The sequence below is a fragment of the Rhodococcus sp. KB6 genome, from assembly GCF_001445685.1.
GTDB lineage: Bacteria > Actinomycetota > Actinomycetes > Mycobacteriales > Mycobacteriaceae > Rhodococcus_F > Rhodococcus_F qingshengii.
Genome location: NZ_LNAK01000006.1, coordinates 1 through 57,272, shown reverse-complemented (window position 1 = coordinate 57,272; position 57,272 = coordinate 1). Strand labels below are relative to the sequence as shown.

At 62.6% G+C, this 57,272-nt stretch carries 56 protein-coding genes, 3 tRNA genes and 2 pseudogenes; 21 read left to right on the top strand and 40 right to left on the bottom strand.

Annotated features, from left to right (window positions below; all coding sequences use genetic code 11):
• Positions 1-165: 165 nt before the first annotated feature.
• A pseudogene (locus ASU23_RS00955) lies at positions 166-445 on the bottom strand (low affinity iron permease family protein); the annotation flags it as partial.
• Positions 446-509: 64 nt separating this feature from the next.
• Positions 510-665, bottom strand: coding sequence for a DUF6131 family protein (locus ASU23_RS34140; RefSeq protein ID WP_087503864.1), 156 nt, complete (start codon positions 663-665; stop codon positions 510-512).
• Positions 666-900: 235 nt separating this feature from the next.
• Between ASU23_RS34140 and ASU23_RS00945 the strand changes: the two genes are divergently transcribed.
• Entirely contained in the window at positions 901-1,170 is a 270-nt protein-coding gene (locus tag ASU23_RS00945; protein ID WP_054781729.1) for a Rho termination factor N-terminal domain-containing protein, read from the top strand.
• A gap of 87 nt (positions 1,171-1,257) precedes the next feature.
• On the opposite strand, the gene ASU23_RS00940 is transcribed toward ASU23_RS00945, so the two are convergent.
• From ASU23_RS00940 to ASU23_RS00930, 3 genes are read right to left on the bottom strand one after another with little or no spacing between them, the layout of a single operon-like run.
• Positions 1,258-1,485 (bottom strand): DUF6480 family protein, encoded by a 228-nt coding sequence (locus tag ASU23_RS00940; RefSeq protein ID WP_058037006.1) that lies wholly within the window; start codon positions 1,483-1,485, stop codon positions 1,258-1,260.
• Between the two features lie 14 nt (positions 1,486-1,499).
• Positions 1,500-2,087, bottom strand: coding sequence for a type 1 glutamine amidotransferase domain-containing protein (locus tag ASU23_RS00935; protein WP_058036954.1), 588 nt, complete (start codon positions 2,085-2,087; stop codon positions 1,500-1,502).
• A 46-nt stretch (positions 2,088-2,133) separates the two neighbouring features.
• Positions 2,134-2,322: a hypothetical protein gene (locus ASU23_RS00930; RefSeq protein ID WP_058036953.1), complete on the bottom strand. Its 189-nt coding sequence runs from the start codon at positions 2,320-2,322 to the stop codon at positions 2,134-2,136.
• A gap of 617 nt (positions 2,323-2,939) precedes the next feature.
• Between ASU23_RS00930 and ASU23_RS00920 the strand changes: the two genes are divergently transcribed.
• The gene (locus tag ASU23_RS00920; RefSeq protein ID WP_054781728.1) at positions 2,940-3,296 is read left to right on the top strand and encodes a hypothetical protein; all 357 of its coding nucleotides are present in this window, start codon (positions 2,940-2,942) and stop codon (positions 3,294-3,296) included.
• Positions 3,297-3,724: 428 nt separating this feature from the next.
• On the opposite strand, the gene ASU23_RS00915 is transcribed toward ASU23_RS00920, so the two are convergent.
• The 8 genes and pseudogenes from ASU23_RS00915 to ASU23_RS00890 form a co-directional block, all read right to left on the bottom strand.
• Positions 3,725-4,474: a GAF and ANTAR domain-containing protein gene (locus ASU23_RS00915; protein ID WP_054781727.1), complete on the bottom strand. Its 750-nt coding sequence runs from the start codon at positions 4,472-4,474 to the stop codon at positions 3,725-3,727.
• Between the two features lie 942 nt (positions 4,475-5,416).
• Entirely contained in the window at positions 5,417-5,980 is a 564-nt protein-coding gene (locus ASU23_RS00910; RefSeq protein ID WP_054781726.1) for a recombinase family protein, read from the bottom strand.
• Positions 5,977-6,777: a Fic family protein gene (locus tag ASU23_RS00905; protein WP_058036950.1), complete on the bottom strand. Its 801-nt coding sequence runs from the start codon at positions 6,775-6,777 to the stop codon at positions 5,977-5,979. The genes ASU23_RS00910 and ASU23_RS00905 overlap by 4 nt, the downstream gene beginning before the upstream one ends.
• 86 nt (positions 6,778-6,863) lie before the next feature.
• A complete protein-coding gene (locus ASU23_RS34135) occupies positions 6,864-7,031 on the bottom strand; it encodes a hypothetical protein (RefSeq protein WP_165638552.1) in 168 nt (55 codons plus the stop codon).
• Positions 7,032-7,033: 2 nt separating this feature from the next.
• Complete coding sequence (locus ASU23_RS00900; protein ID WP_054781723.1) at positions 7,034-7,246, bottom strand: hypothetical protein; 213 nt, start codon at positions 7,244-7,246, stop codon at positions 7,034-7,036.
• Positions 7,243-7,419, bottom strand: coding sequence for a hypothetical protein (locus ASU23_RS34130; RefSeq protein WP_165638551.1), 177 nt, complete (start codon positions 7,417-7,419; stop codon positions 7,243-7,245). Before ASU23_RS34130 ends, ASU23_RS00900 begins: the two co-directional genes overlap by 4 nt.
• A gap of 14 nt (positions 7,420-7,433) precedes the next feature.
• A complete protein-coding gene (locus ASU23_RS00895) occupies positions 7,434-7,868 on the bottom strand; it encodes a DnaB-like helicase N-terminal domain-containing protein (protein WP_232330067.1) in 435 nt (144 codons plus the stop codon).
• A 47-nt stretch (positions 7,869-7,915) separates the two neighbouring features.
• Positions 7,916-8,314, bottom strand: a pseudogene (locus tag ASU23_RS00890) (DUF2637 domain-containing protein); the annotation flags it as partial.
• Between the two features lie 383 nt (positions 8,315-8,697).
• Between ASU23_RS00890 and ASU23_RS00885 the strand changes: the two are divergent.
• Positions 8,698-9,039 (top strand): hypothetical protein, encoded by a 342-nt coding sequence (locus ASU23_RS00885; RefSeq protein WP_058036949.1) that lies wholly within the window; start codon positions 8,698-8,700, stop codon positions 9,037-9,039.
• A 52-nt stretch (positions 9,040-9,091) separates the two neighbouring features.
• Here ASU23_RS00885 and ASU23_RS00880 read toward each other — a convergent pair.
• A tRNA-Leu gene (locus tag ASU23_RS00880) sits at positions 9,092-9,177 on the bottom strand.
• Between the two features lie 254 nt (positions 9,178-9,431).
• Here ASU23_RS00880 and ASU23_RS00875 point away from each other — a divergent pair.
• The 7 genes from ASU23_RS00875 to pknB all read left to right on the top strand — a co-directional run bounded on the left by ASU23_RS00875 (position 9,432) and on the right by pknB (position 19,120).
• Positions 9,432-10,850, top strand: coding sequence for a DUF3662 and FHA domain-containing protein (locus ASU23_RS00875; protein ID WP_021332622.1), 1,419 nt, complete (start codon positions 9,432-9,434; stop codon positions 10,848-10,850).
• Between the two features lie 186 nt (positions 10,851-11,036).
• Positions 11,037-11,501 (top strand): FHA domain-containing protein, encoded by a 465-nt coding sequence (locus tag ASU23_RS00870; protein ID WP_003943418.1) that lies wholly within the window; start codon positions 11,037-11,039, stop codon positions 11,499-11,501.
• Positions 11,498-12,922, top strand: a complete 1,425-nt coding sequence (locus tag ASU23_RS00865; protein ID WP_058036948.1) for a PP2C family serine/threonine-protein phosphatase — start codon at positions 11,498-11,500, stop codon at positions 12,920-12,922. The genes ASU23_RS00870 and ASU23_RS00865 overlap by 4 nt, the downstream gene beginning before the upstream one ends.
• Entirely contained in the window at positions 12,922-14,373 is a 1,452-nt protein-coding gene (locus ASU23_RS00860; protein ID WP_007735775.1) for an FtsW/RodA/SpoVE family cell cycle protein, read from the top strand. Before ASU23_RS00865 ends, ASU23_RS00860 begins: the two co-directional genes overlap by 1 nt.
• A complete protein-coding gene (locus ASU23_RS00855; RefSeq protein ID WP_058036947.1) occupies positions 14,370-15,836 on the top strand; it encodes a penicillin-binding protein 2 in 1,467 nt (488 codons plus the stop codon). The genes ASU23_RS00860 and ASU23_RS00855 overlap by 4 nt, the downstream gene beginning before the upstream one ends.
• A 3-nt stretch (positions 15,837-15,839) precedes the next feature.
• Positions 15,840-17,198, top strand: coding sequence for a serine/threonine-protein kinase (locus ASU23_RS00850; protein WP_058036946.1), 1,359 nt, complete (start codon positions 15,840-15,842; stop codon positions 17,196-17,198).
• A complete protein-coding gene (gene pknB / locus ASU23_RS00845; RefSeq protein ID WP_007729221.1) occupies positions 17,195-19,120 on the top strand; it encodes a Stk1 family PASTA domain-containing Ser/Thr kinase in 1,926 nt (641 codons plus the stop codon). Before ASU23_RS00850 ends, pknB begins: the two co-directional genes overlap by 4 nt.
• 57 nt (positions 19,121-19,177) lie before the next feature.
• On the opposite strand, the gene ASU23_RS00840 is transcribed toward pknB, so the two are convergent.
• Positions 19,178-19,843, bottom strand: a complete 666-nt coding sequence (locus ASU23_RS00840; protein WP_003942537.1) for an aminodeoxychorismate/anthranilate synthase component II — start codon at positions 19,841-19,843, stop codon at positions 19,178-19,180.
• A 22-nt stretch (positions 19,844-19,865) separates the two neighbouring features.
• Positions 19,866-20,507: a DUF881 domain-containing protein gene (locus tag ASU23_RS00835; protein WP_223304399.1), complete on the bottom strand. Its 642-nt coding sequence runs from the start codon at positions 20,505-20,507 to the stop codon at positions 19,866-19,868.
• A 174-nt stretch (positions 20,508-20,681) separates the two neighbouring features.
• Here ASU23_RS00835 and crgA point away from each other — a divergent pair, with 174 nt between their 5' ends.
• Positions 20,682-20,945 carry a cell division protein CrgA gene (gene crgA / locus ASU23_RS00830; RefSeq protein WP_003942576.1) on the top strand — a complete coding sequence of 88 codons (264 nt, stop codon included), beginning with the start codon at positions 20,682-20,684 and terminating at the stop codon, positions 20,943-20,945.
• A 107-nt stretch (positions 20,946-21,052) separates the two neighbouring features.
• Positions 21,053-21,544: a PH domain-containing protein gene (locus tag ASU23_RS00825; RefSeq protein WP_003942511.1), complete on the top strand. Its 492-nt coding sequence runs from the start codon at positions 21,053-21,055 to the stop codon at positions 21,542-21,544.
• A gap of 7 nt (positions 21,545-21,551) precedes the next feature.
• On the opposite strand, the gene ASU23_RS00820 is transcribed toward ASU23_RS00825, so the two are convergent.
• Both ASU23_RS00820 and ASU23_RS00815 read right to left on the bottom strand, forming a co-directional pair.
• Positions 21,552-22,400: a TauD/TfdA family dioxygenase gene (locus ASU23_RS00820; RefSeq protein ID WP_058036945.1), complete on the bottom strand. Its 849-nt coding sequence runs from the start codon at positions 22,398-22,400 to the stop codon at positions 21,552-21,554.
• Positions 22,401-22,506: 106 nt separating this feature from the next.
• Positions 22,507-23,874 (bottom strand): FAD-binding oxidoreductase, encoded by a 1,368-nt coding sequence (locus ASU23_RS00815; protein WP_231915910.1) that lies wholly within the window; start codon positions 23,872-23,874, stop codon positions 22,507-22,509.
• Positions 23,875-24,000: 126 nt separating this feature from the next.
• On the opposite strand from ASU23_RS00815, the gene ASU23_RS00810 reads away from it, so the two are divergent.
• Entirely contained in the window at positions 24,001-25,866 is a 1,866-nt protein-coding gene (locus ASU23_RS00810; RefSeq protein WP_058037005.1) for a GAF domain-containing protein, read from the top strand.
• Here the strand turns inward: ASU23_RS00810 and ASU23_RS00805 are convergent.
• The gene (locus ASU23_RS00805) at positions 25,857-27,200 is read right to left on the bottom strand and encodes an MFS transporter (protein WP_058036943.1); all 1,344 of its coding nucleotides are present in this window, start codon (positions 27,198-27,200) and stop codon (positions 25,857-25,859) included. The genes ASU23_RS00810 and ASU23_RS00805 overlap by 10 nt on opposite strands.
• 304 nt (positions 27,201-27,504) lie before the next feature.
• On the opposite strand from ASU23_RS00805, the gene ASU23_RS00800 reads away from it, so the two are divergent.
• Positions 27,505-28,032: a lipoprotein LpqH gene (locus tag ASU23_RS00800; RefSeq protein WP_058036942.1), complete on the top strand. Its 528-nt coding sequence runs from the start codon at positions 27,505-27,507 to the stop codon at positions 28,030-28,032.
• A gap of 31 nt (positions 28,033-28,063) precedes the next feature.
• Here ASU23_RS00800 and ASU23_RS00795 read toward each other — a convergent pair whose 3' ends face one another.
• The 5 genes from ASU23_RS00795 to ASU23_RS00775 all read right to left on the bottom strand — a co-directional run bounded on the left by ASU23_RS00795 (position 28,064) and on the right by ASU23_RS00775 (position 32,123).
• Entirely contained in the window at positions 28,064-29,008 is a 945-nt protein-coding gene (locus ASU23_RS00795) for a rhomboid family intramembrane serine protease (protein ID WP_042453365.1), read from the bottom strand.
• Positions 29,009-29,025: 17 nt separating this feature from the next.
• Entirely contained in the window at positions 29,026-29,553 is a 528-nt protein-coding gene (locus ASU23_RS00790; protein ID WP_007729190.1) for a peptidylprolyl isomerase, read from the bottom strand.
• Between the two features lie 69 nt (positions 29,554-29,622).
• Positions 29,623-30,405, bottom strand: a complete 783-nt coding sequence (locus ASU23_RS00785) for a siderophore-interacting protein (protein WP_058036941.1) — start codon at positions 30,403-30,405, stop codon at positions 29,623-29,625.
• A gap of 42 nt (positions 30,406-30,447) precedes the next feature.
• On the bottom strand, positions 30,448-31,287 hold the full coding sequence (locus tag ASU23_RS00780; RefSeq protein ID WP_216637107.1) for an ABC transporter substrate-binding protein: 840 nt from the start codon (positions 31,285-31,287) through the stop codon (positions 30,448-30,450).
• A 194-nt stretch (positions 31,288-31,481) separates the two neighbouring features.
• Positions 31,482-32,123, bottom strand: a complete 642-nt coding sequence (locus ASU23_RS00775; protein WP_156423041.1) for a TetR/AcrR family transcriptional regulator — start codon at positions 32,121-32,123, stop codon at positions 31,482-31,484.
• A 66-nt stretch (positions 32,124-32,189) separates the two neighbouring features.
• Between ASU23_RS00775 and ASU23_RS00770 the strand changes: the two genes are divergently transcribed.
• Positions 32,190-32,642, top strand: a complete 453-nt coding sequence (locus ASU23_RS00770) for a hypothetical protein (protein ID WP_039973062.1) — start codon at positions 32,190-32,192, stop codon at positions 32,640-32,642.
• A 57-nt stretch (positions 32,643-32,699) separates the two neighbouring features.
• Here the strand turns inward: ASU23_RS00770 and ASU23_RS00765 are convergent, their stop codons facing one another.
• From ASU23_RS00765 to dnaA, 16 genes are all read right to left on the bottom strand, one after another.
• Positions 32,700-33,977, bottom strand: coding sequence for a lipase family protein (locus ASU23_RS00765; protein ID WP_050656763.1), 1,278 nt, complete (start codon positions 33,975-33,977; stop codon positions 32,700-32,702).
• Between the two features lie 127 nt (positions 33,978-34,104).
• A complete protein-coding gene (locus ASU23_RS00760; RefSeq protein WP_007729186.1) occupies positions 34,105-35,769 on the bottom strand; it encodes an alpha/beta-hydrolase family protein in 1,665 nt (554 codons plus the stop codon).
• Positions 35,770-35,831: 62 nt separating this feature from the next.
• On the bottom strand, positions 35,832-36,941 hold the full coding sequence (locus tag ASU23_RS00755) for a hypothetical protein (protein ID WP_007729184.1): 1,110 nt from the start codon (positions 36,939-36,941) through the stop codon (positions 35,832-35,834).
• A gap of 286 nt (positions 36,942-37,227) precedes the next feature.
• Positions 37,228-37,300, bottom strand: a tRNA-Ala gene (locus ASU23_RS00750).
• Positions 37,301-37,476: 176 nt separating this feature from the next.
• Positions 37,477-37,550 (bottom strand) — tRNA-Ile (locus ASU23_RS00745).
• A 75-nt stretch (positions 37,551-37,625) separates the two neighbouring features.
• On the bottom strand, positions 37,626-39,035 hold the full coding sequence (locus ASU23_RS00740; RefSeq protein WP_058036938.1) for a DUF3566 domain-containing protein: 1,410 nt from the start codon (positions 39,033-39,035) through the stop codon (positions 37,626-37,628).
• Complete coding sequence (gene gyrA, locus ASU23_RS00735) at positions 39,035-41,566, bottom strand: DNA gyrase subunit A (protein ID WP_047272672.1); 2,532 nt, start codon at positions 41,564-41,566, stop codon at positions 39,035-39,037. The genes ASU23_RS00740 and gyrA overlap by 1 nt, the downstream gene beginning before the upstream one ends.
• A gap of 86 nt (positions 41,567-41,652) precedes the next feature.
• On the bottom strand, positions 41,653-43,689 hold the full coding sequence (gene gyrB / locus ASU23_RS00730) for a DNA topoisomerase (ATP-hydrolyzing) subunit B (RefSeq protein ID WP_003942515.1): 2,037 nt from the start codon (positions 43,687-43,689) through the stop codon (positions 41,653-41,655).
• 197 nt (positions 43,690-43,886) lie between these two features.
• A complete protein-coding gene (locus ASU23_RS00725; RefSeq protein ID WP_007729179.1) occupies positions 43,887-44,810 on the bottom strand; it encodes an alpha/beta fold hydrolase in 924 nt (307 codons plus the stop codon).
• 28 nt (positions 44,811-44,838) lie between these two features.
• A complete protein-coding gene (locus ASU23_RS00720) occupies positions 44,839-45,960 on the bottom strand; it encodes a PDR/VanB family oxidoreductase (protein ID WP_039973074.1) in 1,122 nt (373 codons plus the stop codon).
• Positions 45,960-46,871: a metal-dependent hydrolase gene (locus ASU23_RS00715; protein ID WP_007729174.1), complete on the bottom strand. Its 912-nt coding sequence runs from the start codon at positions 46,869-46,871 to the stop codon at positions 45,960-45,962. Before ASU23_RS00715 ends, ASU23_RS00720 begins: the two co-directional genes overlap by 1 nt.
• Before the next feature lie 124 nt (positions 46,872-46,995).
• Complete coding sequence (locus tag ASU23_RS00710; protein ID WP_058036937.1) at positions 46,996-47,541, bottom strand: DUF721 family protein; 546 nt, start codon at positions 47,539-47,541, stop codon at positions 46,996-46,998.
• Positions 47,534-48,763 (bottom strand): DNA replication/repair protein RecF, encoded by a 1,230-nt coding sequence (gene recF, locus ASU23_RS00705; RefSeq protein ID WP_058036936.1) that lies wholly within the window; start codon positions 48,761-48,763, stop codon positions 47,534-47,536. Before recF ends, ASU23_RS00710 begins: the two co-directional genes overlap by 8 nt.
• Positions 48,764-49,672, bottom strand: coding sequence for a phosphogluconate dehydrogenase (NAD(+)-dependent, decarboxylating) (gnd, locus tag ASU23_RS00700; RefSeq protein ID WP_030536719.1), 909 nt, complete (start codon positions 49,670-49,672; stop codon positions 48,764-48,766).
• 44 nt (positions 49,673-49,716) lie between these two features.
• On the bottom strand, positions 49,717-50,901 hold the full coding sequence (gene dnaN / locus ASU23_RS00695; RefSeq protein ID WP_007729165.1) for a DNA polymerase III subunit beta: 1,185 nt from the start codon (positions 50,899-50,901) through the stop codon (positions 49,717-49,719).
• Between the two features lie 584 nt (positions 50,902-51,485).
• Positions 51,486-53,048 (bottom strand): chromosomal replication initiator protein DnaA, encoded by a 1,563-nt coding sequence (gene dnaA / locus ASU23_RS00690; RefSeq protein ID WP_003942491.1) that lies wholly within the window; start codon positions 53,046-53,048, stop codon positions 51,486-51,488.
• A gap of 780 nt (positions 53,049-53,828) precedes the next feature.
• Between dnaA and rpmH the strand changes: the two genes are divergently transcribed.
• The 6 genes from rpmH (at position 53,829) to ASU23_RS00670 (ending at position 56,897) form a co-directional block, all read left to right on the top strand.
• Positions 53,829-53,972, top strand: coding sequence for a 50S ribosomal protein L34 (gene rpmH / locus ASU23_RS33035; RefSeq protein WP_003942540.1), 144 nt, complete (start codon positions 53,829-53,831; stop codon positions 53,970-53,972).
• Positions 53,973-53,998: 26 nt separating this feature from the next.
• The gene (gene rnpA / locus ASU23_RS00685) at positions 53,999-54,379 is read left to right on the top strand and encodes a ribonuclease P protein component (protein WP_003942450.1); all 381 of its coding nucleotides are present in this window, start codon (positions 53,999-54,001) and stop codon (positions 54,377-54,379) included.
• Complete coding sequence (gene yidD, locus ASU23_RS33030) at positions 54,376-54,756, top strand: membrane protein insertion efficiency factor YidD (protein ID WP_007729147.1); 381 nt, start codon at positions 54,376-54,378, stop codon at positions 54,754-54,756. Before rnpA ends, yidD begins: the two co-directional genes overlap by 4 nt.
• A 4-nt stretch (positions 54,757-54,760) precedes the next feature.
• On the top strand, positions 54,761-55,867 hold the full coding sequence (gene yidC / locus ASU23_RS00680) for a membrane protein insertase YidC (RefSeq protein ID WP_003942570.1): 1,107 nt from the start codon (positions 54,761-54,763) through the stop codon (positions 55,865-55,867).
• A 20-nt stretch (positions 55,868-55,887) separates the two neighbouring features.
• Positions 55,888-56,451 carry a protein jag gene (locus ASU23_RS00675; RefSeq protein ID WP_003942504.1) on the top strand — a complete coding sequence of 188 codons (564 nt, stop codon included), beginning with the start codon at positions 55,888-55,890 and terminating at the stop codon, positions 56,449-56,451.
• 119 nt (positions 56,452-56,570) lie between these two features.
• Positions 56,571-56,897: a hypothetical protein gene (locus tag ASU23_RS00670; protein WP_054781443.1), complete on the top strand. Its 327-nt coding sequence runs from the start codon at positions 56,571-56,573 to the stop codon at positions 56,895-56,897.
• Positions 56,898-57,272: the final 375 nt, after the last annotated feature.

The following is a 57,272-nucleotide window of genomic DNA, read 5'->3' as shown; positions in this document are numbered from 1 at the left end:
GGAAGCTCGCCCCGGTCCGCGGTAACTCGAAGGACTCACTCGACTGCTTTCGGATGATGGTGTGATGTGCTCCCGATTCGATCGTGTGCCCATGAGTTCGGCCTGATCCGGCACTGAATCATAGGTTCTGCAGGCGAAGCGGACGCATACGGTGGACAAGATGGCTCAGGACGCACTTTCGTGATCTTCGAGTCCACCGGCCATGCGTAGTTTCTTTGAGGTCTTTGCCGAGTTCGAGGTGCTCTTTCGAGAGCTGCTTCATCAGGTCGGCGAGGCCGTCTGCGATGGCATTGAGTTTGTGCTGAACGGCGTCGTCGGAGCGTTTCTGGGTGTTTTGGAGCAACGCCACGAGGAGGAATGTGACGATGGTGGTGACGGTGGTGATGATCAGTTGCCAGGTGACGATGGTGCCCAACAGGAAAAATGACGGAGCCCAGAGCACAACCGTGACATGTCAGATGCGCAATGGACGTGAGTTCCGCGGTGACCGAGGGGCCGGCGCCGCAGCGTCAGTAGTAGTGCCGCCGACCACCGACAGCATGTCCGGCGGCGCCGAGCGCGAACAGAACGACCCCGATCACCACGAGAATGATGCCGATCGTCCACAGGATCGAGATGCCAGTCAAGAAGCCGACGATCAACAAGACAATTCCGAGAATGATCATGGACCCTCCTTCGACACGGATCACCCATCGAGGGCGACGTACCCGCTGGTCACAGTCCTCAAACACTTGGAACGGGCTGGGCGCAGGTACGGCCGTGCCTGATGCGACCGACTCCTCGACTGCTTTCGGGTGGTGACACAGGGTGCCTTGTTTTCCGGTTTGATCGTCCACCTCACGGGTAGCACCTGTACGAGACCGGACCCTCAGTTCAAAGGCACAGTGGGAGGACGCACCAGTGGCTCGCCAAGACTCACAACCCCAACTCAAGGATCAGGACCTCTACGAAGAATTACGAAAGAAAGGGGATTCGAAGCAGAAGGCGGCACGGATTTCCAACGCGGCCGCCAATCGTGGGCGGTCGAGTGTGGGTAAATCCGGGGGCAAGTCTTCGCCGTACGAAGACTGGACGGTGGAGGAATTGAAGAAGCGTGCCAAAGAGCTGGATCTTCACGGTTATTCGAAACTCAAGAAGAGCGAACTGATCGATACCCTCCGAAATCACTGAACCTCGCCCTTGGCGTCAGGTCCACTCCGACACTCGGCTTCTGTGTACGAATCGCCATGCGACACCGCTCGGTCCGAAGCGCAGAAATCATGCCAGTATGGCCACCGCGGCGATGACGAAAACGATGACAACCAACGCGACCGCGACCATCGCTGCAATTCCTGTTCCTGGAAAGCGTTTGACGGTCGCGGGTTCGGGTTCGGACAATCCCGACGTCTGGGGAGCATCGGGCGGGGTGCTCCCCGGCTTGACCCCGCCTCCGGGTTCCAGGTCAGGGGTATTGTCCGGATCTGGTTCGGGCGGTGTAGAAGTCACGATGTTCCTCCCGGTCAACTTCCCTCGGAAGTCGTCGTCGATGCCTGGGACTGCCGGAGCGTGTCGGTCAGTGTCGCGCAGAACGCCGGCAGATCATCGGGGTTGCGGCTCGATATCAACGTATTCGGTCCTGAAGTACAGACCACGACTTCTTCGTCCACCCACGTGCCGCCGGCGTTCGTGATGTCGGTGCGCAAACTAGGCCACGACGTCAGCGTGCGACCGGCGACCACGCCGGCTTCGACCAGCGTCCACGGTCCGTGGCAGATCACTGCGACAGGCTTCCCGGCGTCGAAGAAACTCCGGGCGAACGCCACCGCCCCTGGATTCACACGAAGGAAATCAGGGTTGGCCACACCACCGGGTAGGACGAGTGCGTCGTATTCCGACCACTTCGCCGACTCGACCACCGCATCCACGTCGAAGACGTCAGCTTTGTCGAGATGATTGAATGCCTGAATAGTTCCGGATTTTGTCGAAACAATCGACGGCTGAGCGTGTTCGGCAACCAACGCATCCCACGGGTCCGTCAACTCGATTTGTTCGACTCCCTCCGTCGCCACGAGGAATGCCACTTTCTTTCCTGCGAGTAGTCGACTCATGCTTGAACGTCCTCCCTCATCTTCGTCACAACCGTCGAGCGACTGCTCAGCTGGATGCGCCCTCGGTGTCGTCGAAGAACGACCATTCACCGTCATGCTGGACTTCCATGCGCCATCCCAGTTCCGAGTTGTCGGCGCGGGCATCGACGAACCAGGCATGCGCATCGTCAGCGCTGTCGATCTCGCGCGTCGCGGTGACGTCGCCTGCAGGATTGATCACTCTGTAAGTAGCCATTCGGGTCGGCTTCCCCAGCCGATGCTTCTTCAATCATCGACTGCGACGACGGCGTATCAACCCGTACCGTCACCATGGACGCTCAGGCGCTGACCCCGCGCGTCGTACGCCGACTGTACGGTTCACACACGAAGTGCGCGAGGCGATCAGAGAGGTCGCTGGTATGCGACCTGAGCCGTCAGAAACAGATTTACGACTTGGGGATCCCCGCATCTCCCCGATACGCAAACCGTCGACGATCATCTCGAGCCGAAGAGCGAAGCCATCGGAAGTCCAGACACATCACCACACCCATGCCGATACTCAGCATCACAAGCAACAGAACAACATTCAGCACCGTGCATCCACCCTTCTATGAGGCCGGCTCTCAGGCCGCCGTCACGCCGCGAAACGCAGCGGGCTTCCATTCGTGCCTGCGGAGGCCGTGGAATCCTTGGCACACGGCAAGTCTCCGACATCTCTTGCCACACGGCGGTCTTCGAAAGGTGCGATTCCCACGATCTCGCGCCACCACCTTTCGTGCTCTTCAGACTCCGTCCACGACGCGACATCCACCACAAGCCCTCCTTCACCGACCCCCGATTTGTTACCCAGCTCACGCACTGAGGAAACGTGACGTGGCAATGACCGTGCGCTCTGGGAGATCCGCGCGGTTGCAGGACGTCAACGAACTCGGCTGGGAAGAAGTTCAGTCGTCGGCGCCGAGGCCTTGGGGAACTGGACGATCGCATTCGTTCCGACGACGACCTGCCGGCACCGACGACGACCTGGTGGTGCCACTGACGGTGGGGTGTCAAGCACTCACACACTCGTCGAGCAATGTCGCAGCTAGCTCCTCGTTCATCCTGTGGCAGAACGGAGTTCGCGCAAGGCAATTTATGGAAGCCTTCTCCGCCGAACTCGATACCCTATGGCCGGCACCCGAGGAATATCTGCTCGAACAATCGATCTCCCCGCTCGACGACCAGCGCTGAACTCCGAGCGCGTCCGTGGCTCGGTAACGAGGCGTCTGTTGCCGAGGAGCCTGCTTTGTCACCGAACCAACGGTTCTCGATTCGCTACGAACGGGCTCTGCCGGACGGGGATGGGAGTCGACGTCCGGCAGAACAACAGTCCCGAGCCAGCACAGACCGGGACGATTCTCACCCTGCACCCGATCGGCTGAAAGTACCAGCCCTCACCGGACTGAAATGCGACACGTGTGATGCAGTGCTCTCTCATTGGTTTCGGAAACCCAGACAGTTCCGGCCCCACAACGAGGGTGCGGTGTGTGTGTGCCGATCGTAGGGTGGCCCAGCGGCAGGTCGGAGGAGTCACACCTCACATCAACCGATCAGCACGACCCCGGACGCGGACCCTCGCACGCTCATTGCCCGGCATCGGCGAGGGCTTGTCATCATCTCTAGGTGATGCGCACACTCGCCAGCAGATCCTCTGCCACCGCCCGCAGTTTCGTGTTGGTGCGTTGGGATCTCTCGACCAGCATCGCGAACGCCGCATCCGCATCGACACCGTGGACCGCCATCAACACCCCCTTCGCCTGATCGATCACCGCCCGCGAATCGAGAGCACGCTCGAGCTGCAGAGCCAACTGCCGGGCACCCCGGTAACGTTCGGTACTGCCGATCGCATACCCAGCGGCAGTGGTGAACAAATTCATCAACGCCACCTCAGAACGAGCGAACCCGTCCGCACGGCTGCCGTACACGTTGACCGCACCCGCACGCACCCCGGGCTCGAGCGCAGGCAACGGAATCGACAGGAAACTCTGCACCCCGAATCGCCGGGCCTCGGACGCCAGACCCGGCCACCGCTCACTGGCAGTCGTGCGGTCCGCCACCACGATCTGCTCGCTCTCCGCGGCCTCGATACACGGACCCGCCCACGACCGATACTGCAGCTCGTCTACTATGACGACCTCACGGGACGTGCGCGCCGCCGTCGACGCAGCACCCTCCTCATCGAGAACCGTCACCCCCGCCATGTCCGCATCCTCGATCAACTCCACCGCATGCTCACACAACCGGTTCAGATACTTCTCGATGTGACCGGCCGGATTCAACACCCGATACAGATCCTGCAACGCTTCGGCAGCCGCATCGAGCGGAGGAAACCACCCATCACCGACAGCAGCGCTTCGTACGACATCCATCCCACACCTCACACGCACTCCCACGAGACCGTGACGGCACACGACGAAAATGGGCAAAACCCCGATCTCCACTTGTCAACAACTCACGAATGCCCGAACACACCACCACCAAACCCCACCACGACGCCGCGGTCCCGCCGCACCAGCAACCCGAACCAAAGGGTGGTTCGCCGGCGCCGAGGTGTGAGCGCCGACGCCAGCGAACCCGATGCGCATCCCGGCACTGCCCGTACCAGGATGCCCCATTTCGGGGCTGACCCACCCCCGGCGAGCGGACAGCCGGAAGGCAGGTCGTCTGCGCGGCGCCCCGAAATCCTTTTCGAGTGCTCCCGATACCGCAACCCAGAGGTATCCCACACACCACCAACGCAAACCCGCCCCGACCACAGACCTTCAACGGTATGGGGAAACGCCGCAACGCCACATCCATGCGGACCCACTACCGACCAGACGCACCTACGTAGCCAAGATCGCCGGTCTGCGCCTCCCCACACCTGTAGTGGCTACACGGAGTACAAACAGCTGTCGGCTTCACCCTCCTCGGACGGTTCTGCGGACGATTCTGCAATCACACGTCGACATCGAACGTCGCATCATCTTCCTCGACTCCGGACGGCTCCCCGTCCCGAAGTCCTCCTCCAGCCTCGCGGAGCACCCTTCCAACAGCGAATTACATCGCGGTTCAGCGCTAAAGTCTCCGTGTCTCCGTTCCAACGAGACGGAGACGAACGCGTAGCCTTCATGATTAGGCTCACTGGCGGGTGCAGTCGGTGGCCCACAAACTGTTGAGGAGCTTCGGTCGGTATCAGTCTCGGTCAGTCCACCGTGATCGAGCCCCTCAACCTCCGAGAGGACACTCACCGAGCCAACCGGTACCATCGGTATTCGTAGAGACTGCAACAAGATTCACAACTGAACTACCGTCTTCCGAAAAAGATCGAGCTATTGGATGGCCGTCAGGAGTGCACGGCCGACAGAGGACCGACCGACGCCCAGTGTCGAAGCGATGGAGTCAAGACTCCTCCCTTGCTCGCGCAGTGCACGGGCGAGTTCAGTGCGTTCCGGGGTCATGACAGTCGGCCGGCCGCCGCGTCGACCTTGACGTCGGGCGGCTTCGAGGCCGGCGTGGGTACGTTCGACGATCATGCGGCGTTCCATTTGGGCAAGGGCTGCCATGATGTGGAAGAGAAATTCGCCGCCTGCGGTGGTGGTATCGAATCCTTCTGTGAGGGAACGGAATGCGATGCCGCGCTCACCGAGGTTGTGAACGGTGTCGATGACGTGGCGGACGGATCGTCCGAGCCTGTCGAGTTTCCAGACGACGAGGACATCACCGTCGTGGTCACGTAGGTAGTTCAGGCATTCGGTGAGCTGGGGGCGCTGCGTTTTGGAGCCGGATTCGTAGTCGGTGAAGATGCGGATCGCTCCGGCTTGGCGGAGTGCGTGTTCTTGCAGTTCGGGGTTTTGTTCGAGGGTGGAGACGCGGGCGTATCCGATGATGCTCACAGTCTCGGTCCTTCTGGTCTGCTGCTGTGTTGTGGGATGGTGCGGCTGTTCATGAGTTGGTGGTCGACCTCGGGGCTCCAGTGGGTGTGAAACTTGGTGGTGTCGAGGTCGGCTAGTTCCGGTTCCGGAGCGGCCGGCTTGGGGGCTGGCCGGATCTCGGTCGTCTGTGGGTCATGTTGTGGTGCTTCGGGTTTGATCTGGCTCGCCCAGGTATAGGTCTGTTCGGGCATGGTGTCGTGGTGCTCGATCATCGCCTGCCAGTGCTCGGGGAACGTCATGACGTTCTCGCGGGGTGCGGTGGCGATGGAGTCCATGGGCACTTCGGTGACAGGTTTGATCGCGGGTCGTAGGACGTCGGCGAGGATGGTTCCGCCGTCGATGTAGGCGAAGTTGCGGGCGGCTTGGACGGCGTCGGCGCTGAGTTCGCGCCATTCGATTGCCCATCCGACGTCGCGTGCGAGTTGGTCGAAGAAAACCCTTTGGGTGCGGGAGTTTCCGTCGACGAACGGGTGGACACTGGTGAGATCTCCCCAGTGTCCGGCGAGGTCCTGGACGAACGCTTCGTGGCTGTGGTGGTTGACGTAGACGCCGCTGTTGATGTCGGTGAACACTCGGTCGAGTTCGCCTGGGATGGCGGCGGGTGGGTCGTGGAGGATGCCGAGATCGCCTGGCGCGGTGTCGATGGTGCGGATTTCACCGGCCCATTCGTACAGGTCGCCGAGTAGGTGTCGGTGGATTGCTTGCAGGTGCGCGAAGTCGAAGTGTCCGTCGATCGGGTTCGCTGCCAATTCCGCCATTCGTGATCTCGTTGTTCATGGCGTTCCTTTCTGTCGTTTCCGGCGATTGTGCCTGGTAGCTCCGACACGGACCTACGGACGGGTTTTCAGAACAGAGTGTTTTGGGTTTGTGCGGCGGCGTTGTCGGTGCGTTTCTCGTAGGCGGTTGCGAGGGTTTGCGCGGTGGTGGGGCTGCATCCCATTTCGGTGCCGATGTCGTCCCAGCTGGCTCCGTGGTGGTGCAGTTGCCAGGCATCGTGTTCGTCGTCGCTCACGTTCAACCCTCCTCTTCGGCGGGTGTCTTGAGTTCTCGGCGGAGGCGTAGGGCTACGACGTAGTGGTAGACGGCAAGCCCGAGGAGGCTTGTTCCGGCGATGAGTGAAATGGTTGTTCCGCCGGTGAGGAAGATGATGCCTACGGCGAGGCTGATCAGCGCGACGACGGTGTGCGCTTTCCAGCCGGGTTTGCTGGTGTCTTTTTCGGTCGTCATGGTCGATTCCCTTTGTCGTTTGGGGCTTTTCGGAGGCTGGCGGCTTTGGTGAAGCTGTAGACGGAGGCGGCGAGGGCGATGATTCCGGCGGTGATCATGTGTTTGGTGCCGATGGTGAAGTCCAGGGCTGCGACGGCGAGCGCGAGGACTCCGAAGATGCTGTGTTTCAACACTCTCGGTTTGTTAGTCATGGGCGGCCTTCGCGGATGGCTGCGAGGCGTTGGGAGGCTGCGCGGCGTTCGCGGCCGATGCTGAGCAGGTGTTCGAACAGTTGGTCTTCGGGGAGTTCTTCGGCGGCTTGGGCGAGGGATCGTGCTGCTTCGCGGAATCCGCGCCGGTAGGCCTGGATGAGGACTGCGGCAATCTTGTGCTCGAGTTCAGCGGACGGGACGCCGATGGTGCTGATGTCGGTGAGTGCTTTGGTGAGTTGTTTCCCGAGGTGCCCGCTGGTGCGTCCTTCCTGCTGCAAGGTGGCGAAGACATGGGCACTGTTGTGCGGTTTGCCGGAAGTGACTAGCTCCTCGATGGCGGTGAACAGTGCCGCGTTCACGGGCCGGTAGAAGTCTGCGCTGGTCAGAGCTGCGACGGCACGTTTCGCGCTCTCAGCCGGCGCCCAGAGCAGCGAGCACAGGAGTTGAGCCTCGACGTCGAGGGCGGTGCTGTACTCGCGAGGGGACTGAACCCGAGGTCTCCCCCACCGACGATGAACTGCCGTGCGGCGATTGCTGCGTGATAGGCGTGGTACGCGTTTCCGAGGATGCTGATCACGACAACGCTGACTGCAAGCGCTATGTAGAAGCCTCTGTCGCGTTTGTTCATGTTGAGCTTGCTGATGATGACGATGGCGATGGCGATGGTCGCGCCGAGGATTGCACTGTCGACGATCGCCGGGAAAATCCAGGTCAGGTGTTCGGGGATCAGCGCTTGCCTTGCAAGGTCGCGTTGTACGGCGAAGGAAAGTACGAATGCGCCGGTGGTGATGCCGAGTGCAATGACGATCGCGAGTGCGAGTGCGGCGAGCAATGCGCCTAGCTGGATACGGGCAGCCCGGAGGCTAAAGTCGTTCATGATCGGGTTTTTCCTTCCAAAGGTTCCCGGTCTGGAGCTTCGCCGGGTTGCCTCCTTGTGGGACCCCCATTTAGCTTTCCGTGTATGTCCGCATCTACGGATATACGTACATACGAAAAGGGTCAGCGTCGAGCGAGAACGTCACGTTTTACCCGTTACTGAGGGTTCGTCGGCCAACAGACGTTCAACCAAGACGACAAGAATCTCCTGGGCAGTCACCCGGGCAAGTCCCAAGTCTCTGACTGCTGGGAACGACGAAGCACTTCGTGCCGAACCACTCCGCCATGGGGTGAATGTCCGTTATCTTCCTCGGCAGTAGTTGCAATCTCCTGGCTGCTCGGCGTCCACGCACGGATGCTGTCACCACGAAAGGGAGCACATCTGTGAATGGACTCGAAACGCCTACTCGTTTGTCCCGAACCACCGCCGCCTTCGGCGTTGGCGCGCTCGCTGCCGCGATCACCTTCGGCAGTGCAGTGGGTACTGCATCAGCCGACACTCCGGTCGTCGACTTCGGCAGTATCTCTTTCGCGGTGACCAACGGTCCCGGCAACACCATCTACGACATCAACGCCATCATCAATCTCCCGCCCGGCACACTGCCGCCAGGGATGATGACCCCTCAGATCACTGCGCCCGCCGCGGCCCCTCAACCAGTCGGCGACCCGTTTGCGGGCACCGCATTGGACTTCGTTCTGAGCTTCATTCAGGCTGCGGCCAGTTAGCCGACAACAAAAAAACGAGGCCCCAACTCAAAGGAGTTAGGGCCTCGTCTTGTGGTGGGCGAAGGGGGACTTGAACCCCCACGTCCCGAAGGACACTGGCACCTGAAGCCAGCGCGTCTGCCATTCCGCCACTCGCCCGAGCAACGCCGAAACATTATCACGACAAACTTTGAAAGTTCTATTCGTGCAGCTCAGGGCACGAATCGATGAACACCGAGCACCCGAAAGCCCAGAACCGATACCATGCTGAAACAGCGGCCAGGTACTGCCGAAGCGTCATTTGACAGTACCGTGGAACCTGTACAGCAGTTTGGACGACACGCGACAAGGCGGTGCCGGCGCTACTTGCCGAGCATTTTGCTGTCGTAGATGCGAGGCGAGAGGAGGGCCCGATGGGCATCGTGCAGCGTTTCGAACGAAAGCTCCAAGGAGCTGTCGGCGACGCATTCGCGCGGGTCTTCGGTGGTGGTGTTGTGCCGCAGGAAGTAGAGGCGGCGCTCCAGCAGGAGGCACGTGACCGCGTCGAGCACCTCGGCGGCGGAATCCTTCTCGCCCCCAACAACTACGTGATCACCATCAACAACTCCGATCACGAAGAATTGGCAGCCGATCGCGAACTGACTACCAAAGCTTTCAGCCGACACCTGCAGGATTTCATCCGCGATCAGGGTTGGCAGACGTACGGCGACATCTCGGTCACTTTCGAGCCTTCGCCTACGCTCCACACCGGTCAGTTCCGCACCCGCGGAACCGTCGACCCGGATGGTGACGCTGAGCAGGCATCCCCGCCGTCGCATGTTCCGCAGGTTTCGTCGCGGCCTCCACAACGGCCGCCTCAGCGACCCGCACCGATTGTTCCCCCTGTTTCCAATCCAGTCCCGTCACAACCAGGAGCCGGCCCCATGACGCAGAACTCAGGCTACGAACCAAGCCGCGAACCGGCGGGTCGCCAGCCCGAACCGCAGCAGCCGGCACGGAACGGGTACTCCCACGACGACGGCGGTTACGCCGCTCCGCAGGGCCAGGAAGCGCCGTACCAGAACGGTTACGACCGCGGCGACGGTTACCGCACGGGCGACGACCAGCAGGGCTACAACCAGCAGCAGGGTGGCTACGACCAGCAGGCGTACCCGAACCAGCAGCAGCCGTACGAGCAGGCCGGTTACGACCAGCAGAGCTATGACCAGCAGGGCGGCGGTTACGACCAGCAGGGGTACCAGCAGCAGCCGTACGACCAGCAGGGCTACGGCCAGCAGGCGTACCAGGGTGGGTACGACCAGCAGGGCTACCAGCAAGGCGGCTACGACCAGCAGGGTTACCAGCAGCCGTACAACGGCCAGTCCTACGATCAGCCGGGTTACGACCAGCAGAGCTACCAGCAGGGCGGTTACGACCAGCAGGCGTACACACAGCAGCCGTACGAGCAGGCCGGCTACGAGCAGGGCGGCAACTTCGAGCAGACGCAGGCCTACCCGCAGCAGGGCTACGCCCAGCCGCAGGGCGGTTACGCACCGACGGCCCAGAGCCTGACGGCAACCCTGCAGCTCGAGGACGGCAGCGGACGCCACTTCCAGCTTCGCGACGGCAGCAATGTCATCGGCCGCGGCCAGGAAGCTCAGTTCCGCCTCCCGGACACCGGCGTCTCACGTCGCCACATCGACATCCGTTGGGACGGCCGCACCGCGATGCTGTCCGATTTGGGATCCACGAACGGCACCACCGTCAACGGAGCACCGGTCCAGGACTGGCAGCTGGCAGACGGCGACATCATTCGTGCAGGTCACTCGGAGATTCTGGTTCGCATTCTCTGAGCTGAGAAACGGACGCCAGGATTTTTCCGATAACAATCGAACATTCGGCGGTCCGTCGGCGCGCCGCCGTCACGCGGCTGTCAGTATCGTGATCTTCGGGGCCCAGAGCCCCCTATGATGCTGCCAGTCGACAATGCTCGAACCCCGCTGCGGCGGGGCTCGAGCCATAGAAGGAGGTGGACAGCCGTGCAGGGCCTGATTCTGCAACTCACACGGGCGGGCTTCCTGCTCCTACTGTGGCTGTTCGTCTGGGCAGTCCTCCGCACTCTCCGCTCCGACATCTATGCCGGCTCCGGGGTCAGGGTTCCGCCGCGGTACACCCGCGCCGGAAAGGTCCTGCCCTCGCTGGGCAAGGCGAAGGTGCCTCGGTATCTGGTGGTCACGCAGGGCGCCCTCGCCGGTACCCGCATCACCCTGGGCTCACAGCCAGTCATGATCGGCCGCGCCGATGATTCGACGCTCGTTCTCACCGACGATTACGCGTCGACGCGCCATGCGCGGCTCTCGCAGCGTGGCGCCGACTGGTACGTCGAGGATCTCGGTTCGACCAACGGCACCTATCTGGACCGCGCCAAGGTCACCACTGCGGTGCGCGTGCCGCTGGGCACTCCAGTTCGCGTCGGCAAGACGGTAATCGAGCTACGCCCGTGACCCTTGTTCTCCGCTACGCGGCGCGCAGCGACCGCGGTCTCGTGCGCTCCAACAACGAAGATTCCGTGTACGCCGGTGCCCGTCTGCTGGCCTTGGCCGACGGTATGGGCGGACACGCGGCCGGTGAGGTCGCGTCGCAGCTGATGATTGCCGCTCTGGCGCATCTCGACGACGACGAGCCCGGCGAGGATCTGCTCGGCAAGCTCGAGGCAGCCACCCGTGAGGGCAACGATTCCATCGCCGATCACGTCGAGGAAGAACCCGAACTCGACGGCATGGGCACCACGCTCACCGCGATCCTCTTCTCCGGCAGCAAGCTCGGTCTCGTGCACATCGGCGACTCGCGCGCCTACCTGCTGCGCGACGACCACCTGACGCAGATCACCCGCGACGACACGTTCGTGCAGTCGCTGGTCGACGAGGGCAGGATCACCGCCGAACAGGCACACACTCATCCGCAGCGATCCCTGATCATGCGGGCGTTGACCGGCAACGAGATCGAGCCGACGCTCACCGTGCGCGAAGCCCGTGCCGGCGATCGTTACCTGCTCTGCTCCGACGGCCTCTCCGACGTGGTCAGCGACGAGACCATCGAGAACACGATGCGCGAAGGCTCGCAGGAGCAGTGCGCCGACCGTCTCATCGAATTGGCGCTGCGCAGCGGCGGTCCCGACAATGTCACCGTCGTCGTCGCCGATGTCATCGACCTCGACTACGGCCAGTCGCATCCCATCGTTGCGGGCGCCGCGTCGACGGAAGAGGAAGAGGACTCCCCTCCCCCCAACACCGCAGCCGGCCGCGCCGCCGCCATGCGTCCGCCGCGCGCGACGCCCAAGCGAGTTGTCTCCCAACCCGAACCGGAACCGAAGAAGAAGCGGAACCGGTTGTGGTGGGTGGTCCTCGCCGTGGTGCTGATCGCGCTGGTCGGCGTCGGCGCCGTGATCGGCCGCGCCGTCATCCGCAACAACTACTACGTCGGCGAAGACAACGGCCGCGTGACGGTGTTGCGCGGAATCCCCGGTTCGGTGCTCGGATACTCGCTGCAAGACGCGGATCTGGTGGGCTGCGTCGGCGACGACGACGTCCTGACCCTCGTCTCCCCCGACGCGATTCCCAGCAACTGCAACATCCTCGAAGTGACGGATCTGCAGCCGTCGGCGCAGGAACAGGTGCGCGCCGGGCTGCCGTCCGGCAAGCGTGAAGATGCGCAGAGCCAGATGATCCGTCTCATCGGCGGCGATCTGCTGCCTCGTTGTGAGCCGGTTCCGACGACGACGGCCACGCCCACTCCCCCGCCGGCACCGGAGACCACGCCGCCCCCCGCACCGCCCGCGGAGCCTGCTGCGCCGACGACGGCGGCACCCACGACTACGCCTACGCCGACCGAAGTTCCCGGTCAGACTTGCAGGACGGTCAACTGATGTCGTCCAACGCAGCTGCGGGGACGGCTTTTCCGAGTCCGCCCGGAGGTTTTGCCCCGGCGCCGGTCCAGTCGACCCGTCGAAACATGGAGCTGCTGCTCCTGGGCTTTGCCGTCATCATCACGACGGTCTCGCTTCTGCTCGTCGAGGCGAGCCAGGAACAGAAGATCACTCTCGATCTGGCCAAGTACGCGCTTGCGTACACGGGCCTGTTCCTGATCGCGCACTTGGCAATTCGGCGGTATGCGCCGTACGCCGATCCGCTGCTACTGCCGATCGTCGCCCTGCTCAATGGCCTGGGATTGGTGCTCATCCACCGACTCGACCTCGCCGACGAACAGACAGCGCTCTACAACGGCGTCGAGGCACCGTCACCGGATGCGAACCAGCAGGTCATGTGGACTGCATTGGCGATCACCGGTTTCGTGCTGCTGCTCGTGTTCTTGAAGGACTACCGCCTGATGGCGCGGTTCAGCTACACGCTCGGCCTCGCAGGTCTGGTGTTCCTGGCGATTCCTGCGATCCTGCCGGCGAAGTTCTCGAGCGTGAACGGCGCGAAGATCTGGATTCGCCTGCCCGGATTCAGCATTCAGCCAGGTGAGTTCGCGAAGATCCTGCTCATCATCTTCTTCGCGTCGGTGCTCGTCGCGAAGCGCGACCTGTTCACCTCGGCCGGTAAACACTTCCTGGGCATGGACTTTCCGCGTGCCCGCGACCTCGGCCCGATCCTGCTCGCCTGGATCGTCTCGGTGGGCGTGCTCGTCTTCGAAACCGACCTCGGTACGTCGCTGCTGCTCTTCAGCACCGTGCTGGTGATGCTCTACATCGCGACCGAGCGTGTGGGCTGGCTGGTGATCGGCGGCGGACTGCTCGCCATCGGATTCTTCTTCGCCTACAAGATGTTCGGACACGTGCGCGTTCGCGTCGACACCTGGCTGGACCCGCTCGGCGACTACGCCAATACCGGGTATCAGATCTCGCAATCGCTCTTCGGTCTGGCCACCGGTGGTATCGCCGGAACAGGTCTGGGCAGTGGCCGGCCCAACCAGGTTCCGTTCGCGAAGACGGACTTCATCATCGCGACCATCGGCGAAGAGCTCGGCTTGATCGGCCTGGCCGCTGTGCTGATGCTGTTCCTGCTTCTCATCGTGCGCGGCCTGCGTACGGCGTTGGCAGTGCGCGACAGCTTCGGCAAACTGCTCGCCGCCGGTCTGTCGTTCACGATCGCGATCCAGATTTTTGTCGTCGTCGGCGGCGTCACCAAGCTGATCCCGCTGACGGGTCTGACTACACCGTTCATGTCGTACGGCGGCTCGTCGCTGCTCGCGAACTACCTACTGCTGGCCATCCTCGTCCGGATCTCGGACGCGGCTCGTGCGCCGGTAGTGACGAAGAAGAAAGGTCCGCCCCCAATCGCTGACGCCAATACCGAGATGATGCCGCGCGTATGAACACTCCACTGCGCCGCGTCGCGATGGCCGTCATGGTGATGGTTGTCGCGCTCCTCGCCAACGCCACGTACGTACAGGTCATCAAAGCTGACGACCTGCGAGCCGACCCGCGCAACTCGCGGGTGCTGCTCGACGAGTACTCACGCCAGCGAGGTCAGATCTCGGCTTCCGGTCAGGTGCTTGCCGCCTCCCGCGCCACCGACGACCGGTACAAGTACCTGCGCGAGTATCCGAATCCGTACCCGTACGCCCCGGTCACGGGCTTCTACTCGATGCAGTACGGCAGCGCCGGTCTCGAGCGCACCGAGGATCCGATTCTCAACGGCTCGGACAACCGGCTGTTCAGTCAGCGCTTCTTCGACCTGGTGTCCGGACGCGATCCGCGCGGCGGCAACGTCGTCACGACGCTCAATCCGGCCATGCAGCAGGTGGCCTACGACCAGCTGACCACCAAGGGTTACACCGGTTCCGTCGTCGCGATCGAGCCGAGCACCGGACGCATCCTGACGATGGTCAGCACACCGAGCTACGACCCGAATCTGCTTGCCAGCCACGACGGCGCCGAAACCACGAAGGCGTGGGACGAGCTCAACGCGGACCCCAACGATCCGCTGGTCAACCGCGCGATCTCGCAGACCTACCCGCCCGGCTCGACCTTCAAGGTGCTCACCACGGCCGCAGCTCTGGGCAACGGCGCGACCCCGGACGACCAGCTGACCGCGGCGCCGCAGATCACGCTGCCCGGCACCAGCACGACCCTCGAGAACTACAACGGCAGCACGTGCGGCCCCAACCCGACGGCGTCGTTGCGCGACGCGTTCGCGCGCTCGTGCAACACGGCGTTCGTCGAACTGGGCATCAAGGACGGCGCCGACGCCATCAAGGACGAGGCCAGCGCCTTCGGCATCGGACCCAACACTCCCGCGATCCCGCTGCCGGTTGCAGACAGCACCGTCGGCGACATCTCCGACGACGCGGCTCTCGGCCAGACCAGCATCGGCCAGCGCGACGTCGCGGTGACCCCGCTCGAGAATGCAGTGATCGCCGCGACCGTCGCCAACGGCGGTGTGCGGATGCAGCCCAACCTGATCTCCCAGTTGCAGGCACCCGATCTGACCGATCTCAGTACGCCGTCACCGGTGTCGATGGGTCAGGCGATCTCGCCGGCAGTGGCCGCAACGCTGACTGATCTGATGATCGGCTCGGAGAACTTCACCGGCGGCGACGGCAAGATCCCCGGAGTTCAGATCGCGTCCAAGACCGGTACCGCCGAGCACGGCGTGAACCCGCGGGAAACTCCGCCGCACGCCTGGTACATCGCTTTTGCACCGGCGCAGAATCCGACGGTCGCCGTGGCCGTCATCGTCGAGAACGGTGGTGACCGCGGACTCGCCGCTACCGGTGGCTCGGTTGCTGCGCCGATCGGTCGTGCAGTCATCGCAGCCGGAATCCAAGGGGGCTGAACCGTGGCGTTGAACAACGGCGCTTTGATCGCCGATCGTTACCGATTGATCCGTCTCATCGCCACCGGTGGGATGGGTCAGGTGTGGGAAGCCACCGACTCCCGGCTCAACCGTCGCGTCGCCGTCAAGGTACTCAAGTCCGAGTTCTCTTCCGATCCGGAGTTCTTGGAGCGCTTCCGCTTCGAGGCCCGCACCACCGCGCAGCTCAACCATCCCGGTATCGCCGGAATCTACGACTACGGCGAGACCCGTGACAGCTCGGGTGATTCCACGGCGTACCTGGTGATGGAACTCGTCAACGGTGAACCGCTCAACGCCGTCCTGGCACGCGTCGGCCGCCTGGCGGTTCCGCATGCCCTCGACATGCTCGAGCAGACCGGCCGCGCCCTGCAGGTCGCACACGACGCCGGTGTCGTGCACCGCGACGTGAAGCCGGGCAATATCCTCATCACGCCTACTGGCCAGGTGAAGATCACGGACTTCGGCATCGCCAAGGCCGTCGAGAACTCTCCTGTCACGCGCACGGGAATGGTGATGGGCACCGCCCAGTACATCGCGCCCGAGCAGGCCCTCGGTCAGGACGCGACCGCGGCGAGCGACGTGTACTCGCTGGGAATCGTCGGATACGAAGCACTTTCGGGTCGACGCCCGTTCACCGGTGACGGCGCGCTGACCGTCGCGATGAAGCACGTGCAGGAAACCCCGGCGCCGATGCCGGCCGACCTGCCGCCGAACATCCGCGAGCTCATCGACATCACGTTGACCAAGGATCCGGCCGGCCGCTACGCCAGTGGCGGCGAGTTCGCCGACGCCGTTGCAGCCGTTCGGGCAAGAAGGCGTCCACCGCCGCCCGGTCTGCTCGCCACCGGTGCCGCGAGCGCGTTGCCGGCAACGGGTGCCACGCAGGTCATGCCGCCGACGTACGCGGGCCCGGTGACGGGCGCCGCTGCTGCGGACGACGCGGCAGCCGGCGGACTGACCAGTGGGCAGAAGGCCGTGGCGTGGGCCGGCGGCGGATTGATCCTGTTGGCGTTGATCATCGGCGGAGTCTGGATCGCAACCGACGGTCCGAGCGACCCGACGCCGCCCGTCGTCACGTCCACGACGTTGCCGACCACGACGACGACCAAGCCCACCACTACGACGACTCGGCCGACGACGACCACCACCGAGCCGACAACCACCACGACTCGGCCGACGACAACGACCACCGAGCCGACAACCACCACGACAACGCCGACCACGACAACAACCACTCCGACGACCACAACCACCACCACGACGACAACGACGACCACAACGACCACTGAGCCGTTGGCGGATCCCGGAGACGCTGAAGAACCGCTAGGACAAGACCAATGACGACACCCCGCAATCTCTCCTCCCGCTACGAGCTGGGTGAGATTCTCGGCTTCGGCGGAATGTCCGAGGTTCACCTGGCGCGCGACCTCCGACTCAGCCGCGACGTCGCGATCAAGGTGCTGCGTGCAGACCTCGCGCGCGATCCCACGTTCTACTTGCGGTTCCGTCGTGAGGCGCAGAACGCTGCCGCGCTGAACCATCCGGCGATCGTGGCCGTCTACGACACCGGTGAAGCCGAGACCGACGCCGGGCCGCTGCCGTACATCGTCATGGAGTACGTCGACGGCGACACGTTGCGTGACATCGTGCGCAGCACCGGGCCGATGGCTCCGCGCAAGGCGATGGAAGTGATCGCGGACGTCTGTGCCGCTTTGGACTTCAGCCACCGCAACGGCATCGTGCACCGCGACGTCAAGCCCGCCAACATCATGATCAACCGTGCCGGCGCCGTGAAGGTGATGGACTTCGGTATCGCCCGTGCCATTTCCGACGCGTCGAGCCCGATGACGCAGACGGCCGCCGTGATCGGCACCGCTCAGTACCTCTCGCCGGAGCAGGCGCGAGGTGAGCAGGTGGACGCGCGTTCGGACGTGTACTCGCTCGGTTGTGTGCTGTTCGAGATTCTGACGGGCGAGCCGCCCTTCAAGGGTGATTCACCGGTCGCCGTGGCGTACCAGCATGTTCGTGAAGATCCGCAGACGCCGTCGGAGATCAATCCCGACATTCCACGCGAGCTGGATTCGATCATTCTCAAGGCGATGAGCAAGAACCCGGCCAACCGCTACCAGAGCGCCGGCGACATGCGCAGCGACTTGGTGCGTGTCCTGGGCGGTCAGCGTCCGAGTGCGCCGATGGTGATGAACGACGAGGACCGCACCACCATCCTCGGCGCCGTCGGCTCCGACACCGGGAACTACCGCACTGCTCCCGATCCGGTCGAGCCGGTTGCTGCGAGGACAACTCGCGCCGCCGAGCCGCCTGCCAAGAAGAAGGGCGGACGCTACGCCCTGATGGGCATCGCGGCGCTTCTGGTGATCGGTCTGGTGACGTTCTTTCTCATTCGGGTGAACTCGCCGAAGGTCGAGATGGTGACCGTTCCGGGTGACCTGACCAACCAGCCCGCCGACGTCGCCGAGGCGACGCTGACCAACGCCGGATTCCAGGTGGAGCGTCAGCAGAAGACGGACAAGGTGATCGCCGCCGGAAACGTCATCACGACGCGTCCGGTTGCCGGGGTGCGTATCGAGAAGGGCAGCACCGTCACCATCGACGTGTCCACCGGACCCGAGCAGGTCGCGATCCCACGCCTGACCGGGCTGAGCCAGGACGACGCGGAGAAGAAGCTCAACTCCGTCGGACTCCGACTTGATCCGACCATCGGCAAGGCGGCATCGACCGTCGCCGAGGTCGACAAGATCGTCAATCAGGACCCGGCCGTCGGAGTGTCGGTTGTTCTCGATTCCGCGGTCTCGATCACCGTCGGCACCGGACCGGAGCAGGTTCGTGTCCCGGATGTCACCGGTCAGCGTGAAGAGGTGGCGAGGCCCAACATCGAAGGTGCCGGGTTCGTCGTCCAGATCACGGAGATCGATTCGGGACTGCCCAAGGGACAGGTTGTTTCGACCGACCCGACCGGCGGTACTTCGGCCACCAAGGGTTCGACCGTGACGCTACGAGTGTCCAACGGCAACCAGGTCGCGATGCCTGATCTGACCAACAAGACGGTGTCGGAGGCGTTGAGCACGCTTCGCGCAGCCGGCTGGGCGGGAACTGCATCGCAGCTGGTGCAGAACCAGAGCACGACGCTCACCCCGGAAATGGTGGGCAAGATCGTCTCGCAGACGCAGCCTCCGGGCTCGGAGATCTCCAAGGACGCAGTCATCACCGTCAGCGTCGGAGCGCTCGGAATCCCCGGCCGCTAGCAAAGTGAAAAAGTGCCTCCCGGAGATTTCCGGGAGGCACTTTTTTGTGGACAGGTGTCAGAGAATTGCGGGCAATGCACCGCCGAGCGCCGACGCGACCTCGGCCTCGAGGGCTGCGACGAGCCCTTCCGGCGGCGCCTCACCGCAGACTGCGAGCCAGTTCGCGAGCATCCGGTGTCCACCCTGGGTGAGTACGGACTCGGGGTGGAACTGGACGCCGTGAATCGGCAGTTCGCGGTGGCGCATCGCCATCACGACGCCGCTCTCGGTGTGGGCGGTCACCTCGAGTTCCTCGGGAATGGTGTCCTCGAGAACCGTCAGCGAGTGGTAGCGGGTAGCGGTGAACGGATCGGGCAGTCCGGCCAGGACGCCGACGTCCTTGTGGTGAACCAGACTCGTCTTGCCGTGAAGCAGTTCGGGCGCGCGGTCGACGGTTCCGCCGAAAGCCGCACCGATCGCCTGATGTCCGAGGCAGACGCCAAGCAGCGGGGTCTTGGTGTCGGCGCAGACCTTCACCAGATCCATCGTCGCTCCCGCGCGCTGCGGAGTTCCGGGGCCCGGGCTCAGGAGAATGCCGTCGAACTGCGCTACTGCACCCTCGAGGTCTGCCGTCAGTTGTGGATCGTCGTTGCGCCAGACCACGGCTTCGGTTCCGAGCTGGCCGAGGTACTGCACCAGGTTGAACACAAAGCTGTCGTAGTTGTCGACGACGAGAATCCTCATGAGAGCAGGGTAAACGCCTGTGCTATCCGCCGGTATAGGCGGGGACCGTGATCTGCGACGGCGTTGCCTGCGTGTACCCGAGGCCGAAGCGGGTCGCGTACTGCTTGTAGATCCGAATGCCCGGTTCGGCAGCGAGTGCCGCCTCGAGGCGCGCAACGTCGCCGATCGCGCTCATCACATACGGCGGGCTGTATGTACGGCCGTGCAGAAGAAGAGTGTTTCCGATGCACCGCGGCGCCGACGTACTGATGATCCGTTGGTCCTGCATGCCCACCGCTTCGGCCCCGCCGGCCCACAGTGCGTTCAACACGCTCTGGACGTCCTGCTGATGCACGACGAGGTCGTCCGGGGTGGCGTCGACCGGATACTTGCCGTCGGCGTTGCGCGGGGCGTCCGTCATGGTGACGACAACACCCGGGCCGGTCATCTCCGTCAGTCCCGCGTCGGCGGAGATGTTCTTGATGTCACCGAGCGCGGCGGCCACTCCGGCGTCGGACCGAGCGGCGTCTTGCTGCAGCGAATCGAGCTGAGCGGCAAGTTCGTCCCGGTCGGCCGAAACTTTTTCGGCATTGGCCTGGGCGCTGCGGACCAGATCGGAGAGCCTGGTGCTTTCGGTGACCTGGAGCTGGTTTTCCTCGGCGGATCGTTGCGCCGTGGCGACCATCAGACCGGCTACCAGGCAGACGGCAAGTACACCGATGTGCCAGACGGTTCGTGAAGATTCACCCGAAGACACGTGGCTCCTCCCGGATTGTGCAGGTCGGCCGGTGACCAACTGGACACAGCTACGTTAGCGTGTAGGTAACACATGCAGGTCACACCGTAGAGCGAGGACGTCATGCCCAAGTCGAAGGTCCGTAAGAAGAACGACTACACAGTCAACCCGGCAAACCGCACTCCGGTGAAGGTGAAGATGGGTCCGTCGAGCACGTTGTACGTGTCGGTGATGCTCGGATTCATGCTTGTCGGCCTGGCGTGGCTGATTGTGTACTACTTGGCCGCGGATTCGATCACGTGGATGAACGACTTGGGAAACTATAACTTCCTCGTCGGCTTCGGTTTCATGGTTGTCGGCCTTGTCATGACCATGAGATGGCGCTGACCAGCGAGTATCTGATTCGACCCGGATCGTGACCGTCATTCAATTACATGGGTGTCATTCATCCCCATTGTGGATAACTCCTGTGGACAACCTAGGAAGTTATCCACATGCTCGAGGATGAATTTCATCCACAGCCTCGTGACAACGTCACGGAGGTGATCTCGTGGGCCACTCCGATGGGTGTTGTCTACGCGATGTTCGGCGGCGGAATTGCCCTCGCGATCGCCTCGATAATCGCGCCCACGGAGCCTGCCGGACGCTTCCTGCTCGCCCTCGCGGTGATCGGGCTGTTCGTGATGGGCGGACTCGCCCTGCGTCAGCGTCCCCGCCTGGCTGTGATCGAAGACGCGGGGACCAAGTCGATCGCGGTGCAGCGATTGCGCGCCCGCCACGAGTTCACCCGCGAACAGATCGACCGCGTGCGTCTCGTCCGCTACCCGCGTCTGGGTCGACGCGTCCCGATGCTCGAGATCGACATCGTCGACCGTCCCACCGACACGGAGAAGCTGTTGATCTTCGGACGCTGGGATCTCGGCACGTCACCGGAGGACGTCTTGGACGTGCTCGCCGTCCACGGTTTGGTGCCGCCCGAGAAATAAGCGCTGGTTACATGGCCAGTGCCGCGAGGTCCGGCTGCACGATGTCGAGAGCCTGCTGCGGCACCGCGACTGCGTCGCTCGACCATCCCCAGATCGAGTACAGCTCACGGCCGGGGTCGGTGTATCCGTCGCGGCCGTGCAGTACCCGGTAGTTGTCGATGCAGATCATCTCGCCGGCTTCGGCGCGGAACATCGGACCGCTGTCTCGCACGTGAATCACAGCCTCACTCCACTGCTTCACCAGCGGCCACTGCGCTACTTCCGATTCACCGGCGATCGGCGCGAGATATGGGTGATACCGAACCTGGTTGCGTCCACTCGGCACCGTCCGGGCGATCGGCGCAAATGTGTTCTGCGGGAAGTTCGGTTCCGAATGGTCGATGTCTGTGCTCCAACAGAATTCGGCCAGCTCCGCTGTTGCGGGATCGAAGGCGAGCAATCGCGTCAGTTTGACCGCATCGATGAGAAACGAGTCGCCGCCACTCGGGTACGCCGGGCGCTTGCACCACAGAAACAGGTAATCGGGAGCGTAATCGCCGAACGCGAAACCGTCGTTGTGGGCAGTCATCCGCTCGCCGGAGATACCGAACGAGCGCTTGCGGCCGCGTTCGTCCACCGGTTGCGTGTCGACGACAGCGGCTTCGGCATCCTGACTCTTGGCACTCGCCTCGAACTGGCGGCCGACGCGAATGCACTTCTCACCGAGCAACTTCGACGCGAAGGCAATGGCATCGTCCTCGGTGTGCAGTCCACCGAACACCGCGGCGCCGTCGAGAGCGATTGCCGCCCGGACGGCCTCGACCGTCTCCACGCGCCGCGGAACAACACTTGCCAGCGTCAAATCGGAAGAGAACATTCATGACTCCATACGTCGAGTTGGCCAAACGGTTCAACTCGAGCGTAGGAACTCGTCATTTCGACGGCGTAACTCCGGAAACCGATTCGGTTACGGAGCCAGCCTTTCAGATCACCTTGCCCGGGTTCATGATTCCGTGAGGGTCGAGTGCGCCCTTGATTGCATGATGCATCGCGACGACGGCCGGTGACAGTTCCTGTTCCAGGCCACCCATCTTCAGTAGGCCGACGCCGTGCTCACCGGTGACGGTTCCGCCCAACTCGAGGGCGTTGTCGATGATCTCGGCAAAAGCGGCCTGAGCGCGCTTCCGCGCCGCTTCGTCGTCGTGTGGCGTGATCAGCAGCGGGTGCAGGTTGCCGTCACCCGCGTGCGCGATGTTCGCGATGTGCGTGTCGTGCCGGGCCGAAATGGCCTCAATCCGTGCCAACATCTCCGGGACCGCTGCCTTGGGGACACAGATGTCCTCGGTGAGCACCGGGCCGAGCCGCTCGAGGGCGGGGTATGCCAGACGCCGGGCGGAGAACAGGGCGTCGGCTTCCTCCTGGTCGGTGGATCTGGCGCTCCAGGTAGCCCCAGAGCGGTTGAAGCAGGCCAACATTCGCTCGGCTTCGGCGTCGCCGATCTCGCCAGGTGTGTCGATGCGGCCGAGCAGGACCACCTCGGCGTCAGCCGAGAGGCCCATGTTCTTCCAGGCATCGACGGCAAGGAGACACTGCCGATCGATCAACTCGAGGGCCGACGGCGTGAGACCGTCTGCCGCGACGGCTTCGACGGCCTTGCCCGCAGCAACGATGGAGTCGAAGTATCCGACGATGGTGCGCTCGGGATCGCGCTGAGGACGAAGCTTGACGGTCACCTCGGTGATCACCCCGAGAGTGCCTTCGGAGCCGACCATGAGTGCCGAGAGATCAAACCCAGCCACTCCCTTGGCAGTTCGACGCCCGAGCCGAACCAGCTCACCGGTTCCGGTAACCACCTGCATGCCCAGCACGTAGTCCTTGGTGACGCCGTACTTGACGCAGCACAGGCCGCCGGCATTGGTCGCGACGTTGCCGCCGATCGTCGACCAGGGTGCGCTCGCCGGATCGGGTGGATACCAGAGGCCGTGCTCGGCGCAGGCGTCGCGGAGGTGATCGTTGACCACTCCGGGTTCGACCACGGCCAAACGCTCGAGGGTGTTGATCTCCTTGATGGCGTTCATCGCGTCGAAGGCGATCACGACGCCGCCGGCGACTGCATTGGCTCCGCCCGACAGACCGGTTCCGGCGCCGCGCGTGACGACGGGCGCACCGTGGGCGATGCACGCCTGCACAACTGTCTGTACCTGCTCGGCTGTGCGCGGGCGGACCACTGCGACAGGCATCTCGTAGGGAGCCCACTCGGCGTCGTCGTGGATGTAGCTCGCCATGATGTCGGGGTCGGTGATCAGTCGATCCGCATCGATCTGCGAGCCGAGCGCCTCGAGGAGTGTCATGTCTCCACGATAGTGACGGCGGCTACACCACCCCATGTAGATTTACTCCGAGAAACCGGAAACCGTATGGACATTCTCTCCATACTCATCGTTGGCCTGACAAGTTGGCCTGACAAGGGAGCGCGGATGCACGAGAACTGGCTACAGCTTCTCCTGGCCGAGGCATCCACCGAGGAACTGATCGAACACCGCGATCAGTTGGCCGCTGGGTCAGCCCCCGAGGCCGCTGCCGAAATCGAGCGAGAAGCCCGATCGGCGCTTCAACTACGAAGTCTCCTGGCTCAGCGCCGACAGCGCGCCACCGAACTCGGGGCACTCAACGACATCGCGTCGCTGCTGACCACGATGCACGATCACCACGCCCTCCTGCAGGAGATCGTGGATCAGGCCAAACGACTACTCGGCGTCGACCTTTCGTACCTTGCTCTCATTCACGACGACATCTTGATCATCGAAGTCACGAGCGGTGCGTACACCTCCCAATTGCTCGGCCTCACGGTTCCCTTCCGCGAAGGTCTGATCGGTCGCGTGGTCGAGAACTCTTCTCCTGCTTGGTCTCCCGACTACCGAAACGATCCCTCGTTTGCACATATCGGACCGGCCGACGACGCAGCGCGAGCCGAGAACATGCGCGGCCTGCTGGCTGTGCCGCTGACCTTGAACGGCAAGATCCTGGGTGCCCTGTGCGCGTGCAAACGTCAAGAGCGCCGATTCGGCAACGAGGAAGTTGCGTTGCTGTCCGCACTCGCAGCCCATGCCTCGGTGGCCATCGAGAATGCCCGTTCTCTCGAACGCTATCGCGCGACGGTTGCGGAAGTGAACGCCGCGAACACCGAACTTGCCGAACGCACAGCACTTCTCGAACAGACACTGACTTGGGATCGTTCGCTCACTCAGGTTGTCCTGCGCGGCGGCGGTGTGCGCGAACTCGTGGAGGAAACCTCGGCGTCGACGGGTTCGCCGGTGTTCTTCGTGACCGGAACATCCGAGATCCCACCGGGACTGCAACGGGTGAGCGAGAGCGTTCTTCGGGTTTTCGACATCCTTGCTGCCGACCGACGCGAGCAGGAAGTGACGCTCACCGTCGGTGAGCAGTTCCTGTTCGCCACCGAAGTACGCAGTGCCGGTGACCAACTCGGAGTTCTGTTCCTATTCTCGCGCCAGGAACCCACCGCCGCCATGAGATTGGCACTCGAAAGGTCAGCCCCGGCCATTGCGCTGGCGCTGGTAGGCGAACGGGCGGCCAGGGAAGCTACCCGTCGGGCACGCGACGCATTTCTGGTCGATCTGATCACCAGGCCTGCGCCGACGCCGGCCGAGGTCACCGGTCAGTTCCGCCTGGCCGGGCTCAATCCTGACCGCTCGTACACCGTCGTGGTGGCCCGCCCGGCCGACGCCGTCGACCGTGCGCGTCGCAGTATCGAGGAAATTACATTCCCCTCGGGAACCGTTGTTGCCGAACATGGTTCACGAGTCATCGCACTGATTCCCGGAATGTCACCGGCAGCAGTTGCGAAGGCGTGGGTTCAGCCGGCGGAGAACCCGACCGTCGGAATCGCCGATCCCGCGGTGGGAGCGGAAGCTCTGGCGCGAGCCTATGTCGAGGCACAGCACACCGTCGACGTCCTCGAGACTCTCGGGCGGGCCTCCCACGTGGAGCCGGCAAGTTCACTCGGTATCTACCGAATTCTCCTCAGCCGCACCGGCCGCGAAGAACTGGAAGCCCTGACAGAGCGTTCCCTCGGTCCTCTCCTCGAGGAGGAGCAACGACGCGGCGTTCCGCTATTGGACACCCTCGCGTCGTACCTGTCGCACAACTGCAAGCACTCCGCGACCGCCGCCGCGCTCGCGATTCACGCCAACACCCTGTACCAACGGCTCGAGTCGATCGACAGGTTGATCGGTACACAGTGGCGTCAGCCGGACCAGGCGCTCGATCTTGCGCTCCTGATCCGGCTGCGTGCCAGTGCGGGGAAACTCGGTCAGATCTGAGCGGGCTTGCTCGGTCGCTTTGCCAGCGCCACCACAAGGATTGCGGCACAGAGCATCACGGCGCCCACCACCCATAGTCCTGCCTTGGCATTTCCGGTTACATCGGTGAGCCAGCCGGTGATGTACGGAGCACCGAAGCCCGACGCATTGCCGATCGAGTTGATCATGGCGATGCCCGCGGCCGCGCTGGCACCCGTCAGGAACGTGGTGGGCAGGTACCAGAAGACGGGGAGCGCACAGAGCACGCCGACGGCGGTGAGCGAGACCGCGATCATGACGGTGAACGGTGAATCCAGATACAGCGCAATCGGAATGGATACCGCGCCCAGGAGCGTCGGGGCTGCAACGTGCCACATTCGTTCACCGGTCTTGTCGGAATGGCGGCTCCACAGCACCATCGCGACAGCGCCGATCGCGTAGGGGACGGCCACGATCAGGCCTGTCTCGACGAGCGAGAAATCGGTGTCGAACGTCTGCTTGAATCCGGCGACGATGCTGGGCAGGAAGAAGCTCAAAGCGTAAAGGCCGTAGGTGATTCCGAAGTAGACCAGACCGAAACCGATGACGCGGGGATCACGCAGGGTCTTACCGGCCGACTGGTGACCGGCGTCGCCGAGTTCTTTTTCCTCGTCGGCCATCGACTTCATCAGCCAGGTGCGCTCCTCGAGGGTCAACCACTTTGCGTCGGCGGGACGATCGGTGAGGTAGAACCAGACGACAAACGCCAAGATCACGGCGGGCAGACCCTCGATCAGGTACATCACGCGCCATCCGGCGAGGCCGAACAGTCCGTCGCCGTACTGGATGATGGCCGCCGAAAGCGGGGCACCGAGCGCCGACGAGAGCGGAAGCGTCAGCAGGAACAGACCCATCAGGCGCACGCGGTACTTCTTCGGGAACCAGAAGGTCAGGTAGAGAAGAACTCCGGGGAAGAAGCCGGCCTCGGCGATTCCCAGCAGAATGCGGAGGAAATAGAGGCTGCCCACGTTGGGCACGAATGCCAGCGCAGCGGCGAGGATGCCCCAGGTGAGCATGATCCGCGCGATCCACAGCCGGGCGCCGAAGCGGTGCAGGGCCAGGTTGCTCGGCACCTCGAACAACAGATAGCCGACGAAGAAGAGACCGGATGCGAGCCCGAACATCGTCTCGGTCATACCGAGGTCGGCGCTCATGGTGAGCTTGGCGAAAGCGATGTTCGTACGATCCAGATAGTTCACGAAATAGAGCAGGATCAGGAAGGGAATCAGCCGGCGCGCTACCTTCTTCACCACGCGAGTTTCGATCTCGCTCGGCGCAACCCCACCGTCAGTGGTGGTGCTATCGGTGGAGGTCATTGCAGGGGTACTCCTCGGAAAAGGTCAGCGTTGCTATCTACGAAGTGACTCAAGCCACAGTAGAAGCACGACCGAGCCCAACCTATGTGGACGATCTCCATAGAAGCCGTCTCTGCATGTGCGATTGCTCCCAAAGATCCGGCAGATGATCCCGGGCAGCCCGACGAACGTCCCTGAACAGTCGACGGCGACAAACCCGTCTGAGCTGGGGGTTTAGAGCTACGAGCACCAAGTCACTGGCTAGTGTTGTCGGCGAAACAGCCAGAGCAAGTGCGGACGCACCGCGTGACTTGAAGGACAGAACATGACGAAGTTGGTTCGGACCACGATGACCCGCCGGTCCTCCACCGCAGTCGCTGCCACCATCGCGGCGGTCGCTCTATTCGCCTCCGCCTGCGGCAGCGACTCCGACAAGACCAACTCCGACAAGAGCGCTGCCGGCGCCTCGTCCGCTACATCCTCGGCCACCGTCGGCGGGAAGACACTCGACGCCAAATTCGAGACGAAGTGCGCAAAGGACGGCGGCACGACAGTTATGACACTGCTCGACGCGGAAAATGCCACCTACGGCATGTTGACCGTCTCGGCCATCGTCGATGAATCCGGCACGGTTCAGACTGCTGGAATCGCCGGAAGCGAGGGTGGATCGAACGGTCTGCCGTACACCGCCGGATTCGCACCGGGACTGCCCGGCGGATCTGCCAGTGCCAAGCAGGACGGCAATACCTTCGTGGTGACGGGCGAGGGAATCGGCGCCCGGGACAAGGGCAACCCGACGGCGACGTCGAGCTTCGAGATCACGTTCGCCTGTGAGTCCATCATCGGCGGCTGAGCCATAGAACGGCTGGGCCCTAGGATTCTTGCTAGCTGATTCCCAGCTGTTCGCGCAGTTGAACGACGCGGAGCACGATGACTCCGATTGTCACCACTGTGACGGCACCAAAAGCGATCCAGCCGATCCGCACTGCTTTCACGCGGTTCTCACCGGCGCCCAACCACTGCGGGGCGTACAGGAATGCAGCGGCCGTTGCGGCACCTGCCACCAGACCTCCCGCGTGACCCCAGAACGAGATCCCGGGCAGCGAAATGCTGATGATCACATTGATCGCGATCACCGAGATGATCGGGACCGGGCTTCGACGCAAACGCAATAGAAGGACTGCCTGTGCGCCCATGATGCCGAAGATCGCTCCCGACGCCCCAGCAGTCCAGGACAGGGCCGTGAGCGAAGAGAACACCGGCTGGAACGCCATCACCGAGGCGGAACCGCCGAGAAGCGAAACCAGGTAGATGCCGATGTACCGGGAGCGGCCCATCACAATTTCGGTGTCGCGGCCCAGGATGTAGAGGGCGTACATGTTGACCGCGAGGTGCAAGATGCCGAAGTGCAGGAACCCGGAGCCGATGAGCCGGAACCAGTCACCGCTGGCGACGAGCCCCGGATTGAGTGCCCAGTTCGCGAAGATCGACGAGCCGACCTGATTGTTCATGATGCTTCGCGACTGCGCGAAGGTGGCGAGGAACGCCAGGACGTTGAGCCCCATCAAGGTGTACGTCACGACCGGGACCGCACGGGTGGGGCTCACGGTGTTTCCGGCGACGCCCCGAACGGGGCGGACGTCACGCTGACCGGCAGCTACACAGTCAACACATTGGTATCCCACCGCCGCCTCGCGGAGACAGTCCGGGCACGCCGGTCGTCCACAACGATTGCAGGAAAGTGCGGTAGGTCGATCTGGATGGCGGACGCACCGCGGTTGGGGCGGGATGCCCTCACTCGCACCGCCGCCCCAACCGGGGTTCGTCATCTGCTTGTTTTACCTGTTCAGGAGATGGTGATGCTGTTGATCACGACGGGCTCGACCGGACGATCGCCACGATCGACGGCGGTGGAGGAGATAGCGTCGACAACCTTCTTGGAATCGTCGTCGAGAACCTCACCGAAGATGGTGTGGCGACGGTTCAGGTGCGGCGTCGGGCCGGTGGTGATGAAGAACTGCGAGCCGTTGGTTCCCGGGCCTGCGTTGGCCATGGCCAGCAGGTAGGAGCGGTCGAACTGCAGTTCCGGGTGGAACTCGTCACCGAACTTGTAGCCCGGGCCGCCGGTGCCGGTTCCGGTGGGGTCGCCACCCTGGATCATGAAGCCGTCGATGACGCGGTGGAAGATGGCACCGTCGTAGAACGGGCCGGTCTTGGTGCCGGCGGCGTTTGCGGTGGTGTACTCCTTCGAGCCGTCGGCGAGGCCGACGAAGTTCTCGACGGTCTTCGGCGCATGGTTGCCGAACAGAGCGATCTTGATGTCGCCGCGGTTCGTGTGCAGCGTTGCGGTTGCGGTCTGATGAGTTGAAGTCACACCACCATCGTGCCATTGCCGGCGTTCTCGCGGATGTGAGCCTGCCAATTCCGTGCGACGGGGCATGCGTCACTGCAGTTCGATGTCGGCGGCAACGACCGGATCGGAAATGTCGATTCCGTCCGCAGCTGCGCGTTGGTACAGCCGGTACAGAGCATGATCGAACTCGTCGCGCGTTCGCCCCGCCGACCAGTACGGCAATGCGACAATCCGGGACGGCGGTAGGCCGTTTTCGATCGATTGGTTGCGCAAGCGGGCGACACAGCTTTTCTCTCCGCCGATCCACAACATTGTCGATTCTGTCTGCGCCTTGGTCCGATCGACTATGTCCACCCACTCGATATCAGGGAATCCGTGCTCGCCTGACGGACCCGTGAAACTGTGTATTCGGACTTGTTCGGCGAGATTCGTCAAGGATCCGACAGCAGGGCGCGCAGATCTGTCGCCGACTGCAACGACGTCAGTGACGCCCGGAACAAGGACGAGTTCGTGTTTGAATCCGATCACCCCAACGCGACTGCCTACGCCCGTCCGGTTGAGCCACCAATCCGGTTTCCCGAGATCTATGGCATCGAACGTGATCCTACGATCGCCAGGATTGAAATCGATTGCTGTGTAGGAACGCCCGATCGGACGCCGGGGGTCGGCCTCCCAACTGGGAACCGCGAGTTTGTCCGACCCCAAGGTGGGGAGCATCATCTCGTCCGTCGGCTCCCGAGGCACGAACAACTTGAACACCGGCGCCGCCCCACGAACGCTCAGGTTTCCGAACTCGCTCGACTGCAACACAACTCGAACGGTGTCGTCCGTTCGCTGTTCAACCTCGGCAATCGAGGCAACGGTCATGACCATGCCCGCAGGTAACCGGGATTCTCTCGCCCTGTCCACGCTCGACTAACCCAACTGTCCCAACGCGGTACCCAGGTTTCCCGGCAGCCACGTCTTTCCAAGTACACCCGCATTGTTGATCGCCTCGCCCTGCGCATCACTGAGCCATACGACGCGGGATTTCAGATTCGACTCCCAGAAAGGCGATTGTTCGAGGTTCGCGATGGAATCCCGTGGTGACGGCATCAGAAGTACCGCTTCACCGTCGACGTCACCCGCGGTCTCACCCGAATACGTCACCGGAGTTCCCGTCGATTCCACCGCGGCTTGGTCCTCCGCCGGCTTCATTCCGAAGAGGCGCAGTATGTTTCCGCCCGATCCCAACGAAATCTGCTCCTTGTAGTAGAGCCCGAATGAGTACGGCCGCCTCGCAAGTCCTGGGTTCGACGCAGCCACACCCGTAAATTCGTCGACTGCCGAGGTGATCAACTCCCCACCCTGCTCGGATTTGCCCAACGCATCCGCGACCTGCTGAACGCCGACTCTCCAATCGTTGTCTGCGTCCTGCATGTCGAATATCAAAGTGGGAGCGATCGTTCGGAGCCGCTCCAACGTGGCGGGCTCGGTGAAAACCGGCCAGGCAGGCGCGATAATGAGATCCGGTTCGACCGCAAGCATCCGCTCGAAATTCACTTGCCCTGCATAGATGTCAGCCAAGGACTCGTCGAGCGCCTCATTTCCCACGTAGTCCGCCAGATAGGGAAGCTTGTCGATGTTGGTCACGCTCGCGGCCACGGGGTGCGATCCCAGCGCCACGACGTTCTCGAACGCCGGGTTCCCCAAGGTCACGATCCGTTCAGGTGCCGACTCGATGATCACGTCTCCGGATTCCGTGCTCACGGTCACCGGATAGCTTCCCCTCGCTGCGGGACTTCCGTCAGCGTCCGGGTTCGTGTTCGATGACGAACATCCAGCGAGCGCGAGCACTAACGCGGCCCCGGCCGCGCCGAGGAATCTTGGCCTCCACCTGTGTCTATTCATAATTGCCACAGTAGCAATAATTAATGTGGGTTGCCTTACCTTCCTATCCCGGAAGGGCATCAGTGATCCGAAATGTGAGTCCAAGAAGCGTCAGGAGTTGGAACGACCGTAGGAACGAGGCCGGAATCGATCATCTTTTCGGCACCGACAAGGAAGGCGTCGAGCGTCCAGGAAACAACAGCCGAGAGAGTCTCAGGCTTCGGATACTGCGAATCCGGGTAACGATTGCGCGCCGGTGTACGCAGTGCCGCCGACATGATCAGTGTCCGAGAGCCGAGCAAATGTGCTGTTGCACGGTCGAATTCAGGCTTCCGTAGAAGTACCTCATTCATGATTCGCTCGAACTGCTCCAGAGTGCGCTCTTCGTAAGGCCCTCGAAGCACGTAGTCCTCGAGCCCAGGCGTGGCAGTCACGAGTTCAGCGAACCGCTGACCTAACGTCCGAAGGTAGTCCTGCCAGGACTTCGAATCCGAATCCAACTGCAGACGTCCGAAAGCTCTCGCACACGCCAACGAGTACAGACGATCGGTCGAGTCGACGTGATGGCGAATCGTCGCAGCGGAAACGCCCAGGACCTGTGCGACCTCCGCCCGCGTCAGGCGGTCCAAACCCACCCGTTCCGCTGCATCGAGAATCTCTTCTGTCGACGTAATCGCAGGTCGGCCCGGGCTTCGACGGGACCGTGCAGGGGAGGTCGACATTCATCCATCGTAAGTCCGATCTGCGACCGACCTACCCCGGTACAGCCCTTGTGGCAAAGTGAAGTCATGACACGAGTGACCGAGTCCCTCAGCACGCAGTTGCCCGACACCTTCGATCACGCGCGCGCCCGCGTCGAGGACACCTTCGACGAGACTGCCGCCTACCTCGAAGAGACAGCGGCTCGCATCAAAGAGTCCGAGGCAGCCGACAACGCTCGCCGCATCGCTGCGGTGGTCGCCACGTCGGTCGCTCGCGGCGCTGGGCAGGTCGGGTTGTTCCTGGGTCGTCAGGGCAAAGTCCTCGCCAAGAAGGGCGTCGAGCGCGCAAAGGCCATCCCCACGAAATCCACGGAACGCACCGAGAAGCCTCGCGGTCGCAAGCGCGTCACCGTGTTCGTCATCGCCGGTGTTGCGGTGATCGGTGGCGCGGTGTTCTTCAAGAGCCGCCGACGCGAGCATCCGCCGGTCGCTTCCGCACCCCCTCGCCTCGAGGAGAACTCGGCCGAGAAGACCGCTTAGTCGACATACGAAAAGCCCCGGAACAGATTGTGTTCCGGGGCTTTTCGATGTTCACATTCAGCAGTTGGACGGTGCCGGGACGTTGTTGAAGCGATCGATCATGTATCCGATGGATTCGGGGGTACCCACCAGGTACGGCGTCGCGTGATTGATTGCCAGTCCCGGAATGATCGGGGGCAGTTCGTTGACGGAGAACTGCACCGTTGCACCCTTGCCGCACCAGTCTCGCGCCAGTTGCTGTCCCTGGCCGAACGGAACGATGTCATCGGAGCGGCCATGCTGAATGAGCACGGGCGACTCCGGCGTCAGCTTGCCGATCTTCTGCTCGTCGAGGATCGCCTGCGCCATGGGGAGACGCGCCAGAACTGCGGAGAGTGATTCACCGGAATTGGTGAAGCTCGACGACTGCTGGAAGCCGAACTGCAATCCACTTTCGGCGACGCACTGGTTCTTGGTGGCGGCCAACATCTGTCGGCCGCGATCGTTGATCTCGGCATCGAGCAGCGGCTGAACCTCGGGGTACTGGGCAAGGATCCCGTTGAGCGCGTATCCGATCACTCCGGTGAGGAACGTGCCGTCGACCTGCTGCAGCGTCGCCGCCAGATCGGCGGGCGGTGCACCTGCGTAGGTGCCCTTGAGATCAAGCTCAGGAGCATACGACGGCTTCAATTCCGTTGCGGCAGCGGCAGCTCCACCACCTTGCGAGTAACCCCACAGTCCGACGGGGCCGTCGGCGGGAATGCTCGTGTTCGGGAGTTGCTGAGCGGCTCGCACCGAGTCCAGAACGGCGTGCGCTTCGGCTTCACGGTTGACGTAGGTGTGATCGCCCGGAGTTCCGAGGCCCTCGTAATCGGTGACGACGACGGCAATGCCGTTGAGCAGCAACGTGTTCACCCAGATGGACTCGTAGCCGACCATGACGTCCGTCGGGAACTGGTACTCGATACCGGTGTTGAACAGCTTGGACGGAGCGCATTGATCGCCCTGCCCGTGCGTTCCCACCGCTGCGGCAACCAGTGGACGCGCCCCCTGCCCGGTCCACGGGTTCGACGGTTCGAGATAGGTGCCCGTCACGGCAACGGGGGCGCCCTTGGCGTCCTCGCTTCGGTACATGATCTTGGTGGCGGTTGCCGGCCACGCACCGTTCGATCCGGGCACGCTCAGCAGCAGTGGTGACGGCTCACTCTTGATGAGATCTCCGTTGGCACCTGCCGGAAGCTCGACCGGCGGCGTGTAGAAATCCGCCGGCTCCGCCGTTGCGGCAGGGGCCGTCACAGCACCCATGACCAGTGCCGCGACGGAGACCCCTGCCGCCCACCATGCTCTGCTCTTCACGTTTCGATCTCCCCACGTTCGCTTGCGCTGTGGCTTGGCACACAGCGAACGCAGAGTAACACATACCTCACGTAACACCTTTTCGTGAGGTTTTCGCCTTAACAGGCTGAATTACAACCGTTTACAACTACTTCGTGGGCTCCAGATTGGTGGTCAGCAGCGCACGAAGCTTGTCGGTATCAGCCGACGTCCAGGCCTCGGGGTGCAGGATCTTGGCCCACATGTCCGCTGCATCCTCGCCGTAATTGTGACCGTGCCCGGACGGGACGTCAGCCGAGAAGACCATGTCGAGGGTTACCTGCCAGAAGGTCACGAGAGGAACCCATGTCATTCCCGGATCCACGTCGCGACCCAGCGGTTCCTTGAGCCAATCCGGCTTGTTGAGCAGCAGGTCGAAGGACCACCACGTGATCGGGTCGCTGGCGTGCTGCCAGTACACGATGCGATCGTCGTCCCAGTCCGACTTCAGCTCCAGATCTTCCGGATCACCGGCAAACCGAATTGCCTGGCCACCGTCGATCACCGGCAGAATCTCCGGTGAGCCCGAGTCACGACTGTCCGTGATTTCCTGCCACTGAGCAGTGAAGTTGGGGGTTCCGACCCACAGTGCGCCGTCGACGCGCGTCATCATGTCCTGGGCGCCGGCGAATGCGGCCTGGCCACCGTAGGAGCCGAGGCTCTCACCGAAGACAACCAGTTCGGGTCGCGTCTCCACGGGCAAGTCGATCCACTTGGCGTAGACCGCGTTGAACAGCGCGCGGCCGGCGATCATCGGCGTCTCACGGTCGGCGATGAAGGCCAACGGACTCGGAAGGAACGAGTACTGCATCGACGCGATCGCCGTGTCCCCACCCTCGACGTACTCGAACGCCGACGCGACGTCCTCGTTCACCCAACCGCGACCGGTGGTCGTGACAACTGCGAGAGTTCCGCGGTCGAATCCGCCGGTGCGCTCCAACTCGTCGACGACCCGCTGTGCGACACCGTTGATCGAGTCCGAGGATTCACGTCCGGCATACACCCGGATCGGTTGCTTCGCTTCACGTCCGGTCAATGCAGAGATCTCGGCTGCAGTGGGACCGCTACCCATGAAGGTGCGACCCTCCTGGCCGAGAGAATCCCAAGCCTCGGCGGACATCGGCGAACCGCTCCGCTCTGCAATCATGGGCTGTTCGATGCCGTCCGGTGTTTCGTGATCCGCACCGGAGAAACTCCAGTTCGCGAAGGCGATCAGCCCGTTGTACAGCGCACCGTTCACGATGAAGATGCCGAGGGCGAAGATGACGATCAAGCTGCCGACCTTCGCCGCCTCGAGGGGAACGAACCGTAGTGCGACGGCGGTGAGCTTGTTGGTGGTGAACCGAAGACCACGGCCTGCCTCGAGCAGGATGAACCAGATTCCGAGCGAAATCATCAGCACCAGAAGATAATTCGCTTGATTGGTGCGTGGAGCTTCCACGAGATCGCGAACGATCTGCTGCCACCACGAACCGAGGACCAAGAACGTCGGCACAAGAATGACGGCCGCGACCAACAGGATTCGCCAGCCGATCTTCTTGGTGCGATCCGACCACTGCGGTTCGACGCCGCACTTGCGGATCATCCAGGCGACCGTCACGCCGACGCCGTATCCCATGGCGAGCGAGATGCCCGTCGCAACGCCCTGCAGGTACCACGCGCGCGGCAACAGGGACGGACTCATCGACCAGGTGAAGAAGACCAGAGCAAAGGCAAGCCCGACCGGGTGCAGCGTCTTGCAGTAGAGGCGCAGCCGTTCCCACACACGTTTCATGCCGGAATCGTATGCGCCCCGTGCCCGAATCAGGTCACGAGGCGCACACGCGTCCAGTCTGTTTACGGGGCGAAGCGCAAAATCGCGGCAACTGCGCCGCCGCCCGGAATGTCCTCCGCGCGAACAGCGAGCACCCGCGCACCCGTCAGGAGCGCACGACGAGCGATCTCGTCGACGACCCCGTAGGTGCTTCCGTTGGTCGACTCACCGGTCGTGAGAGCGCCCGTCTGGGGATCGAGACTTCCGGGTACGACGGAATCTATGTCGATGAAAACGGTGTCGACCTGTCCGTACGTCGCGGCTGTTGCCACGTCGGCGACGTCGGTTTGAGTGCGACCTTGTTCCGTGCGCACATTGAAGGTGTCCCGCACCGCCGCCAGCTGCTCGGCATGGAAGTCGTCGAGCGCCGGACGCGAACCGTCCGCCACTTCCTGCGTCGACAAGGCTTCGGGGTTTCCCTCGACGGTTTTGTCGACCAGGTGGCGGTACGAATTCACGGAGCGATACACCGACGCGATGGGTTCCGCAGCGGCCAGAATCAAGGGGACGTCACGGCCGGCGAGCACACCGCGGACCTCGTGATCGACTGCGCGGGCGTACTGATTGACGCGCAACTTTCGGCTGTCCGACCCCGACAACCGACCCGCTTCGGTTCGGCTGTTGATTGACGACTTGCCCGCGTGATCCGCAGCATTCTTCGGCATTCCCTGAACACGGACCTCGTCGGCCGGCTGATCGGCAGCGATCTCGATCAGTCGCACCGAACCCTCTGCCAGAGCGAGAACAAACGCCGTCTGGGGGAACGTCACCGAACGGAGCAGCGGCTTGAGATGAAACCGATCGCTGACCGTTTCGAGCGCCTGCAGACGGTTGGGGAGGCGGAAGGTCACCAGACGCTCCGGCGTCGCGTACGTGACCAATGAGCGCGACTGGAAGCGCCAGAAATCGTCGTCGTCGTCGAGCTCTGCGTATTCGGCCTCGAACTGCTTGCGCTCGGCCGGATCCTCCACCGATGCGAGTGCCGAGCGGACCTGGTCCTTGAAGGCGATGCGCGCTTTGTCATGATCCTGCGGCGCATCTTCAGTCGGAGTCACGATGGTGATGCAGGTGGGCCCCTCCACCTCCGCGAGTGCGGCAATTTCACCGTGGCTGGGAATGTCGTTGTGAAGCACTACGAACCTCCTGAAATTGGGTTCTCCTCACGCTACGCCCGGCTGGTTATGACCACTAGACTTTCCGGAGAATTCGGGACGAACGGTCCATAGTGGGCGCGGTTCCGGCCACCCCACTCCGAGCGAACGGCATGTTCATCGCCTCCAGTGCGCCGAAAGTGCCGTTCGCTCAAAAACAGGGGGCACACAAGTCGGGCAAGTCGGGCACCGGCCGGGGCGAGCAGAGATCGGGTACATCGGCATACAAAAACACCCTCCCGGATCCCGGGAGGGTGTTTTCTTACTGTGGAGCCTAGGAGATTCGAACTCCTGACATCTGCCTTGCAAAGGCAGCGCTCTACCAACTGAGCTAAGGCCCCGTTCGGTTTTCTGACCGGAGTCAGAGTACCTAGGTTCTATCCTGTTTCCAAATCGTGCCAAACCTTGTCTCCGCGCTGACTTTTGATCAGCTTGGTGACCCCGAGAGCTACCAGAATTCCGGCCCCGACAAGCAGGAAAACCTTCATTCCAGCAACCCTTCTTCGGCACATGGGAGTGGGCCTAGGAGGACTTGAACCTCCGACCTCTTCATTATCAGTAAAGCGCTCTAACCACCTGAGCTATAGGCCCCTGAACCGATTCCAAAGATTACCCCACCGGGCCGCTGACACCAAAACGGGCCCGGCGGAGCAATGTTTTCGCAGGTCAGTCGCGGTCGGCGAGAGTTACCTCGACGCCGCCAACCAGGTCGCTGCAGAGGTTGTAGATGAACGATCCGATCGTGACGAGTGCCGTGAAAAGCACCATGTTCGCGATACCGATCAGTGCGGCGTAGCCGAACACCTGGCCGGCCGTCACCAGACCGTCGGAGCCGCCGTCGGCAACGATGTCGGTGAACGCGTTGTTCAGGCGATCCCAGACGCCCATGCCGTCGAGAACGACGTAGAGCAGTCCGACGGCCACCATCCACACGAAGAACAGCGACACCGAGATCACGGATGTGATCTTGAGCGTGGACCACGGGTCGATACGACGGATCTGGACCGTTGCGCGTAGTGGCGCACCGTCCACGACCGAAGCCGATACGGCGTGAGTTTTCTCACCCTTCACCGCAGCAGGCAACGGATGCTTGGCCTCGGAGAGGTCAGGCATGTCCTTCGGAAGATCCTTGCGATCGATGTGCCGAGTCGGCCCGTCGATCGCGGCGGCTTTTGCTTTCGGATTAGCGACCGTGGGATTGGCGACCGTGGCGTTTGCAGCCTTGGGATTTGCGCCCGAGGGTGCAACAGCCTTGGCTGCTGCCGCGCCGGCGACGCCACCGGAAGCTGCGGCAGCCGCCGTTCCTGTCACGACGGGACGTGCCGACGGGTTGCCGGCAGGACGACCCGTCTGTGCACCGGCAGCGGGGCGACCCGCCTGTGGCTGTCCCTTCGGCGCACCACCCTGCGCGGGGTTTTTGGCCGGACCACCCTGCACCGGACCACCCTGCGCCGGGCCGGCCGCTGCAGGACGCTGCGGACCCGCAGGCGGCTTACCCCCGGCAGGAGCTGCCGGACGACCCGCAGGAGCACCAGCGCCGGCTGGACGCGTGATGTTGGTCTGCGGCTGACTTTGCGGCGCCTGACTTTGCGGTGGCTGAGTCTTCGACGCCGGGGCTTTGGACGCCGGGTTCTGAGCAGCCGGGTTCTGAGCAGCGGGGTTCTGAGCTGGCTGCCCCTGCGGCTGACCCGACGGCTGGGGTCCGCGTTGCCACGGCGGCGCCTGGCTGCCACGAGCCTGATTGGCAACCGGTTGCGGCGGAGCCTGACCGTCACCCTTTGCCGAAGTTACCGGCGCAGCCGGAGCCACTGAAGGAGCGGAAGGAGCTTGACCCTTGGCCGCACCCGCGGCGTCGGAAGCCCCACCCGCCGGCTTCTGAGCCGACGGGCCGCGAGGCGGCTCCGGTGCCTTGGGCGCCGGAGCTGCCTCAGAAGCTTTGGGTCCGCCGTCCGCTGGAGCTGCAGGTTTCGAGGTCTGCGGCCCCGCCGGAGCAGTTGCCTGCTCCGGCTTCGGTGGCGTCGAACCTGAAGTGCTTTCGCTCTTCTGGTCACTGCCCGGCTGGTTGGGAGTGCTCACTAGGACTCCTTAGCTCCATCGGCATTGTCTGCGTTGTCGGTGGTCTCTGCAGCGAGCTCTTCGGGCTCGTCGGCGTTGCGCGCAATCGCGAGCAGTGTGTCGCCTTCGCCGAGGTTCATCAGACGCACGCCCTTGGTCTGGCGTCCCGCCTTACGAACCTGCTTGGCAGCCGTCCTGATGACGCCGCCGCCCGAGGTGATCGCGTACAGCTCGTCGTCGTCGTCGACGATGAGCGCACCGACCAGAGTGCCACGTTTCTTGTCGTACTGAATCGTGAGCACGCCCTTGCCGCCGCGACCCTGCACCGGGTAGTCCTCCATGCCGGTTCGCTTGGAGTAACCGCCCGACGTGGCGACCAGGAGGAACGTTCCTTCACGAACGACGTTGAGCGAGAGCAGCTCGTCGTCACCGTTGAAACGCATGCCCTGGACACCGGAAGTGGCGCGGCCCATCGGACGCAGTGCCTCGTCGGTGGCCGAGAAGCGGATCGACTGGCCCTGTGCCGAGACGAGAAGCAGGTCGTCTTCGGCGGAGCAGAGGACAGCGCCGACCAGTTCGTCTTCACCGCGCAGGTTGATGGCGACGATGCCACCGCTGCGGTTGGAGTCGAAGTCGGTGAGCTTGGACTTCTTGACCAGACCGTTGCGTGTGGCGAGCACCAGGTATGGCGCGTCTTCGTACGTCTTGATCTGGATGACGGACTGGATGCGCTCGTCCGGCTGGAATGCCAGCAGGTTGGCAACGTGCTGACCGCGAGCTGTACGGCTCGCCTCGGGCAACTCGTAAGCCTTGGCGCGGTAGACGCGGCCCTTCGTGGTGAAGAACAGCAGCCAGTCGTGCGTCGACGTGACGAAGAAGTGCGAGACGATGTCGTCCTGCTTGAGGCCGGCACCCTGAACACCCTTGCCGCCGCGCTTCTGCGAGCGGTACAGGTCGGTCTTGGTGCGCTTGGCGTAACCGGTCTCGGTGATCGTGACGACGACGTCTTCGCGGGCGATCAGATCCTCGTCGTTGACGTCTCCGTCGGCGGCGATGATGCGGGTACGACGGTCGTCGCCGTACTTGTCGACGATTTCCTTGAGCTCGTCACGAACGATCGCGCGCTGACGCTCCGGGCGAGCCAGAATGTCTTCGAGGTCCGCGATTTCGAGTTCGATCTCGGCCAACTCGTCGACGATCTTCTGACGCTCGAGGGCGGCCAGACGACGCAGCTGCATGCCGAGGATGGCGTCGGCCTGGATCTCGTCGACGTCGAGGAGTTCCATCAATCCGGCGCGAGCGATGTCGACGGTCTGCGACGCACGGATCAAGGCGATGACCTCGTCCAGAGCGTCGAGGGCCTTGACCAGACCGCGCAGGATGTGGGCGCGCTCCTGTGCCTTGCGAAGCAGGTACCTGGTACGACGAACGATGACCTCGAGCTGATGCGCCGTGTACAGACGGATCATCTGGTCGAGGCGCAGAGTGCGCGGCACTCCGTCGACGATGGAGAGCATGTTGCAGCCGAAGCTGGTCTGCAGCTGGGTGTGCTTGTAAAGGTTGTTCAGCACGACCTTGGCAACGGCGTCACGCTTGACGGTGACGACGATGCGCATGCCGACGCGGTCCGAGGACTCGTCGTGGATGTCGGAGATGCCACCGATCTTGGCGTCACGAACCTGCTCCGCGATGGAGGTGATCAGGTTGTCCGGGTTGACCTGGTAGGGCAGCTCGGTGATGACGATTGTGGTGCGGCCCTTGGCATCTTCTTCGATCTCGACGACGCCGCGCATACGAACGGAGCCACGGCCGGTGGTGTAGGCGTCCTGGATGCCCTGTCCACCGACGATGAGCCCGTGCGTGGGGAAGTCGGGTCCCTTGATGCGCTCCATGACGGCCGCGAGGGTGGCTTCCTCGTCCGCTTCGAAGTTGTCGAGCGCCCAGTAGATGGCCTCGGCAACTTCACGCAGGTTGTGCGGCGGAATGTTGGTGGCCATACCGACGGCGATGCCGTTGGAACCGTTGATCAGCAGGTTCGGGATACGGCTGGGCAGAACCGTCGGTTCCTGCGTCTTGCCGTCGTAGTTCGGGGTGAAATCGACTGTCTCGTGGTCGATTTCGCGCAGCATTTCCATCGCGAGCGGCGTGAGCCTGCACTCGGTGTAACGCATGGCGGCTGCGCCGTCGTTGCCGCGGGAGCCGAAGTTTCCCTGACCGTCGACTAGCGGGTAACGCAGCGACCACGGCTGGGCCATACGAACCAACGTGTCGTAGATCGAGGAGTCGCCGTGGGGGTGGTAGTTACCCATGGTCTCGGCGACCGGTCGGGCAGACTTCACGTATCCGCGGTCGGGGCGATATCCGTTGTCGTACATCGCGTAGAGCACGCGGCGGTGCACCGGCTTGAGTCCGTCGCGGACATCCGGCAGAGCGCGACCGACGATGACGCTCATGGCGTAGTCGATGTAGCTGTTCTGCATTTCCTGCTGGATGTCGACCGGTTCGATCCGGTCGTGTTGTGGACCGTCCGGTGGCAACGTGGTGTCGGTCATGAGCTCACTTTCTTAAAAGAGGGGGCAAGCCCCTGTGCGCGGAAAGGGAGTCCGGGGACCCCTCAACCGCTCACAGGGCCGCAGGCCTACACGTCGAGGAAACGAACGTCCCGGGCATTGCGGGTGATGAAGCTGCGTCGTGCTTCGACGTCTTCGCCCATCAGCACGCTGAACAGCTCGTCGGCAGCAGCCGCGTCGTCGAGCGTGACGAGACGCAGAACGCGCACCGTCGGGTCCATCGTGGTTTCCCACAGCTCCTTGGCGTTCATCTCGCCGAGGCCTTTGTAGCGCTGGATGCCGTCGTCCTTGTTGATCTTCTTGCCGGACTCGAGGCCGGCCTTGACCATCGCGTCGCGCTCGCGGTCGGAGTACGCGAATTCCGGCTGCGCACCCTTCTGCCACTTGAGCTTGTACAGCGGCGGCTGCGCGAGGTAGACCTTGCCGTGCTCGACGAGCGGCCGCATGAAGCGGAACAGCAGCGTGAGCAGCAGCGTTGCGATGTGCTGACCGTCGACGTCGGCGTCGGCCATGAGCACGATCTTGTGATAGCGCAGCTTGGCGATGTCGAACTCGTCGTGGATGCCCGTGCCGAACGCGGTGATGATCGACTGGACTTCGGTGTTCTTGAGGACGCGATCGATACGCGCCTTCTCGACGTTGATGATCTTTCCGCGGAGCGGGAGGATCGCCTGGTACATCGAGTCTCGGCCGGACTTGGCCGAGCCGCCTGCGGAGTCGCCCTCCACGATGTAGATCTCGGACTTCTCCGGATCGTTGGAGCGGCAATCGGCGAGCTTGCCTGGCAGGCCACCGAGGTCGGTCGCGCTCTTACGACGGACCAGCTCACGCGCCTTACGTGCGGCGACGCGGGCCTGCGCCGACGAAACAGCCTTGTTCACAATGGTTTTCGCGTCGGCGGGGTTCGCCTCGAACCAGTGCGCGAGGTGCTCGTTGCACGCCTTCTGCACGAAGGACTTGACCTCGGTATTGCCGAGCTTGGTCTTGGTCTGACCCTCGAACTGGGGTTCACCGACCTTCACCGAGATGATGGCCGCGAGTCCTTCACGGATGTCGTCACCGGTGAGCTTGGGATCTTTGTCCTTGAGCAGCTTCTTTTCGAGCGCGTACTTGTTGACCGTTGCGGTCAGTGCGGCGCGGAAGCCCTCTTCGTGGGTACCACCCTCGTGGGTGTTGATCGTGTTGGCGAAGGTGTGCACGGACTCCGAGTAGCCGGAGTTCCACTGCATTGCGACCTCGAGCTCGTGGCCGGTGCCCTTGGCGGTGAATCCGACGACCGAGTTGTGGATCGGGGTCTTGCTCTTGTTGATGTGCCGGACGTAGTCCTCGAGTCCACCGGGGTAGTGGTAGATACGGGTCTTGGACTTACGCGGCGCTGCCTGAGCAGCTTCTTCGGCTTCTTCGGCAGCAGACTTGGGAGCCTCGGCCACCTCGGCAGCTTCGTCGTCGATGACCTCGGCGCGCTCGTCGGTCAGCGTGATGGTCAGGCCCTTGTTGAGGAAGGCCATTTCCTGCAGACGACGCGCAACGGTCTCGAAGTTGTAGCGGGTGGTCTCGAAGATCTCGGGATCGGCCCAGAAACTGACGGTGGTGCCGGTCTCCTTCGTCGGGTCGCCCTGCACGAGCTCTCCCGGCTTGGAATCGGTGTACGTCTGCTGCCACCGGTAGCCGTCGACCTTGATGTCGACGTCGAGCCTGGTGGAGAGCGCGTTGACCACCGAGATGCCGACGCCGTGCAGACCACCGGAGACGGCGTAGGAGTCGGAGTCGAACTTGCCGCCGGCGTGCAGCTGGGTCAGCACGACCTCGACGGTGGGAACTCCGGAGGCGTGCATGCCGACCGGGATGCCACGGCCGTCGTCGATGACGCGGATTCCGCCGTCTTCGAGGAGGGTGACCTCGACCTTGGTGGCGTGTCCGGCCATCGCCTCGTCGACCGAGTTGTCGACGACCTCCCAAATGAGGTGGTGCAGGCCGCGTTCACCGGTGGAACCGATGTACATGCCTGGACGCTTACGTACCGCCTCGAGTCCTTCGAGGACGGTGATGGACGACGCGTTGTAGTCCTTGCTGGAAGTGCTTGTATCTGACTTCTGGGCAGCCACGGGTGGGTAGCTCTCCTTCTCCGTCAATACTCGAGCGCAGCCGTCAGCAAGCCCTTGCGGGTGTCGTCGGAGCGGGTTCGAGAATGTTGCCGCTAGTTACCGTTGACCATCTTACTGGTAAGCACCGACTAGAAGCGGCCAATGACACCCCTGGCTGCGCCGCAGACGAATTTTTACGATCCCCGGAAGGTGAAACGCTAGGAACTTTGCTTCTCCGAGCGACGCTCTCTCAGGCTCGCGATAAATGCCCGCGCATGTTCGGCAACCTCGCCCGGATGTGAAAACGGTGACCAGTGTCCCGCGGCAATTTCACGTCGCTGCAGGTCGGAGACCCATTTTTCGGTGTCTTCGTATCCCACCGGACGAACGGCTTTGTCGTACTTGTTCAGAATGAGCTGAACAGGCACGTCCGTGTACCGATCCCGCGGCTTGCCGAGAGACGGCCGGATGTTCGCGCGATAAAGCTTGAGTCCGTTCACCATGTCGTCGGCAATGGTGGGCGCGGTGTTGACCACACGGGGGTCCAGACCGTCGAAGAAGCCCAGAAACGCCGGCCAGTGCTTGGAGAACCACAGACGCAACGGAAGGGTGCACAGCCCGGGAATCTGGAACAGAACGGTGTAGGCCGACGCAATTCCCTGCGCCGCCGGGCCGAGGAAACGACGCTTGGACGCGCTCGCCCGGATCCACTTACCGAGATGATCGAGATTCGGACCCGAGATGGATGAGAACGACGCGATCTTCTCTTCGGCACCCGGCTCGCAGACCGCTTCCCACGTTTCGACGGATCCCCAGTCGTGCGCGAGGACGTGCACCGGCTTGCCCGGGCTGACCGCGTCGATGACGGCAAAAAGATCGCCGGCCAGTGCGCTCAGTTGGTAGTCCTGCACCCTCGAGGGGATTGTGCTCTCACCGGCCCCGCGGCTGTCGTAGCTGACGACGCGGAAGTCGTCTGCCAGCAAAGGCACGATGCGGTTCCACAATTCATGGGTGTCGGGCCAACCATGCACCAGGACGATGGTCTCGCCGTCTGCCTTGCCCTGCTCGAACACGGCCAGGCTGACGGAACCGTTGGTCACGCGACGCGCGGTCACGGCATGGACAGGAGAGTGCTTCGACATTGTCGAACCCTTCGGAGTCGGGAAATATCTAGAGATCGAGAACGAGACGTCCACCGTCGGAACGGGATACGCAGATGAGCATCTCCGTTTCCTGTTCGGTGTCGGTCAGACGCCTTTCGCGGTGATCGGGTTTACCCGCGAGTACCTTCACACGACAGGTTCCGCAGAAACCCTGCTGACACGAGTACCCGACACCGGGCAATGTCTTCTTGATGACGTCGAGCGCGGACTCGTCGGCGGGCACGGTGAGTACCTGACCCGAATTGACAAGCTGCACTTCGAATTCCTTGCCGTCGATCACCGGCGGAGCCCCGAACCGCTCGAAATGCAAAGCGGTGGAGGGTGTATCGCGGAAACCGCGGCGGACGGCATCGAGCATCGGCGTCGGGCCACAGCAGTACACGGCGCCGCCGACCGGCGCTCGTCCGAGAAGGTCTGTGGTGGTGGGCAATCCGAACTCGTCGTCCGGGCGCACGAAGACACGCTCGGGATCCCAGGTTGCGATCTCGTCGAGGAACGGCATGGATTCACGGGAGCGGCCCGAGTACACGAAGTACCAGTCCATCCCCAATTCTCTTGCCGCACGGACCATTGCGATGATCGGCGTGATACCGATGCCGCCGGCGACGAACAACGCGCTGCCTTCTCCGACAAACGGGAAGCCGTTGCGTGGTCCGCGTACCGTGACGTGCTCACCGGGCTGGAGAGCGTGCATCTCGATGGAACCGCCACCGCCGTCGGGGATCCGGCGCACCGCGACGCTGTATCCCGTGCGATCGGCCGGGTCGCCGCACAGCGAATACTGACGCCGCAGACCCGAAGGTAGATGGAAGTCCAGGTGCGAACCCGGATGCCACGGCGGAATCGGTGAGCCGTCGGCGGATTCGAAGCGCAGGCGAACGACGTTCTCGTCAGTCGCCACCACCTCACGTGTGCTGACCACCATGTTCATGGCCGTGTCGGGGTTGTGGCCCGCGATCTCGGGGTTGTAGTCGTAGGCCGTCAACACCCGAAGGTACTTGTCCGCCAACAACTCCGTGATGCGCATGGCGCGGTCGGGACGGTTCTTGCCGGACAAATCGGGTGGCGCCGGAAAACGCGGCAACCCGTCGTGCCCGGAGATGACGTCCTTGACCCTCGAGAGTGAAATCACCGTGCAGCCGCCTGAGCTGCGGGTGACGACGCCAGGTACTGCACCGCCTGGGCGGTCGAGCCCTCGTTACTGGGGTGATAGGACTTGCTGAAGTACGTCGACATCCGCTTGACCAGCTCGAACGACGTGGGAACTGTGCCACGCTTTCCGGCCGCGATGAAATCGGACAGGTGGGGGCGTCGACGGCTGGGAGCCTGAGCGGCAAGCTCGGGATCGTTGCGCATCAAGAACCGGGTACCGCGAATCCACAGCCACACGATTGCGGGCGTGACGAGGATCTGCGTACGGATCCGGCGGGTCTCACGCTTGTCGAAGTAGCGCATCACGTCGTACGCGACGGCGCGGTGTTCGACTTCTTCGGCGCCGTGCCAGCGGAGGAGATCAAGCATGGTCGGGTGCATGCCGGCTTTGTCCAGTCCCTTGGCGTTGAGCACCCAGTCGCCGAGAAAAGCCGTGATGTGTTCGATGGCCGCGATGATCGCCAAGCGCTCCACCAGATGATTCTCGGCACGCAGACCCGTCATCGGACGCGGTCCGAGCAGCTTCGAGAATGCCCACTCCATCTGCTGGGTGTACGGCGTCGGATCGAGGCCGTTTTCCTTGAGATGGACCAGGACACCCGAGTGCGCGTTGGAGTGCATCGCCTCTTGGCCGATGAATCCGACGACGTCTTCACGGAGTTTCTCGTCCTCGATCAGAGGAAGAGCTTCCTTGAAGGTCTCGACAAACCATTCCTCACCGGCGGGGAGGAGAAGGTGAAGCACGTTGAGAACGTGTGTGCTGAACGGATCGCCCGGAATCCAGTGCATGGGCAGATCGGACCAGTCGAACTCGACATTGCGAGCCTGCAACAGGATGTGATCCGGCTCGGCGAACGACGAAGCGGGTGTCGATATCTTCTGCGACATCTAGCTACTCCTTCATGCCTGCCGATCGGTGGGGAACGACAGCCTTGTGACACAGTTCACTCACTAGCGAGTTTTAACTGTAACACGAAGTAATAGGTAGAACCAGGGCCTGGTTGAGTTTTCCTCAGCCGTACGTATCGCGAGGTCCGCGGCCTTTCACATGCCTTTCTCCCTTGCGCCAGCTAGGCGCACTCGGACCGGTGATCCGCAGTGTCTTCACGACGCCGCCACCGACGGCAGCAGCGATCTTGGCCAGAATCTGGGACTGCATCATGCGCAACTGGGTAGCCCACGCCGTCGACTCGGCGGAGATGCTGAGAACACCTTCTTTCAGAGAGATCGGCTCGGCGTGCGCGGAGATGTCTTCTCCGACGACCTGCGGCCACCGACCGAGGACCGTGCCCTCGGACACCTTGGGGGACCACCCACGCGATTTGGAGATAGCGCTGGTGAGAGCGCCGAACGGCTGAGGGTCCCGCGCATCCGGGCCGGGGCCGGACCAACCGCTGCGTCGACGCGGTCGGCCACTTCCGTATTTGGGCGACGATCGCCCCTGCCCGACGGCCTTGCCGTTGGCCTTTGCCGTCGCGCGTGCCTCCTCGAGGGCACGGCGCGCCAGATCGATCCCTTTGAGCTCGGGCTCCGGAGCCGCGCTGCTGTCTTCAGTCATCGAACTCGACCTCCTGATCTGTCGAGCCTACGGGCACTATCCGGGATATCCGACCGTCTCCGGTATCGGAGGCTTCGACGCCGAACTTGGCCGCCTCGAGTTCGTCCGGTACGTCCTCGGGAACGGCGGCCGTGATCAGCACCTGTTCGGCGGTGGCTGCAACGGTGGCGAGCGCACGACGCCGACGACGGTCCAATTCCGCGAAGACATCGTCGAGCATCAGGACCGGGTCGCTGCCGTCGGCGCGCAACAGGGCAAAACCTGCCAGCCGCAGCGAAAGCGCGAAAGACCACGATTCACCATGGCTTGCAAAGCCTTTCGCCGGGCTGTCACCGAGAATCAGCTCCAGATCGTCCCGATGCGGACCGACCAGACACACTCCGCGATCGATTTCCTTCGACCTCATCTGCGCCAACTCGAGGTGGAATCTCTCCTCGAGGTACGCAACGTCGTCGATACCGGAAATCCTTGCAGGATCGGTGAATTCGGGATCCAACGAGGACCCCAGACTGCTCTTGTATCGAATCGACGCCGGCCGGGATTCGGGTGCGATGGAACGATACGACTCCGCCAGATGCGGCGCCAGATCATGGACCAACTCGAGGCGCCCGGCCAACAATTGTGCGCCGTGAGCGGCCAGATGCCCGTCCCACACCTCGAGGGTGGAGAGGACGTTGTCGGACTCACCACCACGAGAACCGCGACGCAAAGCCGCACCAGCAGTTTTGAGTAGGGCTGAGCGCTGACGCAGCACTTTGTCGTAATCCGCACGGACAGCAGCCATTCGGGGAATCCGCGACGTCAACAACTCGTCGAGATAGCGTCGACGATCACCAGGATCACCACGTACCAACGACAGATCTTCCGGCGCGAACATCACCGACTGCAAAATCCCTAGCACTTCACGTGGGCGTCGCGTCGGAGACTGATTTATCCTGGCGCGGTTGGACTTTCCCTCGATCAGTTCGACGTCGATGGTCAGTTCGCGCCCGTTGTTGACCACCGTTGCACCGGCAAAAGCACTGGTCGAACCGCTGCGGATCATCGGTGCATCCGTGGACACTCGATGAGACGACAGCGTCGACAGATACCCGAGTGACTCGAGGACGTTCGTCTTACCGTGCCCGTTGGAACCGAGGAACACGGTTGTTCCCGGCGTGAGGTCAAGCGTCAGCGAATCCCAGGATCGGAAGTCACGCAGCGAAAATCTACGAACGAACACTTAGCTTCCAGAAGCCGAATTCTTGGGCGAGGCGCTCTTGACGGCGTGACCACCGAACTGATTGCGCAAGGCCGACACCGCCTTCATGGCCGGTGAATCATCCTGTCGTGAAGCAAATCTCGCGAACAGAGCAGCGGAGATGACGGGAGCGGGGACAGCGTGCTTGATGGCTTCCTCTACCGTCCAGCGGCCCTCACCGGAATCCTCGGTATAGCCCGTGATCTGCGCAAGCTCCGGATCCTCCTCGAGGGCGTCGACAAGCAGATCGAGCAACCACGAACGTACGACGGTCCCCTTCGACCAAGCTCGGAGCACGCCCGGAACGTCCGCGATCAGGCTTTCCGCCTCGAGGAGCTCGTACCCCTCGGCATACGCCTGCATCAGGCCGTATTCGATGCCGTTGTGCACCATCTTCGCGTAATGACCAGCACCGACGGGGCCGGCGTGGACAAAGCCGTCTGCAGCGTCGCCGTCGGGGCGCAGAGCGTCGAAGATCGGCATTGCCTTCGCCACGTCGGTCTCGGATCCGCCCACCATCAGGCCGTATCCGTTCTCACGGCCCCAGATGCCACCGGAGACACCGCAGTCGAGGAAACCGATCCCACGGGCGCCCAGAAGCTCGGCATGGACAGTATCGTCGGTGTAACGCGAGTTCCCACCGTCGATGACCAGATCGCCACCCTCGAGGGCATCCGCCAGCTCGGCAATGGTGCTCTGGGTGATGTCACCGGCCGGAACCATCACCCAGACGACTCGAGGTCCCTCGAGGGAAGCAGCGAGTTCGGCAAGTGACCCGACATCGGTGACTTCCGGTCGAGGGTCGTATCCGATCACCTCGAGGCCATGCGCGCGCAAGCGCTCACGCATGTTGAAGCCCATCTTGCCGAGACCTACGAGTCCGATCTTCATACTGTTCTCCCTGGTCAGGCGCGAACTGAAGTGCGGGGTTCCACTCAGCCCGGAAGGCGAACCGGCATCAGCAGGTACGTGTACTCGCTCGAGGGCGCAGCGAAGTTACCGGACTCGTCTGCCGTGGGCTCTTCCTCGGCCGCGGGGCGAAGAACAGCCGGACGGCTGGGAGTGGTGAAGCCGAACAGAACGTTTTCGCTGTGAAGCGAGTTCAACCCGTCGATCAGGTAACCGGGGTTGAACGCAATGGTGAGTGCTTCGCCCTGGAACGACGCGTTGAGCGTCTCTTCCGCGCGGCCGGCGTCGTCGCCACCCGCAGAGAGGAGCAGGCCGTCAGCGGAGAACTGCATGCGAACCTGTGCGCCACGCTCGGCGACGAGTGCTACACGCTTGATGGCTTCGATGAGAGGCGTGACCTCGACCGTTGCCATCGCGGTGTGCTGAGCAGGCAGCAACTGACGGAACTTCGGGAACTCGGCGTCGAGGAGGCGCGTCGTGGTGCGGCGTCCGTCGTTGACGATGCCGAGGAGTCCGTCGTTTCCGATGGTCGTACCGGAGCCGAGAGCCAACTCGACCGGCGAATTTGCATTGCCGGCAAGCGTTTTCGCGGACTCGGACAAAGTCTTGGCCGGGATGAGAACAGCAGCTTGGACGTCGGGATTGGCCGGAGTCCACTCGAGTTCACGTACGGCGAGACGGAAGCGGTCGGTAGCGGCGAGGACGATCGAATTCTGTTCGATCTCGACACGGATACCCGTGAGCATCGGAAGGGTGTCGTCCTTGCCGGCTGCAACAGCTACCTGGCTGATGGCTTCGGAGAACAGGTCGACGGGAATGGACCCGGACTGCTGCGGAAGCGTCGGAAGCTGGGGGTAGTCCTCGACCGGCATCGTGGGCAGGGAGAACTTGGCGCTTCCGCACGAGATGAGCACGCGAGTGCCCTCGAGGGTCACATCGACCGGCTTGTTGGGAAGTGACTTGGTGATATCTGCGAGGAGGCGACCGGAGACGAGTGCCTGACCTGCAGTTGTGACATCTGCCGAGACGCGGACCTGCGCGGATACCTCGTAGTCGAACCCGGAAACGGTGAGGCCGGCTTCGGTTGCGTCGAGAAGAACTCCGCCGAGAACCGGCACGGGCGGCCTCGAGGGCAGGCTACGAGCAACCCACGCTACTGAATCAGCGAACTCTTCCCGGGAAACGCGAAACTTCAGGCTTCCAAGCTCCATCGCCGGGTTATTCCTCTCGGTAGGCATGTTCGTCTGCTGCGGATCTGCATCAGCTCACTTGAAGTCTGACACAGACCAAGCGATGCCCACCGTATGCCCTCGAGGGCGCAAGTGGAAAGCCGAAGCCGCGGCGAGCGCAGCCTGAGGCGAGGTTCTCAACAGGAGTTGTCCCCAGAACTATTTTCAAAGAGCTTTTCCTAGGAAATTCTCAGTAGTAGTAATAAGTCCTGTGCAATCTGTGGAGCAACGGTTGTCGACGCTGGTAGGTCCCCTCGAGGGCCTGTGCACTTCTCGAGGACAGACTCGAGGACCAATCGACCCCCTCTGTGCACTCTCTGAAAGTTTTCGGATTCCTCCTCGAGAACTCCACAGACTTTCGGAGTTATCAACACACTTATCCACAGATGTGAATACTTTTCACAAGAAACGAAGAGTTTGTTCTCATCGGCGTGTCTGACTACGGCGTGTCGTCCCTCGAGGTGGACAACCGCCCTCGAGGGGACCGCACGTGGAACCCTTCGAATACACCGATGCCGCTCGAGGGAACCTCTGCCTCGAGCGGCATCGATCGAAATAAGTGCAGGTCAACGCTTGGAGCGCTGCTTGATCCTTGCGGTCAACTCCTGAACCTGGTCGTACACCTTGCGGCGTTCCGTCATTTCCTTACGGATCTTCTTGTCGGCGTACATGACCGTCGTGTGGTCACGGCCGAACGTCTGACCGATCTTCGGCAAGGACAAATCAGTGAGCTCACGGCACAAATACATCGAGATCTGGCGGGCCTGAGCGAGTGGCCGGGCCTTACCCGGCCCACACAGGTCGTCGATCGACATGTTGAAGTATTCGGCCGTCACCGCCATGATCGTCGCCGCGTTGATCTCGAGGCTCGACGAATCGGGCATCAGATCGCGCAGGACCACCTCGGCCAACGTCAGATCCAACGGCTGGCGGTTGAGCGAGGCAAAAGCGGTGACGCGGATCAACGCGCCCTCGAGTTCACGAATGTTGCGCTCGATACGGCTGGCGATCAACTCGAGGACGTCGTGCGGGACCTCGAGGCGATCCATCCTCGCCTTCTTGCTCAGAATCGCGATACGCGTCTCGAGCTCAGGCGGCTGAACGTCGGTGATCAGGCCCCATTCGAAGCGCGTCCGCAGACGCTCCTCGAGGGTTGCCAACTGTTTGGGCGGACGGTCCGAGGAAACGACGATCTGCTTGTTCGCGTTGTGCAAGGTGTTGAAGGTATGGAAGAACTCCTCCTGAATACCTTCCTTGCCTTCGATGAACTGGATGTCGTCGACCAGCAGGACATCCGTTTCCCGGTAGCGACGCTTGAACGCGACCTTGCGGTCGTCACGAAGACTGTTGATGAAGTCGTTGGTGAATTCTTCGGTCGAGACGTACTTGACCCGCATGCCGGGGAACAGTCGCTGTGCGTAGTGGCCGGCGGCGTGAAGAAGGTGCGTCTTGCCCAGGCCCGAAGCTCCCCAGATGAACAAGGGGTTGTAGGCACGCGCCGGCGCCTCCGCGATCGCGACGGCAGCGGCATGAGCGAATCGGTTGGACGATCCGATCACAAAAGTGTCGAAGGTGTACTTCGCGTTGAGGCTGTTGGCGCCGGACCCCGAAGCAGAAGGAGTAGCGGGCGGCTTCGTGAAGTACGACGGCCACGATTCGTGAACGCTCGCGAGTGCTTCGCGGTCGTCGTCGACTTCTTCGGTCTCGGCAGTCTCGGAGTCCGAAGGTTCGCCGTCGCCTTCGGTGAATCTGCGCCGACGGTATGCGCCCGATGAGTTGACCGACTCGAACTGACGGCTGCCCGTGCGCTCCTCGACCGGTTCGGCGGGTGCGTCGGCATCGTCTTCGAGTGCGATGCGGACACCGAGTCCCTCGACCTGGCCGCCGAGGTGGCGTCCGAGTGCCTGCAGGATCGGCTCGCGTAGATCGCGCTCGATCGTCTCTTGAGCAAATGGCGATGGAACCGAGAGGAGTGCAAAACCCTGAGCAAGTGTGAGAGGCCTCACCAGACGGACAAATGCCTTCTGCTTGCTGCTCAAAGCCGGAAGATTACTTCCGGGGTCATCACTCGTGAGTTCTGCAACCACGTCGACCCAGACCCGTGCGAGCGCGTTGGGATCGTCGTTCACGTGGTTCCTTCCCGTGTTTCGCCGACAGTGGGTGTGCTGCAGCTGCCGAGCGTATGGCTGCGGCGTCGAATGATTCGGTGGATTACCACCCGGGGTGAGAACCCCGTAACAGGCTACGAATATGCCACCTGGGCTGTGTTTCCACACAATTATCCACAGATGTGGACAAACCTGCACTGAGTCGGTTTTTTCGTCAACCAAATTCGTCAAAGTGATCGAGAAATTGATCTACCTGCAACTTTGTCGGAACTCGAGGCGTTCGCCACTTGGTGTCGGGGATGCGTCAACACTCACAGCCCTGTGGATGAATGTGGAAACTCGGGATTCGGGGTCGCGTCCGGCGCTCGTGCCCGTATGTGCTGATGAGGCCTTGTCGAGAGCATGCGCCGGTGGAACTGTCCGGGTTGCCTTCGGGTCACCTGCAGTCCGTAGCGGAACTGTTGCCAAGGTCACACTTGCCGCCTCGCTCGAGGTCACGGCCGTATGCACACTGTGAATGGAATCTGCGGAATGATGTAAGTATCGGCGTGTCGCCGTGGTTGCCGCGGGAGGGCTCCGAATCGGGCTGGTTTGACCTTGGCAACGGTGGTAAGTAACCTCGAACGGTCACCCGCTGGTGGTGATCGCTTCGTGCTGGCTACATATGTCAGGTCGGATCGGTCTTCCAAGCCACAACGAGTGAAGTTGATTGTTCTGTACCTGTTGGATCCAAAGGCGCCGTAAGGCGTCGATCACTGAATGACGCCGGGAGGCGTCAATGAACTTCGAGGAGTGTTGACCGTGGCCAAGGGCAAGCGGACGTTCCAGCCGAATAATCGCCGCCGCGCGCGTGTTCACGGCTTCCGTCTTCGTATGCGTACCCGTGCGGGTCGTGCAATCGTTTCGGCGCGTCGCCGTAAGGGCCGCGATTCCCTCACCGCCTGATCTGATTTCGAGTTCAGGAGCTCGGGGTGTTGCCTGAGCCGTTCCGGTTGCGTCGCCACGCGGATTTCTCCGTGGCGGTGCGACGTGGACGTCGTATGGGAAGACGCGACCTTGTCGTGCACGCGTTCGATCGCGAGCAAGTAGAGGCGCTGGTAGTAACAAATCACGGTCCCCGGTTCGGGCTGATCGTGAGCAAGGCTGTCGGGCCGGCGGTGATTCGACATCGAGTCGCACGCCGGCTTCGTCATATCTGTGCAGATTTCGTCGGACAGGTTTCACCGGAGACAGACGTGGTTATCCGCGCACTTCCGGGTGCAGCTACCGCCAGTTCAGCCGAACTGGCCAAGCAGTTGCGCGGGGGCCTGACCAAAATGAACCTATTGGTGTCGGTAAGTGAAGAGCCATGAGTACTCCGCTCTCTGAGCAGATCGAGACTCCCAGAGCCTCCCGTGTCATCACGGTGTTGAAGGCTGTGCGTCGCGCTCCCGCCACCGTTCTCATCTTCTGTATCGAGTTGTACCGGACGTATGTGTCGCCCTTGAGGATGCCGACCTGCCGGTTCACCCCCACCTGCAGTGAATACGCAGTCGAAGCGCTGCGCACTCACGGGGCGATCAAAGGCCTTTTCTTGACTGTGGTGCGGTTGGCGAAGTGTGCCCCCTGGCATTCTGGAGGGTGGGACCCTGTCCCTGCCCGTCGTGACCGTGATGCGGGTAGCCGCCATAGCTGTCCGGAAGCACGCGCAGCGTGTCACAGTCCGACGGACGAACAGAGGAGTACTTAGAGCCGTGCTCAATTTCATCTACTATCCGGTATCCGCGATTCTGTGGGTCTGGCACAAGGTCTTCGGGTTCATTCTCGGCCCGGACAACGGAATAGCCTGGGCGCTTTCCGTGGTGTTCCTGGTGTTCACCTTGCGTGCGGTTCTGTACAAGCCGTTCGTGAAGCAGGTCCGCACGACGCGTCAGATGCAGGAACTGCAGCCACAGATCAAGGCATTGCAGAAGAAGTATTCGGGCGACCGTCAGCGCCAGGCCGTCGAGATGCAGAAGCTCCAGAAGGAGCACGGATTCAACCCGATCATGGGCTGTCTCCCGGTCTTGGCTCAGGCTCCGGTGTTCATCGGTCTGTTCCACGTCCTGCGCTCGTTCAACCGCACCGGCACCGGCATGGGCCAGTTGGGCATGAGCGCCGAGGACAACCTCAACACCCCGAACTACGTCTTCTCGGCCACTGACGTCCAGTCGTTCCTGGATGCTCGTCTGTTCGGCGCGCCCATCTCGGCCGCGATCACGACGCCGGTTGCGCAGCTTCAGGCCTACGTCACCGAGAACGTTCCCGAGCTTCCGTCACGGCTGAACATCATCCTCGTGGCCGCTCCGCTGATGATCATCGCCAGCATCGCGACGCACTTCAACTCACGCGCTTCTGTTGCCCGTCAGAGCGAAGCAGCTGCCGCGAACCCGCAGTCCGCGATCATGAACAAGCTCGCCCTGTACGTCTTCCCGCTCGGTGTTCTGGTCGGTGGACCGTTCCTTCCGATCGCGATCCTCCTGTACTGGGTGTCGAACAACATCTGGACCTACGGTCAGCAGCACCTCGTCTTCCGCAAGATCGACGCGGAAGAAGAAGCCAAGAAGCAGGAAGCGATCACTCGCCGCAACGACAATGCGCCCAAGCCCGGTGCCCGTCCCGATCCCAGCAAGAAGAAGGGATCTCCGGCTGCGCTGAAGACCGCGGATTCAGCCGACGACGACGGTGACGCCCCGGAAGTTTCGCTCAAGAAGCCACAGCCGAAGCCCTCGGGTTCCAGTGGTGGTTCCACGTCGAAACCGAAACAGAACCGGCCACAGAGCAACCGCGGCAACTCCCCCAAGCGCAATAAACGGCGCTGATCCAGGAAAGAGAACGACCAATGTCCAGTGAAGCTGACATCGTTGTGGATGGAGAGAACGCAGACGTGAGCACCGAGACCACTGCGCCGGTTACCGATGTGGATGTAGACATCGACGATTCCGATGACGACCTGATCGAAGAGGGCGAGATCGCCGGCGACTACCTCGAGCAGTTGCTCGACGTTCTCGATTTCGACGGAGACATCGACCTTGACGTCGAGGGCGATCGGGCGATCGTCAGCATCGACGGCGGCGACGACCTGACCAAGCTCGTGGGACGCAAGGGTGAGGTTCTGGATGCTCTCCAGGAGCTGACTCGTCTGGCAGTTCAGCAGTCGACCGGAGAGCGCAGCCGCTTGATGCTCGACATCGCCGGGTGGCGTGCGGGCCGGCGCGAGGCACTCAGTGCTCTCGGTGCGGAAGCTGCACAGCGTGTTCTCGAGACCGGCGAACGCGAAGAGCTTGCTCCGATGACGCCGTTCGAACGCAAGATCGTGCACGACGCCGTCGCCAAGGTCGCCGGTGTTTCCAGCGAGAGCGAAGGCGCTGAGCCGTCTCGTCGAGTGGTTGTCCTCAAGGACTGACACTCCCCCCCTGATCGAATGCGGGCCCCGGATTTTCCGGGGCCCGCTTTTGTGTCCGAGAGTGTTTCACGTGAAACCGAATCCGGCGCCACGGTGAAGGTCTGCCTATCGTTGTCGACATGTCCAACGAGCGGTCCGGATTCTCTCTCAGATTGATGACCCTTGGGGCCTTGATAGGGATGCTCGTGTGCGGCCTGAGCTATTGGCCCGTGGTCTTCGAACTACAGCAGAAGATGGAAGTCCAGTCCTTTCCGCCGGGCGGTCTGAAGTATTGGCTCTGCTGGTTGTTGCCGCTGGGAGTAGTCGCCGTCGTATTCATTCCACTTGCACTGGCATGGCGATCCGGAAGACCGGTCATGCTCAGCTTCGCGATTGCGTTCTTGTTCGTCGGGGGTGCACTGTGCATGTTCGGATATTCGATCGACAACATGCCGTACTACATGTGAGCCCCTCCGCTCCCCCAGACCGAATAGTCGGCCTTCGTTTCACGTGAAACCGGATCGATGGTTGTTGCCCCGAGCCCTCGAACTCCGCCCCAGATTGCCGCCACAATGGATCACCGACCTGATGTCGTCAGGCCTGCTGGCAAGGTCGTCACCTTCGGCGCTGGCATCCGATGACCGACAACCCGCCAGCCCTCACTTCGACGGCCCCCGGATTGGGGCGTCATCAACAACGATCAAGAAGGAGCAGCATCCGCACATGCACGTCGACATCGAGGGCGCCACCCGGATCGTCCGCCTCGCCGCAGAATTCGACTGGACCTGGGCCCTCGATGACCTGGAACCCTTCTGCGCACAGGCTGGATGGGAGGTCGTTGA

What these genes read in the sequence shown, in the direction of transcription:
- ASU23_RS34140 (WP_087503864.1), bottom strand. Translation starts at nt 665, where the DNA reads ATGATCATTCTCGGAATTGTCTTGTTGATCGTCGGCTTCTTGACTGGC.
- ASU23_RS00935 (WP_058036954.1), bottom strand. Translation starts at nt 2,087, where the DNA reads ATGAGTCGACTACTCGCAGGAAAGAAAGTGGCATTCCTCGTGGCGACG.
- ASU23_RS00930 (WP_058036953.1), bottom strand. Translation starts at nt 2,322, where the DNA reads ATGGCTACTTACAGAGTGATCAATCCTGCAGGCGACGTCACCGCGACG.
- ASU23_RS00915 (WP_054781727.1), bottom strand. Translation starts at nt 4,474, where the DNA reads ATGGATGTCGTACGAAGCGCTGCTGTCGGTGATGGGTGGTTTCCTCCG.
- ASU23_RS00905 (WP_058036950.1), bottom strand. Translation starts at nt 6,777, where the DNA reads ATGGCGGAATTGGCAGCGAACCCGATCGACGGACACTTCGACTTCGCG.
- ASU23_RS00900 (WP_054781723.1), bottom strand. Translation starts at nt 7,246, where the DNA reads ATGACGACCGAAAAAGACACCAGCAAACCCGGCTGGAAAGCGCACACC.
- ASU23_RS00875 (WP_021332622.1), top strand. Translation starts at nt 9,432, where the DNA reads ATGGGCATCGTGCAGCGTTTCGAACGAAAGCTCCAAGGAGCTGTCGGC.
- ASU23_RS00860 (WP_007735775.1), top strand. Translation starts at nt 12,922, where the DNA reads ATGTCGTCCAACGCAGCTGCGGGGACGGCTTTTCCGAGTCCGCCCGGA.
- ASU23_RS00855 (WP_058036947.1), top strand. Translation starts at nt 14,370, where the DNA reads ATGAACACTCCACTGCGCCGCGTCGCGATGGCCGTCATGGTGATGGTT.
- pknB (WP_007729221.1), top strand. Translation starts at nt 17,195, where the DNA reads ATGACGACACCCCGCAATCTCTCCTCCCGCTACGAGCTGGGTGAGATT.
- ASU23_RS00840 (WP_003942537.1), bottom strand. Translation starts at nt 19,843, where the DNA reads ATGAGGATTCTCGTCGTCGACAACTACGACAGCTTTGTGTTCAACCTG.
- ASU23_RS00835 (WP_223304399.1), bottom strand. Translation starts at nt 20,507, where the DNA reads ATGGTCGCCACGGCGCAACGATCCGCCGAGGAAAACCAGCTCCAGGTC.
- crgA (WP_003942576.1), top strand. Translation starts at nt 20,682, where the DNA reads ATGCCCAAGTCGAAGGTCCGTAAGAAGAACGACTACACAGTCAACCCG.
- ASU23_RS00825 (WP_003942511.1), top strand. Translation starts at nt 21,053, where the DNA reads ATGCTCGAGGATGAATTTCATCCACAGCCTCGTGACAACGTCACGGAG.
- ASU23_RS00820 (WP_058036945.1), bottom strand. Translation starts at nt 22,400, where the DNA reads ATGTTCTCTTCCGATTTGACGCTGGCAAGTGTTGTTCCGCGGCGCGTG.
- ASU23_RS00815 (WP_231915910.1), bottom strand. Translation starts at nt 23,874, where the DNA reads ATGACACTCCTCGAGGCGCTCGGCTCGCAGATCGATGCGGATCGACTG.
- ASU23_RS00810 (WP_058037005.1), top strand. Translation starts at nt 24,001, where the DNA reads ATGCACGAGAACTGGCTACAGCTTCTCCTGGCCGAGGCATCCACCGAG.
- ASU23_RS00805 (WP_058036943.1), bottom strand. Translation starts at nt 27,200, where the DNA reads ATGACCTCCACCGATAGCACCACCACTGACGGTGGGGTTGCGCCGAGC.
- ASU23_RS00800 (WP_058036942.1), top strand. Translation starts at nt 27,505, where the DNA reads ATGACGAAGTTGGTTCGGACCACGATGACCCGCCGGTCCTCCACCGCA.
- ASU23_RS00795 (WP_042453365.1), bottom strand. Translation starts at nt 29,008, where the DNA reads ATGACGAACCCCGGTTGGGGCGGCGGTGCGAGTGAGGGCATCCCGCCC.
- ASU23_RS00785 (WP_058036941.1), bottom strand. Translation starts at nt 30,405, where the DNA reads ATGGTCATGACCGTTGCCTCGATTGCCGAGGTTGAACAGCGAACGGAC.
- ASU23_RS00775 (WP_156423041.1), bottom strand. Translation starts at nt 32,123, where the DNA reads ATGTCGACCTCCCCTGCACGGTCCCGTCGAAGCCCGGGCCGACCTGCG.
- ASU23_RS00770 (WP_039973062.1), top strand. Translation starts at nt 32,190, where the DNA reads ATGACACGAGTGACCGAGTCCCTCAGCACGCAGTTGCCCGACACCTTC.
- ASU23_RS00760 (WP_007729186.1), bottom strand. Translation starts at nt 35,769, where the DNA reads ATGAAACGTGTGTGGGAACGGCTGCGCCTCTACTGCAAGACGCTGCAC.
- gyrA (WP_047272672.1), bottom strand. Translation starts at nt 41,566, where the DNA reads ATGACCGACACCACGTTGCCACCGGACGGTCCACAACACGACCGGATC.
- ASU23_RS00725 (WP_007729179.1), bottom strand. Translation starts at nt 44,810, where the DNA reads ATGTCGAAGCACTCTCCTGTCCATGCCGTGACCGCGCGTCGCGTGACC.
- ASU23_RS00715 (WP_007729174.1), bottom strand. Translation starts at nt 46,871, where the DNA reads ATGTCGCAGAAGATATCGACACCCGCTTCGTCGTTCGCCGAGCCGGAT.
- ASU23_RS00710 (WP_058036937.1), bottom strand. Translation starts at nt 47,541, where the DNA reads ATGACTGAAGACAGCAGCGCGGCTCCGGAGCCCGAGCTCAAAGGGATC.
- gnd (WP_030536719.1), bottom strand. Translation starts at nt 49,672, where the DNA reads ATGAAGATCGGACTCGTAGGTCTCGGCAAGATGGGCTTCAACATGCGT.
- dnaN (WP_007729165.1), bottom strand. Translation starts at nt 50,901, where the DNA reads ATGGAGCTTGGAAGCCTGAAGTTTCGCGTTTCCCGGGAAGAGTTCGCT.
- yidD (WP_007729147.1), top strand. Translation starts at nt 54,376, where the DNA reads ATGAGTACTCCGCTCTCTGAGCAGATCGAGACTCCCAGAGCCTCCCGT.
- ASU23_RS00675 (WP_003942504.1), top strand. Translation starts at nt 55,888, where the DNA reads ATGTCCAGTGAAGCTGACATCGTTGTGGATGGAGAGAACGCAGACGTG.
- ASU23_RS00670 (WP_054781443.1), top strand. Translation starts at nt 56,571, where the DNA reads ATGTCCAACGAGCGGTCCGGATTCTCTCTCAGATTGATGACCCTTGGG.